The sequence below is a fragment of the Metallosphaera javensis (ex Hofmann et al. 2022) genome (assembly GCF_022064045.1).
GTDB lineage: Archaea > Thermoproteota > Thermoprotei_A > Sulfolobales > Sulfolobaceae > Metallosphaera > Metallosphaera javensis.
Map to the genome: position 1 here is coordinate 53,895 of NZ_JAKNCW010000001.1, position 56,755 is coordinate 110,649.

The 56,755-nt window shown below is 45.4% G+C and carries 60 protein-coding genes, 3 tRNA genes, 1 other RNA gene and 1 pseudogene (2 of these 65 only partly in view); 24 read left to right on the plus strand and 41 right to left on the minus strand.

The window, feature by feature from the left end; translation table 11 throughout:
* The 4 genes in view from L3N51_RS00400 to L3N51_RS00415 are tightly spaced (at most 41 nt apart) and all read right to left on the minus strand, a layout consistent with a single transcriptional unit that may run on beyond the window.
* Window positions 1–437, minus strand: the 5' portion of a protein-coding gene (locus tag L3N51_RS00400; protein ID WP_238024648.1) for an RNA-guided pseudouridylation complex pseudouridine synthase subunit Cbf5. The gene continues 265 nt to the left of window position 1, outside the view; only the first 437 of its 702 coding nucleotides appear in the window; the start codon lies at window positions 435–437; its stop codon lies beyond the left edge, outside the window.
* Window positions 438–450: 13 nt separating this feature from the next.
* The gene (locus L3N51_RS00405; RefSeq protein ID WP_238024649.1) at window positions 451–756 is read right to left on the minus strand and encodes a tRNA pseudouridine synthase A; all 306 of its coding nucleotides are present in this window, start codon (window positions 754–756) and stop codon (window positions 451–453) included.
* A complete protein-coding gene (locus L3N51_RS00410) occupies window positions 757–1,047 on the minus strand; it encodes a 50S ribosomal protein L14e (RefSeq protein ID WP_238024650.1) in 291 nt (96 codons plus the stop codon). It lies immediately after the preceding gene.
* 41 nt (window positions 1,048–1,088) lie between these two features.
* Entirely contained in the window at window positions 1,089–3,806 is a 2,718-nt protein-coding gene (locus L3N51_RS00415; protein WP_238024651.1) for a DEAD/DEAH box helicase, read from the minus strand.
* A gap of 39 nt (window positions 3,807–3,845) precedes the next feature.
* Between L3N51_RS00415 and L3N51_RS00420 the strand changes: the two genes are divergently transcribed.
* From L3N51_RS00420 to L3N51_RS00430, 3 genes are read left to right on the plus strand one after another with little or no spacing between them, the layout of a single operon-like run.
* The gene (locus L3N51_RS00420; RefSeq protein WP_238024652.1) at window positions 3,846–5,489 is read left to right on the plus strand and encodes an ATP-binding protein; all 1,644 of its coding nucleotides are present in this window, start codon (window positions 3,846–3,848) and stop codon (window positions 5,487–5,489) included.
* Window positions 5,486–5,797 carry an RNA polymerase subunit Rpo13 gene (locus L3N51_RS00425; protein ID WP_238024653.1) on the plus strand — a complete coding sequence of 104 codons (312 nt, stop codon included), beginning with the start codon at window positions 5,486–5,488 and terminating at the stop codon, window positions 5,795–5,797. Before L3N51_RS00420 ends, L3N51_RS00425 begins: the two co-directional genes overlap by 4 nt.
* Entirely contained in the window at window positions 5,797–6,540 is a 744-nt protein-coding gene (locus tag L3N51_RS00430; RefSeq protein ID WP_238024654.1) for a DNA polymerase sliding clamp, read from the plus strand. Before L3N51_RS00425 ends, L3N51_RS00430 begins: the two co-directional genes overlap by 1 nt.
* Here the strand turns inward: L3N51_RS00430 and L3N51_RS00435 are convergent.
* Genes L3N51_RS00435 through L3N51_RS00455 form a run of 5 tightly spaced genes read right to left on the minus strand, consistent with a single transcriptional unit; the run spans window position 6,512 to window position 9,851 of the window.
* Window positions 6,512–7,612, minus strand: a complete 1,101-nt coding sequence (locus L3N51_RS00435) for an amidohydrolase family protein (RefSeq protein ID WP_238024655.1) — start codon at window positions 7,610–7,612, stop codon at window positions 6,512–6,514. The genes L3N51_RS00430 and L3N51_RS00435 overlap by 29 nt on opposite strands.
* Window positions 7,591–8,292 carry a GTP cyclohydrolase IIa gene (locus L3N51_RS00440; RefSeq protein ID WP_238024656.1) on the minus strand — a complete coding sequence of 234 codons (702 nt, stop codon included), beginning with the start codon at window positions 8,290–8,292 and terminating at the stop codon, window positions 7,591–7,593. The genes L3N51_RS00435 and L3N51_RS00440 overlap by 22 nt, the downstream gene beginning before the upstream one ends.
* Window positions 8,289–8,741: a 6,7-dimethyl-8-ribityllumazine synthase gene (ribH, locus tag L3N51_RS00445; RefSeq protein WP_238024657.1), complete on the minus strand. Its 453-nt coding sequence runs from the start codon at window positions 8,739–8,741 to the stop codon at window positions 8,289–8,291. The genes L3N51_RS00440 and ribH overlap by 4 nt, the downstream gene beginning before the upstream one ends.
* Window positions 8,722–9,189 (minus strand): riboflavin synthase, encoded by a 468-nt coding sequence (ribC, locus tag L3N51_RS00450; RefSeq protein ID WP_238024658.1) that lies wholly within the window; start codon window positions 9,187–9,189, stop codon window positions 8,722–8,724. Before ribC ends, ribH begins: the two co-directional genes overlap by 20 nt.
* Entirely contained in the window at window positions 9,189–9,851 is a 663-nt protein-coding gene (locus L3N51_RS00455; RefSeq protein WP_238024659.1) for a 3,4-dihydroxy-2-butanone-4-phosphate synthase, read from the minus strand. The genes ribC and L3N51_RS00455 overlap by 1 nt, the downstream gene beginning before the upstream one ends.
* A 551-nt stretch (window positions 9,852–10,402) precedes the next feature.
* Between L3N51_RS00455 and L3N51_RS00460 the strand changes: the two genes are divergently transcribed.
* Entirely contained in the window at window positions 10,403–11,158 is a 756-nt protein-coding gene (locus tag L3N51_RS00460) for a DUF2208 domain-containing protein (RefSeq protein ID WP_238024660.1), read from the plus strand.
* Here the strand turns inward: L3N51_RS00460 and L3N51_RS00465 are convergent.
* From L3N51_RS00465 to L3N51_RS00485, 5 genes are all read right to left on the minus strand, one after another.
* Complete coding sequence (locus L3N51_RS00465; RefSeq protein ID WP_238024661.1) at window positions 11,132–12,421, minus strand: cobyrinate a,c-diamide synthase; 1,290 nt, start codon at window positions 12,419–12,421, stop codon at window positions 11,132–11,134. The two genes, L3N51_RS00460 and L3N51_RS00465, sit on opposite strands and share 27 nt — an antisense overlap.
* A 15-nt stretch (window positions 12,422–12,436) precedes the next feature.
* Window positions 12,437–12,532, minus strand: a tRNA-Ser gene (locus L3N51_RS00470).
* A gap of 25 nt (window positions 12,533–12,557) precedes the next feature.
* Complete coding sequence (gene rpsJ / locus L3N51_RS00475) at window positions 12,558–12,866, minus strand: 30S ribosomal protein S10 (protein ID WP_011921188.1); 309 nt, start codon at window positions 12,864–12,866, stop codon at window positions 12,558–12,560.
* 20 nt (window positions 12,867–12,886) lie between these two features.
* Window positions 12,887–14,194 carry a translation elongation factor EF-1 subunit alpha gene (gene tuf, locus L3N51_RS00480; protein WP_238024662.1) on the minus strand — a complete coding sequence of 436 codons (1,308 nt, stop codon included), beginning with the start codon at window positions 14,192–14,194 and terminating at the stop codon, window positions 12,887–12,889.
* A 53-nt stretch (window positions 14,195–14,247) separates the two neighbouring features.
* Window positions 14,248–14,832, minus strand: a complete 585-nt coding sequence (locus tag L3N51_RS00485) for a 30S ribosomal protein S7 (protein WP_238024663.1) — start codon at window positions 14,830–14,832, stop codon at window positions 14,248–14,250.
* Between the two features lie 87 nt (window positions 14,833–14,919).
* On the opposite strand from L3N51_RS00485, the gene L3N51_RS00490 reads away from it, so the two are divergent.
* Entirely contained in the window at window positions 14,920–15,384 is a 465-nt protein-coding gene (locus tag L3N51_RS00490; RefSeq protein WP_238024664.1) for a bifunctional nuclease family protein, read from the plus strand.
* 8 nt (window positions 15,385–15,392) lie between these two features.
* On the opposite strand, the gene L3N51_RS00495 is transcribed toward L3N51_RS00490, so the two are convergent.
* The 8 genes from L3N51_RS00495 to L3N51_RS00530 are packed head-to-tail and all read right to left on the minus strand — an operon-like array spanning window position 15,393 to window position 25,414.
* Window positions 15,393–15,833 (minus strand): 30S ribosomal protein S12, encoded by a 441-nt coding sequence (locus tag L3N51_RS00495; RefSeq protein ID WP_011921184.1) that lies wholly within the window; start codon window positions 15,831–15,833, stop codon window positions 15,393–15,395.
* Between the two features lie 11 nt (window positions 15,834–15,844).
* On the minus strand, window positions 15,845–16,276 hold the full coding sequence (locus L3N51_RS00500; RefSeq protein WP_238024665.1) for a NusA-like transcription termination signal-binding factor: 432 nt from the start codon (window positions 16,274–16,276) through the stop codon (window positions 15,845–15,847).
* A 12-nt stretch (window positions 16,277–16,288) separates the two neighbouring features.
* A complete protein-coding gene (locus L3N51_RS00505) occupies window positions 16,289–16,600 on the minus strand; it encodes a 50S ribosomal protein L30e (RefSeq protein WP_238024666.1) in 312 nt (103 codons plus the stop codon).
* 7 nt (window positions 16,601–16,607) lie between these two features.
* Window positions 16,608–17,786 carry a DNA-directed RNA polymerase subunit A'' gene (gene rpoA2, locus L3N51_RS00510; protein WP_238024667.1) on the minus strand — a complete coding sequence of 393 codons (1,179 nt, stop codon included), beginning with the start codon at window positions 17,784–17,786 and terminating at the stop codon, window positions 16,608–16,610.
* 4 nt (window positions 17,787–17,790) lie between these two features.
* Window positions 17,791–20,451 carry a DNA-directed RNA polymerase subunit A' gene (gene rpoA1 / locus L3N51_RS00515; protein ID WP_238024668.1) on the minus strand — a complete coding sequence of 887 codons (2,661 nt, stop codon included), beginning with the start codon at window positions 20,449–20,451 and terminating at the stop codon, window positions 17,791–17,793.
* Complete coding sequence (locus L3N51_RS00520; protein WP_238024669.1) at window positions 20,444–23,818, minus strand: DNA-directed RNA polymerase subunit B; 3,375 nt, start codon at window positions 23,816–23,818, stop codon at window positions 20,444–20,446. Before L3N51_RS00520 ends, rpoA1 begins: the two co-directional genes overlap by 8 nt.
* A gap of 2 nt (window positions 23,819–23,820) precedes the next feature.
* A complete protein-coding gene (locus tag L3N51_RS00525; protein ID WP_011921178.1) occupies window positions 23,821–24,072 on the minus strand; it encodes a DNA-directed RNA polymerase subunit H in 252 nt (83 codons plus the stop codon).
* 55 nt (window positions 24,073–24,127) lie between these two features.
* Window positions 24,128–25,414: an NAD(P)-dependent malic enzyme gene (locus L3N51_RS00530; RefSeq protein ID WP_238024670.1), complete on the minus strand. Its 1,287-nt coding sequence runs from the start codon at window positions 25,412–25,414 to the stop codon at window positions 24,128–24,130.
* 82 nt (window positions 25,415–25,496) lie between these two features.
* On the opposite strand from L3N51_RS00530, the gene infB reads away from it, so the two are divergent.
* Window positions 25,497–27,290, plus strand: a complete 1,794-nt coding sequence (infB, locus tag L3N51_RS00535; RefSeq protein WP_238024671.1) for a translation initiation factor IF-2 — start codon at window positions 25,497–25,499, stop codon at window positions 27,288–27,290.
* Here the strand turns inward: infB and ndk are convergent.
* Window positions 27,280–27,702 (minus strand): nucleoside-diphosphate kinase, encoded by a 423-nt coding sequence (gene ndk / locus L3N51_RS00540; RefSeq protein ID WP_238024672.1) that lies wholly within the window; start codon window positions 27,700–27,702, stop codon window positions 27,280–27,282. The two genes, infB and ndk, sit on opposite strands and share 11 nt — an antisense overlap.
* 1 nt (window position 27,703) lies before the next feature.
* Entirely contained in the window at window positions 27,704–27,889 is a 186-nt protein-coding gene (locus tag L3N51_RS00545; RefSeq protein WP_011921174.1) for a 50S ribosomal protein L24e, read from the minus strand.
* A gap of 73 nt (window positions 27,890–27,962) precedes the next feature.
* Here L3N51_RS00545 and L3N51_RS00550 point away from each other — a divergent pair, with 73 nt between their 5' ends.
* From L3N51_RS00550 to L3N51_RS00580, 7 genes are all read left to right on the plus strand, one after another.
* Complete coding sequence (locus L3N51_RS00550) at window positions 27,963–28,205, plus strand: 30S ribosomal protein S28e (RefSeq protein WP_238024673.1); 243 nt, start codon at window positions 27,963–27,965, stop codon at window positions 28,203–28,205.
* Between the two features lie 4 nt (window positions 28,206–28,209).
* Window positions 28,210–28,857 carry a uracil phosphoribosyltransferase gene (gene upp, locus L3N51_RS00555; protein WP_238024674.1) on the plus strand — a complete coding sequence of 216 codons (648 nt, stop codon included), beginning with the start codon at window positions 28,210–28,212 and terminating at the stop codon, window positions 28,855–28,857.
* Entirely contained in the window at window positions 28,832–29,245 is a 414-nt protein-coding gene (gene cdd / locus L3N51_RS00560; protein ID WP_238024675.1) for a cytidine deaminase, read from the plus strand. Before upp ends, cdd begins: the two co-directional genes overlap by 26 nt.
* The gene (gene gatB, locus L3N51_RS00565) at window positions 29,238–30,665 is read left to right on the plus strand and encodes an Asp-tRNA(Asn)/Glu-tRNA(Gln) amidotransferase subunit GatB (RefSeq protein ID WP_238024676.1); all 1,428 of its coding nucleotides are present in this window, start codon (window positions 29,238–29,240) and stop codon (window positions 30,663–30,665) included. The genes cdd and gatB overlap by 8 nt, the downstream gene beginning before the upstream one ends.
* A gap of 79 nt (window positions 30,666–30,744) precedes the next feature.
* Window positions 30,745–31,452, plus strand: coding sequence for a phosphoribosyltransferase family protein (locus tag L3N51_RS00570; RefSeq protein ID WP_238024677.1), 708 nt, complete (start codon window positions 30,745–30,747; stop codon window positions 31,450–31,452).
* Window positions 31,449–31,973 (plus strand): MBL fold metallo-hydrolase, encoded by a 525-nt coding sequence (locus L3N51_RS00575; protein ID WP_238024678.1) that lies wholly within the window; start codon window positions 31,449–31,451, stop codon window positions 31,971–31,973. Before L3N51_RS00570 ends, L3N51_RS00575 begins: the two co-directional genes overlap by 4 nt.
* 167 nt (window positions 31,974–32,140) lie before the next feature.
* A complete protein-coding gene (locus tag L3N51_RS00580) occupies window positions 32,141–32,770 on the plus strand; it encodes a 2,5-diamino-6-(ribosylamino)-4(3H)-pyrimidinone 5'-phosphate reductase (protein WP_238024679.1) in 630 nt (209 codons plus the stop codon).
* Between the two features lie 6 nt (window positions 32,771–32,776).
* On the opposite strand, the gene tes is transcribed toward L3N51_RS00580, so the two are convergent.
* The 4 genes from tes to purB all read right to left on the minus strand — a co-directional run bounded on the left by tes (window position 32,777) and on the right by purB (window position 37,025).
* A complete protein-coding gene (gene tes / locus L3N51_RS00585) occupies window positions 32,777–34,522 on the minus strand; it encodes a tetraether lipid synthase Tes (RefSeq protein ID WP_238024680.1) in 1,746 nt (581 codons plus the stop codon).
* 67 nt (window positions 34,523–34,589) lie between these two features.
* On the minus strand, window positions 34,590–35,531 hold the full coding sequence (locus L3N51_RS00590; protein WP_238024681.1) for a thiamine-phosphate kinase: 942 nt from the start codon (window positions 35,529–35,531) through the stop codon (window positions 34,590–34,592).
* 14 nt (window positions 35,532–35,545) lie between these two features.
* Window positions 35,546–35,631 (minus strand) — tRNA-Thr (locus L3N51_RS00595).
* 23 nt (window positions 35,632–35,654) lie between these two features.
* A complete protein-coding gene (gene purB / locus L3N51_RS00600; protein WP_238024682.1) occupies window positions 35,655–37,025 on the minus strand; it encodes an adenylosuccinate lyase in 1,371 nt (456 codons plus the stop codon).
* Between the two features lie 56 nt (window positions 37,026–37,081).
* On the opposite strand from purB, the gene L3N51_RS00605 reads away from it, so the two are divergent.
* The 5 genes from L3N51_RS00605 (at window position 37,082) to L3N51_RS00625 (ending at window position 42,693) form a co-directional block, all read left to right on the plus strand.
* Window positions 37,082–38,080 (plus strand): formate--phosphoribosylaminoimidazolecarboxamide ligase, encoded by a 999-nt coding sequence (locus L3N51_RS00605; RefSeq protein WP_238024683.1) that lies wholly within the window; start codon window positions 37,082–37,084, stop codon window positions 38,078–38,080.
* Window positions 38,077–39,120, plus strand: a complete 1,044-nt coding sequence (locus L3N51_RS00610; protein ID WP_238024684.1) for a formate--phosphoribosylaminoimidazolecarboxamide ligase family protein — start codon at window positions 38,077–38,079, stop codon at window positions 39,118–39,120. The genes L3N51_RS00605 and L3N51_RS00610 overlap by 4 nt, the downstream gene beginning before the upstream one ends.
* Before the next feature lie 136 nt (window positions 39,121–39,256).
* Complete coding sequence (locus L3N51_RS00615; protein ID WP_238024685.1) at window positions 39,257–40,270, plus strand: adenylosuccinate synthetase; 1,014 nt, start codon at window positions 39,257–39,259, stop codon at window positions 40,268–40,270.
* A 1-nt stretch (window position 40,271) separates the two neighbouring features.
* Window positions 40,272–41,693 carry an NAD(P)/FAD-dependent oxidoreductase gene (locus tag L3N51_RS00620; protein WP_238024686.1) on the plus strand — a complete coding sequence of 474 codons (1,422 nt, stop codon included), beginning with the start codon at window positions 40,272–40,274 and terminating at the stop codon, window positions 41,691–41,693.
* Window positions 41,694–41,727: 34 nt separating this feature from the next.
* Complete coding sequence (locus L3N51_RS00625) at window positions 41,728–42,693, plus strand: Lrp/AsnC family transcriptional regulator (protein ID WP_238024687.1); 966 nt, start codon at window positions 41,728–41,730, stop codon at window positions 42,691–42,693.
* On the opposite strand, the gene L3N51_RS00630 is transcribed toward L3N51_RS00625, so the two are convergent.
* The 6 genes from L3N51_RS00630 to L3N51_RS00655 form a co-directional block, all read right to left on the minus strand.
* Complete coding sequence (locus L3N51_RS00630; protein WP_238024688.1) at window positions 42,686–43,498, minus strand: prephenate dehydratase; 813 nt, start codon at window positions 43,496–43,498, stop codon at window positions 42,686–42,688. The two genes, L3N51_RS00625 and L3N51_RS00630, sit on opposite strands and share 8 nt — an antisense overlap.
* Before the next feature lie 58 nt (window positions 43,499–43,556).
* Window positions 43,557–44,765 (minus strand): threonine ammonia-lyase, encoded by a 1,209-nt coding sequence (gene ilvA / locus L3N51_RS00635; protein WP_238024689.1) that lies wholly within the window; start codon window positions 44,763–44,765, stop codon window positions 43,557–43,559.
* 26 nt (window positions 44,766–44,791) lie between these two features.
* Window positions 44,792–45,301, minus strand: a complete 510-nt coding sequence (locus L3N51_RS00640) for an HIT family protein (protein ID WP_238024690.1) — start codon at window positions 45,299–45,301, stop codon at window positions 44,792–44,794.
* A gap of 35 nt (window positions 45,302–45,336) precedes the next feature.
* Entirely contained in the window at window positions 45,337–46,311 is a 975-nt protein-coding gene (radA, locus tag L3N51_RS00645; protein ID WP_238024691.1) for a DNA repair and recombination protein RadA, read from the minus strand.
* 67 nt (window positions 46,312–46,378) lie between these two features.
* On the minus strand, window positions 46,379–46,837 hold the full coding sequence (locus L3N51_RS00650) for a hypothetical protein (RefSeq protein WP_238024692.1): 459 nt from the start codon (window positions 46,835–46,837) through the stop codon (window positions 46,379–46,381).
* Entirely contained in the window at window positions 46,834–47,844 is a 1,011-nt protein-coding gene (locus L3N51_RS00655) for an RsmB/NOP family class I SAM-dependent RNA methyltransferase (RefSeq protein ID WP_238024693.1), read from the minus strand. The genes L3N51_RS00650 and L3N51_RS00655 overlap by 4 nt, the downstream gene beginning before the upstream one ends.
* On the opposite strand from L3N51_RS00655, the gene cyaB reads away from it, so the two are divergent.
* The 4 genes from cyaB to L3N51_RS00675 are packed head-to-tail and all read left to right on the plus strand — an operon-like array spanning window position 47,845 to window position 50,582.
* Window positions 47,845–48,393, plus strand: coding sequence for a class IV adenylate cyclase (gene cyaB, locus L3N51_RS00660; protein ID WP_238024694.1), 549 nt, complete (start codon window positions 47,845–47,847; stop codon window positions 48,391–48,393).
* A gap of 31 nt (window positions 48,394–48,424) precedes the next feature.
* A complete protein-coding gene (locus L3N51_RS00665) occupies window positions 48,425–49,186 on the plus strand; it encodes an SAM hydrolase/SAM-dependent halogenase family protein (RefSeq protein ID WP_238024884.1) in 762 nt (253 codons plus the stop codon).
* Between the two features lie 2 nt (window positions 49,187–49,188).
* Window positions 49,189–49,653: a nicotinamide-nucleotide adenylyltransferase gene (locus L3N51_RS00670; protein WP_238024695.1), complete on the plus strand. Its 465-nt coding sequence runs from the start codon at window positions 49,189–49,191 to the stop codon at window positions 49,651–49,653.
* Window positions 49,650–50,582, plus strand: coding sequence for an acyl-CoA thioesterase (locus L3N51_RS00675; protein ID WP_238024696.1), 933 nt, complete (start codon window positions 49,650–49,652; stop codon window positions 50,580–50,582). The genes L3N51_RS00670 and L3N51_RS00675 overlap by 4 nt, the downstream gene beginning before the upstream one ends.
* A 22-nt stretch (window positions 50,583–50,604) precedes the next feature.
* On the opposite strand, the gene L3N51_RS00680 is transcribed toward L3N51_RS00675, so the two are convergent.
* The 3 genes from L3N51_RS00680 to L3N51_RS00690 form a co-directional block, all read right to left on the minus strand.
* Window positions 50,605–51,144 (minus strand): DUF99 family protein, encoded by a 540-nt coding sequence (locus tag L3N51_RS00680; protein WP_238024697.1) that lies wholly within the window; start codon window positions 51,142–51,144, stop codon window positions 50,605–50,607.
* On the minus strand, window positions 51,113–52,303 hold the full coding sequence (locus L3N51_RS00685) for a Cdc6/Cdc18 family protein (RefSeq protein WP_238024698.1): 1,191 nt from the start codon (window positions 52,301–52,303) through the stop codon (window positions 51,113–51,115). Before L3N51_RS00685 ends, L3N51_RS00680 begins: the two co-directional genes overlap by 32 nt.
* 289 nt (window positions 52,304–52,592) lie before the next feature.
* Window positions 52,593–54,011: a hypothetical protein gene (locus tag L3N51_RS00690; RefSeq protein WP_238024699.1), complete on the minus strand. Its 1,419-nt coding sequence runs from the start codon at window positions 54,009–54,011 to the stop codon at window positions 52,593–52,595.
* Between the two features lie 219 nt (window positions 54,012–54,230).
* Here L3N51_RS00690 and L3N51_RS00695 point away from each other — a divergent pair.
* Window positions 54,231–54,304: transfer RNA gene (locus L3N51_RS00695), tRNA-Ala, on the plus strand.
* Between the two features lie 29 nt (window positions 54,305–54,333).
* Here L3N51_RS00695 and L3N51_RS00700 read toward each other — a convergent pair.
* On the minus strand, window positions 54,334–55,563 hold the full coding sequence (locus L3N51_RS00700; protein WP_238024700.1) for a tRNA(Ile)(2)-agmatinylcytidine synthase: 1,230 nt from the start codon (window positions 55,561–55,563) through the stop codon (window positions 54,334–54,336).
* A 1-nt stretch (window position 55,564) separates the two neighbouring features.
* Window positions 55,565–55,813 (minus strand): Lrp/AsnC family transcriptional regulator, encoded by a 249-nt coding sequence (locus L3N51_RS00705; protein ID WP_238024701.1) that lies wholly within the window; start codon window positions 55,811–55,813, stop codon window positions 55,565–55,567.
* On the opposite strand from L3N51_RS00705, the pseudogene L3N51_RS00710 reads away from it, so the two are divergent.
* A pseudogene (locus L3N51_RS00710) lies at window positions 55,791–56,342 on the plus strand (DUF367 family protein); the annotation flags it as partial. The gene L3N51_RS00705 and the pseudogene L3N51_RS00710 sit on opposite strands and share 23 nt — an antisense overlap.
* Before the next feature lie 19 nt (window positions 56,343–56,361).
* Here the strand turns inward: L3N51_RS00710 and rnpB are convergent.
* Both rnpB and L3N51_RS00720 read right to left on the minus strand, forming a co-directional pair.
* An RNA gene (gene rnpB, locus L3N51_RS00715) (RNase P RNA component) lies at window positions 56,362–56,661 on the minus strand.
* A protein-coding gene (locus L3N51_RS00720; protein ID WP_238024702.1) for a CBS domain-containing protein crosses the window boundary here: on the minus strand, window positions 56,662–56,755 show its end. Its footprint extends 431 nt past the window's final position; the window shows 94 of its 525 coding nt (coding positions 432–525); the start codon falls outside the window, past its right edge; the stop codon is at window positions 56,662–56,664.

The window sequence follows — 56,755 nt, forward strand, 5'->3', positions numbered from 1 at the left end:
GCCATCTCCATGGGGATGAGTATCTTCCTCAGCTCATCCTCCTCACCACAATTACGGTAGAGGTAAAGTGCCTCGGACACCTGCTGTAACGTTACAAGCGTGTCCTCCCTGAACACACCTGACCTGGTCCTCCTTAACTCCCTCATATGTGCACCGCAACCCAGAAGGATGCCCATATCATGGCAGATCTTCCTCATGTAGGTCCCGGGCTCTGAGGATATCCTCATGAGCACCTTCCTTCCTTCTATCTCCAGAATGTCAAGCGAGTACACCTGCCTCTTCCTGACCCTCCTCTTCACTGAGGATCGCACGGGCGGTTTCTGATATATGGTCCCCACGAATTCCTTGGAGATCTCCCTGACCCTGTCCTCTCGAAAGTCACAGTGGACCTCCATTAGACACACGTATTCCTTTCCCGATTTGGTCACGACGCTCATTACTCTGGTGGCCTTACCCAGGCCTATGGGTAGGACACCGGTTACCTTGGGATTGCCCCGCCCATAAGGGCTCTAGGGTCCCTCCGTGCCCCACCCTGGGTAACCCAAACATGGTCTTTACCCAGAAGGCCACTTCGTGACTTGTGGGACCGGGTGGCTTGTCCACGTTAATGATCGAGGTGTTCATTAGATCCTTTATTGTTCTCTTATCCGGTTGAACCCCGAAATCCCCTGCAGGAACGTAATCCTTGCGAATCTCCCAGGGCTTCTCATAACCACAAAACTTATCAATTCTTTCCACGAAAGGAGAAAAATCCATTCAAATCACTGGAACTTTTACCTTCACCTTTTCCTTCATGAAGTCAACCAATCCTTGCTCCTTCAGTTTTGCCTCAATTTCCTGGTCTGAGGCTCCCTTGGCTATCTCTACCGCCTTGTCCGTGGGTTCCAAGTGTGATATGTTAACCCTTCTTCTCTTAACTCCGCTGATGTTCTTTGGACCTGTAACCAGAACAAAGTTATTGTCTATTATATCAACTATGACACATTTACTCCCAGCTTCGCGTCCAGAGAGCTTAACGCAAATCCTCCCGACTTCAATTATTGCCATATCAGAACACTTGAGAAAAGTTCTCGGTTGCTATTAAAAGCTTACTGCCAGTACTTCCTATACCTAATGAACTTCCTCTCCTCCTCCATGAGGGTTTGATAGAACTTATCCTCGCCTTGAGAGAGGGACCTAAGTACCCTTCCCAGATTGGTGGGACCTATACCCCTGACCGCCAGGGCCAAGAAGGCTGTCCTACCGTAATTGGAGTAAAGTGAGGCTATGGACTTAAGCTCCGAGAGCCTCTTCTGTTCTTTTCTGTTCAGCTTCTCTCCCCTTATGTTTCTCCTAACAATTTCCAGTGCCTCCCTGTCGTCTGGAAAGGTTGAGGTGATGAACACAGACCCGCACCTGGGACATCTCTCCGGAGTTTCTGCCACCTTCACCTTGGAGTTCCAACCGCATAGGAGACAGATTGAAAGTATCTCCTTGTTCATGAGCCGTCTCTTGAAGACTTCCACCATGATGGGTTTATCATCCACGGAGGTGAAGACCAGGAGACGGTCAAGAAATTCCTGGGCTAGGGGAGATGGGGAGGGAACTTCCACTAGGTCCCACTTCATTTCCTTGAGGAGCGACAGGATGGAGAGATCGTGAAATCTCAGCATGAACTCCTTGATGGACTCCTTTCCTATCACAGTATCAACGTAGGCCCTTAGAACGTAATGACCCAGCTTAATCTCGGCTCCCTTTTCTATGGCGCCGAAGCGTTGAGCCTCTATCAGCAGGATCCACTTGAATTCGGGCTCGTTTACTACCTGCTGTTCCAGCAATCTTGATGCATACTCAGCACTCATGGACTTAACCTTGTTCAGGACGTCCTCCACAGTCCCTACCTCCAGTGGAACCATGGAGGTCAATGCGACGTGATAGGCATCGCTCCTGAAGGAAGTTCTATACCCCATGGAGGAGAGAACCGCAGATATGAGGGAGCCGAGCGTATTGTTTCCCCTTGTGCCAAAGGGGGAATGAACTACAAGGAGATCGGAATTCACTAACTCAACCAGTATGGAATCCCTTTTCAGGATTGGGTAATTCCTGGAGAGGTGCTCCTCTACCTTCTCCTTGAGTTCGGGTTCCGCTTCCCTCCTCCCTGCAAAGGATTCGGTAAGGTATTCGTAAACCTTCATTGAAACCTCCTTCTCCACAGGTATGGCTTCCCCGAACCAGCTTGGTAGGTCACCCTTCTTGAGTTCCGCAGGGGAGACATATACCTTGCCCTCCTCTATTGATACAACTTTCCAAAGTCTTCCCCCCAGGACGAAGATACTATCCTCATCTAGAATGGACACGAAGTCGAAATCCAGGTTGCCTATCCTAGAGTTGGTGTCAGTGTTTATCACAAGATAGGTCATATTGGAGTCAGGAATCATGTTCACAGTGTAGTAGTACTTCCAAGTCCTTCTGGAGGGCTTCAGGACCTGACCCTCCCTTCTCACAACCCTCTCCGCCTCAAGCTGTTCCACCACAGCCTCCAGAAGCTCGGGGCTTAGGGTTCTGAAATAGGGAGAACCTCGAAATATCTCGAGGGCATCTGACATGAGCAAGGGACCTTCTATCACCATTCCTGCTATCTGATGGGCTAGGACGTCCAGTGGGTTCTCCTCCACAATCATGGGCTCTAGATAGGACTTGGAGAGCTCTGTAATGGCCTTACACTCGAGTACATCATAAGCGTAATTTCCGGGTATTACTACTCCCCTGGCCTTCCTATGAAGGGAATGCCCGCTCCTTCCAACCCTCTGAAGGAGCCTGATGGTCTGCCTAGGAGACATATACTGAACCACTAGGGAGATGCTACCGATATCTATTCCCAGTTCCAAGCTGGACGTGGCAACAATCGCGTCCAGCTCTCCCGCCTTAAAGCTGGACTCCATGTTCATCCTGATTTCCCGAGACAGGGAACCATGATGTGTAGCCACCCTAAGGTTAAACATCGTTTGAAGCTGATTGGCAAGGAACTCGGCAGTTTCCCTAGTGTTAGTGAAAACCAGGACAGGTCTGTTCTTCTCTATTATCTCCCTTAGTCTGAGCAATCTGGCCAGTAATACTGGATCCATTCCCTTCTTGACTGCAAGTTCAATGGTTTCATGAGAAGGCTCCGGGGTCTCAATGAGGATCTCTGTGTCTTTCCTCCCGTCAACCCTGGCCACCTCAACCTCCTCATCCAAGCTTAGGTAGGATTTGGCCAGCTCAACGTCACTGATGGTTGCAGAGAGTCCAATAAATCTAGGGTTTCTCGAGATCCTCCTGAGGCGCTGCAGAACTACGGAGAGCTCATAACCCCTCTTTTGGTCAAGCATTTCCTGCAATTCATCTATAATGATCCACCTTAGATTGGCCAGCAACTTCTTCAATCTCTTATCCACGACCAGATAGAGCAGGGTTTCAGGAGTGGTTATGAGTAGATCTGGCGGATTGAGGATAATTTCCCTTCTCTCCTTTCTGGAGTTGTCCCCATGTCTAGTCGCCACCCTAATTCCAAACGCCTGGCCAAAGTTCCTCAACCTCCCTTCCAGGTCCCTGTTTAGAGCCCTCAATGGAGTTACATAGAGTGCAGATATTCTTTCATATCCCCTGGCAAAGATCTGGTATATGACGGGAATTATAGCAGCTTCCGTCTTACCATATCCCGTTGGGGCTATCACCAGTGTATGCTTACCCTTGAGAATGCTTGGGATAGCCAGCTTCTGAATGGGTGTGAGCTCCTTATATCCAATAGATTGCAGTCTAGAGATAAACTCTTGAGATACTGAGGACATGAAGGCATATTACTGTGGGCCCCAAGGCTTATTAAGCATATGCAAAAAGAGGTTAGATATCTCATTGCGATAGGGATAGTAATTGCTGAACTCATCTTTGTTGACCTAGAAAGTCTTCAACCTATCCTCGGCGGTTTAAACGGTATCCTGACACTCTCGATTCTGGTGTTTCTAGACGGAGTTTTCTTTCCCCTGATTCTGGACTCCTTGATCCCGAGCATACTCTTCTCCCTGAGTATAGTTTCCCTTTTCACCATGATTGATGGACCTGCTGATCCTCTTATTTTCTTGGAATATCTCTCCGGGATTGGGATCACCACTGCCTTCCTGTACCTGACCAGATCGTTGTGGGATACTACCCTGATGTCCTTGAGAAGGATGAGGAGAAGACCTGATACGAAGATTTTCATTTTTTCTGTATTGCTGGGAATTGCAGTTTTTGCACTCACCCGTTCGCCCTTTCTGATCATTGGGGTAATAATTGATGGAGTCGTTCTCTCCTTTCTGGGGAGGACCGAACTGAGCCTACTATCCTCACTATCATGGATCTCTCTCCCCTACTTGCTCATGATGGAGCCCAGGGAAGAGGTTAACGGGATTTGTATAGGGGAGGTTGAGAAGGTATTGGTCAGAAGTCTAACTCCTGGCCTATTTCAGGCAGGATATAGATATAAATGGATTAGTAAGAGAAAATCCTTTTGTATAGATTTTTCTAGGACAAAGAATTACAACATAGTGATAGTGGGGTCCAGCGGATACGGGAAGTCAACTCTGGCGAAATTGATTCTGTCAAAAACTGATGTAGATTACGTTATATTTGATATTCATGATGAATACAGGGACGTTCCGGGCAAGAATGTGGATATGTCTCTAAACGGGATAAATCCACTATCGCTTTTCGGGAGATCTCCTAAACAGAGGTCCATTGAGATAGCCATGACCCTCAAGTCGATCTTCAATCTGGGAAGTATTCAGACCATGGATCTATCCAATCTCTTTGTGGAGGCGTATCAGGAAAAGGGGATATATGATGAGGATGAAAGGACGTGGACTCTGGACCCACCCACAATAAGGGATGTTCTGTTACTCCTTGAAAAGAAGAAGAGGGCATCTATGAGTTCGCAGGATCTGAATCGATGGGGCAGTATAGAGCCTTACCTGAGGTTTCTTGACTCAAACATCTTTTATGGAAGTGAGGATCTATGGAAATTACTTCAAGGGAGAGTTATACTGGACTTCTCCAGAATAACCACCGCTAACATAAAGTACATTCTAATGGAGACCGTTCTTGCCTCAATTCTAGGGAGTATGTACCTCGAGAAATCCAGCTCACTCAGGAAGCTCGTGGTTATAGACGAGGCTCCTTTCCTTCTGGGAAGGGAGAGCGGTGAGGCTCTGACGGAGAGACTTTTCGCCGAGGGAAGAAAATTCGGATATGGTTTCGTGCTAATATCTCAATATTCTGATAAACTTGAAAAAATGATAAACAACGCCTCAACAACAATGGTCATGGGAATGAATGATCCGGATGAGCTAAACTATATTGCTAGGTTAATCGGAGGGGAGAGCCAAGAGGCCAGGAGAATTATTTACGAAACGCTTTCGGGACTTGAAAGGGGGAAGGTAATAACAAGAGATATAACGGCGAATGATATAGTAGTTGTTCGCTTAAATCAGGGGTGATTTCCACGTCAGAGGATTACGACGATGAAAATGAACCAGAGACACCAGTGGATGATAGCGGTAGTAGAATGGAGGAAGAGGATGAAGGAGTACCAGCGATGTCCCTCCAAGACATAGAATTACTCACGAAGAACACTGAGGTGTGGCACAGACTTATGTCAGGGAAAATCAGTATAGAGGAGGCAAAGAAAGAATTTGAAGACAACAATTCAATTTTCGTGAGTAAGACCGAGAAGGGTAAAAAGAAAACGCCCAAGAAGAGGACGGCAAAGAAAACTAAAAAAGCCAAGAAGAGTAAGGAAGAGTAATGTTTAGGGCAATATACGGAAGTGCTAGGGATTTCTATTACATTATATCCTCCATGTCCAAGATTACTGACGAGTTAACACTGAATCTCACGGAGGAAGGTATAGGAACCAAGTACCTTACAGACGATAAGGTGATGATGGGAGTGGTCGAGATTAGCAAAGATGCACTGGAGGAGTACAGTATTGAAAAACCGGTTTCTGTGAAGCTTAACCTAGGAGATCTCAAGAAGATACTTTCAAAAATGAAGGGTAGGTCAACTGTGGAGATAGTGGAGACCGCTGATGGGATCAGAATTTCCATGAGAGATGAGAAAACGGGGACTAGGAGCAACCTCTCTATCAAGGCTGAAAAAGGAGAACCGCAGGCTCTCAAGGAGCCATCCGTTGCTCACTCGGTAACTATAGGCATTGGTGGTGATATTCTCACTATCCTAGTGGATGAGTCCATGCAGGTGGGAGAGGAAGTGGAGATAAAGACCGAAGATGATCGTGTGTCCTTTGAGGTTGAGGAAGCTGGGAAAAGATATTCGGCAATTCTCAGAAACGGTAAACCGCTCACTAAACTGGAAATAGAGAAACCGGGAAGTTCAAGGTACAGCTTACCCGTCCTAGAGAAGGTATCAAGCGCACTTTCCTTCTCCAAGGAAATAGAGATAGGGTTTGGGGCAGGGATTCCCATGAAATTAACGGCGCCACTGGAGAAGGGGGCAAGTATCAGGTTCTGGGTAGCCCCAAGACTTTAATTATTTTTCCTGGTTCCTTTATTAAGGCCATATACTTATTAATTGAAGTTTCGAATCTAGGAACAGGCCCTAGGATCAATCCAGTAATCCTGTTTCCCTCCTGAATTGGATAAACGCCCAGTTCAGGATTGACGGTGACTGATTTTAGGATCTCCCTGGAAAAATCGCTTCCAGGATCACGAAGACGTGATAGGAGCAGCGCTACCTCCATCTCCTTCCATAGATCTGGGTCAGTCACGCCCGCGTTGTCAGTCCCCAATAGGAGCCTGACTCCTCTCTTGATCATCATAGGAATGTTGGGTATCCCCGCTGAGAACCACAGGTTACTCCTGGGACATACAACCAGCTTCATCCCCTTCTCAGCCACCAATATAATTTCCTCTTCCGTTAAATGGGTACCATGAACCAGTATCTCTGGTTCGAGCGTGGAAAGGGTGACCTCAAGATCCGAGAGTAGGTTATGCCTCAGCGTTTCCGATACATGGATAGCGGTTATCCTATCTCTAAATACATCCCGGATGAGGCTAAGCTTCTCCACCCCCACGGAGACGCTACTGACCCCATATCCATCCACAAACTTCTTGAGAAGCTCAAGTCTCTCCCTTGTCACTTCACCATCCAGCCTTCCTAGCGGGATATAGTTGATTGGGGACTGGTCCTTTACTTCCCTGGAGATAGTTGCGCCCTTGAGATCCATCTCCTTGAAATCAACCACGGTGAAGACTCCCAGTTTCAGCGATTTCTCAAGGAAGTTGAGTGTTGACTTCTTCAACTCAGAGAGGGACATGCTGACCAGTACCCTGTATTTCTCACTATGCGGGTCTCCCACAGCCTCCTTGAGGGTGAGATTCCATCCGAACTCAGGAGCTATGGCATCAAAAGTATGAACGTGTGAGTTCACTAGCCCAGGCATGAGAAGGGAGTTGGGATAGGTTTCACCCTTTACGTCCCATCCCTTTCCAACGTGTGAGATTATCCCATCGCTGATCTCTACGTGAACCTTCTCCGCTATTTCCAGTTCCTGTCCAAGTAGGGCATATTCCACGTTCACTATTCTTGAAGAAGCTTCCAAATCTCTCGCCTGTCCTTCCTAATTTCAGTTAAGGCCTTAGTGGCGTTCCTCATGGCCTCCCGTGCATTTCTTCCGATTCCTATACCCACCTTCATTTTTTGATTATTCTCCACCCTTGCTATGATCTGATCTATTACGTCTGGTCCAATAACCGTGACGATATTATCTCCGCCCATGTACTGAGCTATTCCACCAAGCGAATATACGTGCTCCACAATCTCGAAATAGAACTTCTGGGCCTCAGTGAAGGACCTGTATGTGGAGGTACCGTTAGTGAAATCCGTGAACCCGTTCAGGTCAAAATGAGCCACAGCGATAGGCGAATCTGGATAGGCAGGAAGTTGAAAATTGCCAGGCTCTAGCTCCTTAAGACAGCTGTATCCATTCTCCTGAGCCTTCAGTGGAGTTTCACCGTAACCTAGGCATGCCCTGATGTTAACTGGAGCCATTCTGGAGACGTAGTTCAGGAAGGCCCTTAGCCTACCGATTTCTATCCCATCTGCAAACATGATAGACTGATCGTATCTCATGGGAAAAACCATGCTTCCCATCTGAGAGGCCTTCCAAATCATCTTAGACGAGAGAAGATGCTGGTTTACCTGGATTTTCCACTCCCTATCGTTACCTAGCAACTCGGTCCATTCCCTATAGTTAAATAGCTCGACTATCAACACCTTCATTCTATATTCACCGAGGAACCGCTCTGGGAGGCCTTCATCCTTCTAGCCATTTTCACCGCTGATTCCACAGCCCTGGTGGAATACTCCTCTATTCTCTCCACGGCCTGCTCATGCGTCGCACCAGGTCCTATTATCCCGAGGGAGACAGGCTTATCGAATTCAAGGGACAGATCTGAGATCAGTCTAGTTACTTGATTGGCAATTAGCTCGTCATGCTTCGTTTCTCCCTTAATCACTGCCCCCAGCGTAACTACACAGTCTATGTCATCCCTTGACAACAAACGCTTCACGGCGAGAGGGATCTCAAAGGTTCCAGGAACCTTGAATATGGCCCTTATCTCTGCATTGAGGAACTTGGCATGTGAAATAGCTCTGTCAAGCATCAGGTGGGTAATATCATAGTTGAACTCAGCGACCACTATTCCCAGTTTAATCGAGCTGTCCTGCATTTCTATACCCCTGCCTCAATCCTTTACCTGCCATTCCAGTTAGGGCGTTCTTTCCATCCCTAACTAACTTCACCAAGTTTACGGAATGTTTTCTCGTCCTATCAATAGCGATCTCCCGAAGAGACTCCTCATCCTCAGCCTCATCCTCATGGACGGTTACGTCGATAACGTGAGTAGAGGTCAAAATTTGAACGGTGATAAGCCCTATACTTGTGGCTAAGTAACTATACTTGTCCAACTGAGTTTTCCCCACCCAACCAAGGGTTATTACCCCATTGCATCCACCTTCAATGAGTCTCTTCGCAGCTACAGGTAGATCCTTGATGCCGGGAACTGTGTAACGAATAATATCAGCATCTGGATCCTCTTTCCTGATGGTGTTGATGGCTATCTCGCCCATATTAACCCTGGAGAAGGTGGTATCTGCAACTCCGTATACTCTCTCCATCACGCTACCACCTCCTGTAATATCTCCTTCCCCTCTAGGAAGTGAAATCCGTTATGCCTGGCAAACTTAATGGCTTCATTCTTTTCTAGACTTGTCTTCTCCCCCAACATTTCGGCGAAGACCATACTCCTCTCTAAGCCTAGGACCTCTGCCAGCGCTATACTAAGTTCCGTATGTCCACGTCTATTTCTAATTCCCCTAGAGATGAGTATTGGAACGTGCCCTGGCGAGTAGAAGTTTTCATAAAAGATCTCTCTGGCACTTTCCCTCTTCTCCCTTAAGTTAGCGACTATGCTATGAAGTTCACTTATGGTACGTGCCCTATCCTGGTCTGAGATACCGGTCCCGGTATCCACGTAGTTAACCCATATGGAAAATGCTGGCTCGTCGTTGTATCTTGGCCTTTTCACAAGTCTGGAAAGGAGTTGATTGGATCTAAGAATGTCCACTTGAAAGGGAAGGCCCAGTAACTCTGCCTCTTCCTTACCTGTTGCGTAACATATTAGACCTCCAGCCAGAGTCCTTAGGGTTTTGACGCTCTTCCAGGAGACGGCCCCAGCATAAAACACCATGTCCACCTCTTGTTCTCTACCGTCGAAATCGTATATCAGAACTGGGATACCAGACTCCAGATCCCTCTTTACCTCTTCCAGTTTAGGCATAGGAACCAATTCACAGAATAGTATAAAAGCGTATATACTAATGTCGTTTGCTTCGATTTAATAGGATTGAAATAATAACCATGATCGATACAAAGACTACGAATGGCACATATTGTAGATTCTGACTCGAAGATGATGAGTGATTACTTGAAGTTGGGATGCGATAACTATCACTCTTCAACGCGGAGGAAAGATGTACCGTAACGTTGTGTGTAGAAAGGGCGAAGTTTATCTGATAGGTGGAGTTTGGCACCAGCTCATAAAGCGGAACAATCAATGCGGTGGAGTTGACCCTGCTAAATGAGATATTGGATGTTATATTCTGCGGGGTGAAGTTCAGAACCAGCAAAATTCCGTTGGACAGGTTATAGGGCTTTACGTAGTTCAGGGGCTCGGAAGTCACGTTGACGACGAGAATTTGATTTGGAGATTGAAAATAATATACGAATGTGTTCTGCTGAAGTATAGCAGAGCTTAGCGCCAGCAGTAGGAGAAAAAGTTCACGCATTGTTATATAAGTATATAAGTTACACCGTTATATACCAGTTAGTATGTCTTCAGCGACACCCAATCCTTATAATTGGAAATTTGCGCTCATTAGCCAGACATATCTTATTGTAATATCTATAATTCTGGGATTTTATCCGAAATATTTCCTTGAAGCATTCATTTCATATTTCATTATCATCATGGCAATAACTTTTTCCATGACTTACAAGTCTAATCCAATGTTAAGGGATAGGAAATTAATGATGGAAGTGGCGAATTCAGGAACACTTTACGAGGAGAAGAATGCCAATGATCTGGTAATGAAGGATGAGGAGTACCAGAAAGAGTACATGCAATTTGCCAAGAAAAATATGACCATGCTCTTCTCCTATCTAATTTACATAGTTGTGCTCTTCTTCGTGTATAGCTACGTCTCTAAGTTCGCTACCTCTCAGACCGATCCCTATTATAGACTGGCAGTTTACCTAGTTTATTTTGAAATAATCTATCTATTTGGATTCTTTGTATACAGGAGACTGTTTAAGCCCAGTATGATGTCAACCATGGCTCCCTTAAGTTACAAGGTTACAGAGAAGGGAGTGATTGGTTCAGGTGGTATGTCAGTCTTCCTACATGCAAAACATTTACTCAACTCCAATTTTGTGGTTAATAGGGAAAAGAAGTATGTGGAAATCGATTCCACTGAGGCTAAGTATCCATACAAGATAAGGCTCTACGCCAAGGATATTGACAAATTATTGGACATGCTAGAGAGAGTGAAGAGACTGGAGTTAAAGAGACAATCTCAAACCGGCTAAATGAACGTGAAGATAAGACCCTATAGCATTATTGACCCTGACTCCGTCAAGGCCATCTTCTATACCTTTTCCATTTCTATGTTTTAATGTGAACCTTTTCTCGTTGACGTAGTCTGGGGACGAGGCATGAAACTCGTGTCCCCTGATCACGTCTCCAGCCCTTCCGAGGGGAATGTCCTCCAACACATCTACAACCCTGTAGCCCAAGGTGAGCTTATTCATTGAAATTCCCATGTCGTATACTCCTGCCATGTGGAACTTACCATCCTTTGTTTTAATGTAGCTTGAGAGATACATTAACCCTCCACATTCCGCAATAATTGGGATACCAGCGTACGCAGACCTCTTTATCCAGTTGATAGTGGAATGAGATTCTGAAAGTTCCTTGGGGAACAGCTCTGGATAACCTCCACCCAAATAGATTAGATCTGCTTCATCCACCTTCTCGTTGCGTATTGGACTGAACAATTTGATTGCATAGGATTTGCCAATTATGTCCAGGTTTTCTTGATAATAGAAAGAGAATGCAGAATCGTATGCCACAGCAACAATACCCTTCTTACTGCTGGGTACTTCTTCCTCTAGGTTCACATCTATGTCAGAGGCTGTGTTGGCTATATCTACTATCTCATCAAGGTCAACAAAGGACTCAACTTGTTTGGACATTTCCTCGACTGCCTCCATGGCCTTATTATAAGTTTCAACTGTGAAAAGCCCAAGATGCCTTGAGGGTACACTGAAATTGATCCTTGGAATATATCCCAATACCTTTGCATCTACCACTTTTTCCTTACAATAGGAGTAGTGGGATTCTGATGCTATCTTGTTGAATATAACTCCCCGTATATCTGCATTCCCAAAGTTCTTGAGACCATGAATTAGTGCAGCGGCTGTGGCTCCCATGGAACTGCAATCCAGTATAAGAATTATTGGGGTTCGGGTAACCTGAGATAACCTGTAGGTACTATACTCTATCCCATGGCCATCATAAAGACCCATCACTCCCTCTATTATGGAAATATCGCTTCCGCGAGAATATTTGACGAGAGACTTTAGAACGCCATCCTCCCCCATCATGAAGAGATCAAGATTTATTGATGGTTTACCGGTGGCAATCCTATGATATCCCGTGTCAATGTAATCCGGCCCAGTCTTGAAGCCGCTCACTCTCATCCTTTTTGAGAGTGCTTTCATTATACCTGCTGTCACAAGAGTTTTTCCCGAACCGCTACGATCTGCAGAAATTAGAACTCTAGGTAACATAATAATCACCTAACGCGCCGGGGGCGGGATTTGAACCCGCGTAGGGTTGCCCCTACTGGCTGGCTGGTCTAGTCTCCAGGCCAGCCCCTTGGTCCGCTCGGGCACCCCGGCACCTTCACGAGGAAAAACGCGATTTCTAAATAAGTTGGATCTCTATATATACGTCCTCTGGAACCTTAACCCTCATCAACTGGCGCATTACTCTTTCATCGGCAGAAATGTCAATTATCCTTTTGTGCAGGGACATCTCCCACTTCTCCCACTTCTTTCTTCCCTCACCATGTGGCAATCTCATTACGGGAACTTCCATTCTCCTAGTGGGAAGCGGAATAGGTCCCCTCATGCTAACTCCTGTTTTATCCACTATGCCCTTTATTTGATTTACCACATAGTTTAGGTTGTTAACGTTAGTGCTCCACAGCCGTATTCTAGCTTTATTTGGCATCCATGTACACCGCTATTTTGTTACTTTATCTCTATCTTGCTGGGCTTAACGTCGTTTATGACTCCCACACCTACAGTCTTACCCATATCCCTCATGGCGAATCTTCCTAGCGCTGGGAAGTCGCTGAACTTCTCCACACAGAGTGGCTTTATGGGCTTGAACTTGACTATTGCAGACTCTCCCTGCTTAATGAATTGTGGGTTCTTCTCAGCCTCCTTACCAGTCTTCGGATCCAATCTAGCTACAATCTCTGAAACTCTGCAGGCAATGCTAGCTGTGTGAACGTGAACCACTGGAGTGTAACCCACTGCCAAGGCTGTTGGGTGCCATACCACAATTATCCTTGCGGTGAACTCGTCAGCCACTGTGGGTGGGTTGGTGGTGTGGCCTACCACGTCTCCTCTCTTCACATCCTTCTTATCAATACCCCTCACGTTGAAACCAATGTTATCTCCAGGTTCGGCTTTCTCCAACTTGGTGTGATGAGTCTCAATAGATCTAACCTCTGCGGATTTACCCGCAGGCATAAACACTATCTTGTCGCCTACCTTCATGACACCACTTTCTACTCTGCCCACGGGTACAGTACCGACACCGGATATGGAGTATACTTCTTGAATGGGTAATCTCAGAGGCTTATCAACTGGCTTCGGTGGGATCTCTAGCATATCTAGTGCCTCCTCTAGTGTGGGACCGTTGTACCACTTCATGTTCTCAGATCTCTTGGTTACGTTCTCTCCAGTAATTGACACGATGGGGATAAACTTGACCTTTGACATATCGAATCCAAAGGACTTCATGAACTTCTCAATTGTTTCCTTGATCTCGTTGTATCTTTTCTGGTCATATGGTGGCTCCGCTACGTCCATCTTGGTGATGGCTACTATCACCTGGTTGAGACCCATGGTCTTGGCAAGAATAATGTGCTCCCTTGTTTGTCCCTCCAAGCTCATTCCGGACTCAAACTCACCCTTTCTAGCTGAAACGGCCAGTATGGCAGCGTCTGCCTGGCTTGCGCCAGTGATCATGTTCTTGACGAAGTCCCTATGTCCAGGAGCGTCAATTATGGTAAAGAAGTACTTCTTTGTCTCGAATTTCATGAAGGTCAGGTTAATTGTGACACCTCTTTCTCTCTCCTCCTTCAGCCTGTCTAGAAGGAAGGCATATTTCTCTGACTCTTTCCCCAGTTTCTTAGCAGCTTCTTCGGCCTCTTTGATGGTCTTCTCGTCTAAGAAACCTCTATCCATTAAAAGTCTTCCAACTAGAGTGCTCTTTCCGTGGTCTACATGCCCTATAACGATCAAATTCAAGTGTGGCTTTTGAGACATCTAGCTCAACTCCTACCCGAGATAAAGGTCTTAGTTAATAAAAGTTTAGCTATTTATCTAGAGCTCAGGGCTATCCTTTCCATCTCTTCTTTCTTTCTAATGGCGAAACTCCTGTTATCTCCGCTGGCTGCAGCAATGAGTTCGTCCGCTAACGCCTCCTCGATGGGCTTTGGATTATTGAAAGCAGCCTGCCTAGCCCCGTCCACTAGGTTCCTTAGCACTATGTCCACTCTCCTTTGGGGTGATACGTCTACAGCAACGTAATAGACTATTCCACCGTACATGATCCTTGTTACCTCTTCCCTTGGCGCCGAGTTCTCAATAGCCCTAACTAATACCTGCAGAGGATTCTGCCCGGTTCTCGCGTTAATCAGCTCAAACGTGGCCTTTACGATGTTGTATGCTAAGATCTTCTTTCCCTTATTCTTCCCAGGCCTCATCAGTTCATTTATCAATCTCTCCACAATAGAGACCCTTGCTTTTCCAAACCTCCTGTGCTCATGTCTCCCTCCAGAATGTGGGAGATAAACCGGCATTAGTGAGATATACTTCTTTAAACTAGGATCCCGTATCTCGACCTTGTTATCCCATTTGTCGAATATCCTTATATCCAGTTTTGATAGCTCGTAACTATCCATTTCTGCACTCACCTCTATACGAACTTAACGGATTAAATAACTATTCATGAAGGGTTTAATAGTCTTCGTGAGATAAGATAATATATAATGGCTGAACAGGAGCACGATCTTGTAGGAGTAAGCAAGGTAGACGCATTTATTTCGCCAATGAATGGTGTACCAGTAATAGTGTGCTACCTAGAGGATGGTAGGGAATTTAATCTGTTTTACGTTCCACCGGACATAGTAAATGCAATAAACAAACTATTGAAGAACGAACCTAACGACTCTGGAAGCCTCTCGGAGCTAGCTAGGAGGGAGACTGTATACGATATTATTTCATTTATTCCAGAAGTAATTGAGGAATTAGAGAAGAGAGTTACGCAGGTAATCATTGATGATATACAGGACGATATATACATTGCCACAGTGGAGCTAAACTTTGGAGGTTTGATAATTCAGAAAAGAATGATACCAAGCCATGCGATATATCTTGCCTTACTCACTGGGAAGCCAATAAAGGTAAAGAAGGAGTTAGTGGATAGATCCACAGAGAGAGGAAACAAGGCGTAAAAACTTAGCTATCTGACTGGCTTCTGTTTCTTACCCTTGTATAGTGAGTCTAGGGAGACACCATTCACCATTATTACCTTATATCTGACTCCAGGCAAGTCACCCATTGACCTACCCAAAGTACCTCCTATTCCGGCTATTATGACCTCATCGTGTTCATCAATGAAGTTTACTCCTCCGTCGCCAGGAACGAACGCAGTTACGACCCTCCCATTCTTAACCAGCTGAACCCTAACACATTTCCTGACTGCAGAATTGGGCTGCCTAGACTCTATACCAACTTTCTCTAGAACTACCCCTCTAGCCATAGGGGCGCCCTGTAACGGATCAAATCTTTTCTTTAATTGTAAGACCCTAGTCTTGAACTTTCTCTGGCTCCATCTAAACTTTAACCTTCTGAGCTTTAGTTTCCTAGCGGCAAATATACCTTTTGGAGACTTATCTGCCAAATCGACACCTCTTAATTAATTATCACGGAGTCTATGTCCATGTATCTTTTTAAAATTATTTTGGCCCTAGAGACGTTCCTCCCAGCTTTACCTATGGCAATAGCCTTATCCTGAGGATCCACCGTTACATGTACCGTTTTCCTTGAGTTGCTGTCTATGGTTTTAACGCTCTTAACCCTAGCAGGTGACATAAGGTTCTTTATGAGATCTTCTAGGTTATCGCTATACGCCACTACTTCAATATCCTTACCAATAATCTTCTTTAACTTCTTGATATTCATTCCTCCTTTTCCAATAGCCATTCCCATATTTTCAGGATCTACAAGGAATATTATTCTATTGCCTTCCTCGTCTATTATACAATCTCTTACAGTAACCTTTGTTACATCTTGAAAAAGCGACATGTATCGCATCTCTTCGGGAGTTAACTTAATATCAGGCATTTGTTATCACCGTCACTGATTTGCTAATTTCATGATCTGAGAATCCCCAAGCTCCTCTACGCCCACAGTAGATATGAGAAAAGGTTTACCTACCACTGTTCCCAGTTCCCATCCGCTTCCCTTATATTCTACAACAGGAACACCAGCCAAAGACGCGTATCTCATTATATCGTTCTTTATATCACTTCTTAATGTTGAAGCTATTATAACTCCCTTTAGCTTTCCCAGCTTCAAAGCCTTTATGGTCTTCTTACTTCCTAGAATTACTTTACCTGTCTTAAGAAGGACCTTGATTTCAGACTCGAAAGTTATTGATTGTGACATTTTCCTTTCACCTATTCGCGGGTCTCATTAAAAGTTCAACCATTCCGGTACCCAGCTTAGTTGGTTGGCCTATAATAATGTTTTCTACTACTCCTTTAAACTCTTCCATGTCGCCCCTCGCAGCTGCGTCAAGGAGATGTTTCACCGTAACCTCGAAGGCCGCTCTTGCCAGTACGCTAGTCTTCTCGCCAGTTACACCATGCCTACCTATCTGTCTGACTTCCCCTGTTCTTGTCATTATGTCTGAAACTAGCTCTATGTGCCTTATATCCACATCTAGACCCTGTTCCTCAAGGACCCTCTTTATCTCTCTCGTTATAAGCTCTCTTGCAGCCTCCACGCCCAACACGCTTTCTACCTCATGTAGATTATTGGTCTCTATTCTGGAGACGTCAACACCCTTAACGCCTAGAACACCCTCAAGGTTGGATCCATCAGTGATGATAACATATTCGTCTCCTTTTTTCCTTATTATTGCCCTCTTAATCCCCTTAACTCCCTTAATCTTTGTGGACAGGATCTTTTCTCTGATCTTAAATAGCCCGGTCACGGTGTCCATATTTTCGAAATATATGGCAATTGTGTACTCGTCAGGGTTCTCAACCCTATAGTCTCCCATCTTAAGTTTCTTAATCACTTTCTCCACGTCCTCTGTGGTCAATCCCTTATCTTTAAGCAGGACAGGATCCAGTTTGAGAATTATACCCATGCCACCAACATCCAGGTTAACTGTCTCCACGACATGCTCCACCCTAGTGTATTCAATCCTCCTGGCCACATCCAGTGCCATGTCCCGGTCCTTTGCGTACTCTGGATTCAGGTAAATAGTCATCATGGGAGTGGAAGGAACCTTTCTTGCATCCACGATTTCTATAAGCCTTGGTAGACCTAAGGTAACGTTTAACTCTCTAACGCCAGCAAAGTGGAAAGTCCTTAATGTCATCTGTGTACCTGGCTCACCTATTGACTGAGCAGCTACAACACCTATTGCCTCCCCAGGATGGACTAGCGAACTAAGGTAATCTTTCATTACCATCTCCATGATTTTATCAATTTCCTCCCTGGTGATCTCAATTTGGGAATTAACTATTGAATCTCTTAGCTTGAGAATAATGGACGATGGAATCTTTCCACTTAACCTAGATAGAGCCTGTTCCAAATATTCCTTATCTGCGTCATTTATCATGAGATCACCTCTTCCAGCCAACGACCCTTTCCAACACCCTATCCACATCTATTGTCTTACCATGCGCACTCTGCATTGGATGAACCCCATCCCCGCCATATAGAGTCTGAATCATTTCTCCATATAACGTTCTCACCGTACCATCATATTCTATTCTTAAATCGGAAAGCGCGTTTATGAGCCTTCTTTGCATGTAACCGCTCTGAGATGTCCTCACGGCTGTATCCACCAGACCTTCCCTACCACCTGCAGCGTGGAAGAAGGTCTCGATTGGATTTAACCCACTTCTAAAGGAAGAGTAAATGAACCCCCTTGCCTCTGGGGTTATATCTCCAGGTTTGAAGTGAGGAAGAGTCCTGGTAGCATATCCGCGCTTTATCCTCTCTCCTCTGACTGATTGCTGACCTAGCATGGCGGCCATCTGAGTGATATTGAGAACGCTTCCCCTAGCTCCAGTCCTTGCCATGATATATGCATTGTTAAACGGATCTAGATACATCGTGGCTATCTCTCCAGCTTCATTCCTTAATTTGTCTAACGCGTCAAGAATATAGCTCTCCAGACTTTCCTCCAGTGTCCTCCCAGGAATTACCTCTAGTTGTCCCTTTTCGTAATTTTCAATAAGTTCGTTAACCTTCTTTCTTGCCTCTTGTGCTCTCTCCGCAATCTTCTTTGTGGCCTCCTCTGGAATGGTTACGTCAGAAAGCGTCATGGTTAGACCGTGAAGCTCTATGTATCTAAGGAAGACCTTAAATAGATTATCCATCAGCCAGAGGACGTAATCCTCGTCATATTCCCTTACAAGCCAATGAAGTATACTTTCAGCCTGCTGGTTTCCTAGCGCTTTCTTATCAAAGACACCCTCTAACAGTTTCCCCTTCTTGATCACCACATAGGAGTCGTGTGGACAGTCCTCATCCTTGCATGATCTCACACCACTTGATATATTTGCAGGCCCGTGGAAGTTAAAATCTTCAGGCAGGAAATGACTAACTATCTGCTTTCCTGTGTAGAGCCTTTTAGGCGCCAGAATTGCCGGCTCTTCTAAATTCTTATTTATGTTTGCGACTCCCAGAATTGTCTGAACTTCGTCCTCAGTGAGTAGAGTTGTTTTAACCGTGAGCAGATAAGCGCCACTAATGTAATCCTGGGCCGAACCTATAATTGGACCTCCGTATCTAGGTGTTAATATATTACGATGTACTGTCATTAACTCTTTGGTCTCAGCTATGGCCTCCTCAGACTGCGGTACGTGCAAGTTCATCTCGTCCCCGTCAAAATCAGCGTTATACGGCGGACATACTAGAAGGTTTAGCCTGAAGGTCCTCCCTGGAAGTACCCTTACCTTGTGGCCCATCATGGATATTCTGTGAAGCGAGGGTTGCCTGTTGAATATGACTATATCACCATCAACCAAATGTCTCTCCACGATAAAGTTAGGAGCAAGAGTAGCAGCTAACTCCTTCCTGTCTTTGACATATCTAAGGTCTATTCTTCTTCCATCTGGCCTGACTACATAATTGGCTCCAGGCCACTTATCTGGGCCATTTATAACATATTGTCTCATTCTCTCTATGTTCCACTTAGTAACCTTTTCCGGTACAGTCAGTATCTGTGCCACGTCGTATGGAACTCCAACTTCATCAATACTGATGTTCGGATCTGGTGATATAACTGTTCTAGCCGAGAAGTCAACCCTCTTTCCTGAAAGGTTACCCCTAAATCTTCCCTCCTTACCCTTAAGTCTCTGAGCTAAGGTTCTCAGCGGTCTTCCAGACCTATGCTTGGATGTGGGTAGGCCTGGTATCTCGTTATCGAAATAGGTAGCCACATGGTATTGGAGGAGATCCCAGAGGTCTTCAACGATTAATTGGGGAGCGCCCGCATCTATGCTTTCCTTTAATCTCTCATTTATCCTTACTATATCTACAAGTTTGTGGGTTAGATCGTCTTCCGCCCTTATTCCGCTCTCTATCATTATTGAGGGTCTGATGGTAATGGGAGGTACTGGTAATACAGTAAGAATTATCCATTCGGGCCTGCTGGTGGTTGGGTCGTAACCAAGAAGTTCCACATCGGAATCAGGTATTCTCTCCAATCTTTCCCTAATATCGGAGGGAGTTAGCCTCATCACACCCTCCTTCCTTTCCTCATAAAAGTTGTATGGCTTCTCCAGCTTGATCTTCAGTTGCTTCTCTGAACAGTGGGGACATACTGCAGCCTTCATGGACGTCTTCTTAACGTGATCAATCAGTCTTTTGGCAGCGGAGGGCCATCTTTTCTTTATTGCGTCATGGATTTTCCTGTACTTTTCAATATCGCTTTCACTAATCTTTACCCTCCCACATCTCCTACAGGTGGATCTTAACAGGTCGTAGACATGCTTGACGAAACCTACATGGATAACAGGTCTTACTAACTCTATGTGACCAAAATGTCCGGGGCAGTTACCTAGAACATTTCCACAGATTGGACACTTCTGGCCAGGTTCTATTATTCCGAGCCTAGAATCCATCACGCTCCCTTCTATGGGAGTACCGTCCTCGTCATATACGTCAGCAGTTATTATGGCGGTGACTGACATCTTCCTGATTTCGTCCGGGGATAGTATCCCAAAACGAATTCCCTTTATTATCTTCTCATTAACCTGATATCTCTCACTCATTGGAATTACCTCCAACAGGTACCCTATCTCCCAACACTAACTTAGGCGCGATAACCATACTCATGAGTTCCTGAAGTAACAACTTAAACGCATATGATATTACAACAGGGTATAAAGTTGTCTTATCGCCATGGATAGGACATACATACTTGTTTTTTGTCCTATCGTACCAACCAACATATCCACACTGCTCACAAACGTATACTGTTGCCCTATCTGAGTTATCCAGCAGCCTGTCCTTGATTAGCATTGCTGCGCCATACCCTATGAGGCAATCCCTTTCCATTTCCCCAAATCTGAGTCCTCCTTCCCTAGCTCTACCTTCAGTGGGCTGTCTTGTGAGTATCTGAACCGGACCTCTACCACGACCATGCATCTTGTCCGCTACCATATGATGGAGTTTCTGATAGTAAACCACGCCAAACAGTATCCTTCCCTTCAATTTCTCTCCAGTTCTACCATCATATACAACTTCTGAACCATCGCTCAGATAACCATGCTCCAGAAGCTTCCTCTGAATTTCCTCGATTGGAGTGTTATAGAAAGGCGTCGCATCTATGGGATTTCCCGTAGCAGCCACATATTTCCCTGCCAAAGCCTCCATTATCTGACCCACGGTCATCCTAGAAGGAAGCGCATGAGGATTAAGTATTATGTCTGGAACTAGTCCTGTAGTTGTGTATGGCATGTCTACCTGAGGTATCAACATCCCAATTACTCCTTTCTGTCCATGTCTGGTGGCAAACTTGTCTCCTATCTCTGGAATTCTTAAATCCCTAACCCTCACCTTTACAAGTTTGTTCCCTTCAGATGTCTCAGTTACCAGCACTAGATCCACGGTACCGCGTTCCCCATGTCTAGTTATTATAGATGTATCACGTTTGGCCTGATCCGGTGATAATTCCTTGAATTCCTGAAGGAACCTTGGCGGACTTACCTTACCTATTAATACATCTCCTCCCTTAACGTCCACCTCCGGGGAAACTATTCCGTTGGATTCCAGAAGCCTGTAATAGTCTTTGCCCTTGTAACCCCTAACTCCAGGCTCGGGGAGTAAGATTTCATCCTCTTGACCTCCTGGGTACTTGATTTCCTCCGCAGAGTAGAGTCTGAAGAATGTGGACCTAAACATGCCCCTGTCAACTGAAGACTTGTTCATGATAACGGCATCTTCCATGTTATATCCAGTGTAGGACATGAGGGCGAATATAGCGTTATTACCTGCAGGCCTTTCCGTATAACCTATAGCCTCCAGAGCCCTTGTTTGAACTATTGGTTTTTGGGGATAGTGAAGAAGGTGAGCCCTAGTGTCTGTCCTTATCTGATAGTTAGCTGCATATAATCCCAAAGCCTGCTTGGCCATAGCAGACTGATAGGTGTTTCTAGGAGATTGATTATGCTCCGGGTATGGAATAATTGAGGCAGTTATCCCGAGAGTTGCCGGGGCCCATATTTCTAGGTGAGTATGCTCCTTGGTTACGTCCTTTGGCTCCAGAGCAATATACGCGTTCTCTTCCTCCTCGGCATCAAGAAATTCTATTTTACCTTCCTTCACTAAGGTGTCAAAGGTTATCTTGCCCTTTTTCAGGTTCTCAATGTCCTCCTTCGTTACCAGAGGTTTACCGTGCTTAACAACTATGAGGGGTCTTCTTACCCTCCCGCTGTCCGAATTGACATATACTTCGTTAAAGGTCTCCGTTATGTTATAACTTACATTGACCTCATCGCTCAGTTCTCCCTCCCTTCTGCTTTCCCTTATCTTCTCGGCCAACTCACGTCCATCAGGATAGTATCCAACCAGCCTTCCGTTTAGAATTACTTTGCTCCAGCTCTGATAATTTTCGGATTGACCTTCCTCTGACTTGGCCCTCTTAATAACTTCCTCTACGGGAACCACGCCAAAGTTGTAAAGGGTTCTCTCGAGGCTTTTCTCGTTTATCCCCACGGATATCTGAGCTAAGAGAGCTATATTCTTCACCAAACCACTATTGGGACCTTCTGGGGTTTCGAATGGGCACATTCTACCCCATTGAGTCCCGTGGAGATCCCTGGCCTCGAAGTTGGGCTGGCCCCTTGCCAGGGATGAAACTACCCTTCTGAGATGGCTAAGCATTGATAACCAATTGGTACGGTCTAAAAGCTGACTTACGCCAGTCCTTCCTCCAACCCAGTTTCCTGTTGCAAGGGCGTGCCTTATTCTCTCTGAAATTATATCTGGCCTCACAAGAGCGTTTATTGCCAACCTTCTTCCTCTAACCTTTGACTTTTCCAGCTGGAAAACCAAGTCCTTAACGAAGGCCTTAAACGCTACCCTGAAGAGGCTGGCGAAGAGATCTCCTGCCAATTTTAGCCTTTTGTTTGCGTAATGATCCTTATCGTCAGGCTCCCTTCTTCCTAGGTAAAGTTCAATCAACTTGGATATTGCAAAAGCCAAATAGTAAGCCTTAGCCGTTCTATCCGAGGGACTTGTACCTATATGTGGTAAGAAGTATTTATCTAGAATTTGCTCAGCCTTCTGTATCCTCATTTCTCTCTTTTGGCCTATGGCTACCCTGTTACCAATGAAGTCCAGCGCATCCTCCTTAGAAGAAATGGAGCTGGCCTGTTCCAGAGAGGGAAGGAGTTCGTTCTGTATCTCTGGATCAAGGGATACCGCTAGCGTAATGTCTTCGTCGGTCTCTACCCCTAGGGCTCTCATGAGTATGGCGAAAGGTATCCTACCCGGTGCTGAAGGGAACGAGACGTGAATGGTGGAATCTTTCAATCTTTCTATAGTTATAGGAACCCTATATCCGGAAGTACTTGAAATTATCTTTGCTGTGTGAGTCACATTGGACCCAGCCTTACCCACATCCGTTAAAACCCTGTTTGTAGCTAAGTCTTCCTGAGTTACTATTACCCTTTCACTTCCATTAATGATGAAGTATCCTCCTGGGTCCTTTGGGTCTTCTCCGATCTCCACGAGTTTGTCCTGACTGAATTCTGAAGTTGGATCGGCTATTGATTTGAGCATTATGGGAATGTCTCCTATATGAACCTCTGTGGGATCTCCCTCAATATTATTTTCAACAGGTGTCATGGTCAAATAAATCGGTGCGGCATAGGTCAGGTTTCTCAGTCTCGCCTCCATGGGTGTTATTTCCTTATCTCCCTTGTCGGCCTCCCTAACTCTGGGTTTGCCTACTCTTATCTTACCTAATCTGATTTTTAAACCTGGGATTTCAGTTGTTATTTCTCCTTGCTCATCTATGATTTCCTGAAGCTTGTTCTTTATAAAATCATTAAATGAGTCTAAATGCTGTCTCACTAACCCCCTGGACTTAAAGTAAGCCTCTACTATTACCCACCTATCATCAACTGAAAGCATGTCTATCCACTCACCACATACCTATAAACTACGAGCTCTCCAACTATGGGACTTTTCCTTGTGATTTTCACAATATCCCCTGGTTTCGCGTTGATCGTCCTTGCCATAGGATCCGAAGCTCTCATCCAAGGAAGTTGCTCGGGCCCAATACCAAGCTCTTTGAGAACCTTGAACGCTTCCTCAACGGAAAGCACTTCATGTTTGGGAACAAGAACATGCACGCTCGGGTCTATCTTTTTAGAAGATGAACGCATAACCTACACCCTAGTATACTAGGCAAAGGTTCATAGTGTATATAGTTATAAAAATTTAAGCTATAGATCTCAATTGCGTTCTTGCTTTCTCGATTAAGGCTTTAGCGTTATCAAAGAGCTCGTTATAGTTCCTTGATACCCTAGCAACATTTTGCTGTATAGCCCTTATTCCCACAGCTGCAGCTACGCGCGGATATATTTCCCACTCAGTCATCTTTGGAATGATGTAGTCTGGGGTGGCTCCCTTCTCCCTCACGTGACTGGCTAACTCTCTCGCCGCATCAATCACCATTTCATCCGTTATTGCTTTAGCTCTGACATCTAGAGACCCCCTGAACACTCCCGGGAAAATGAGGGAGTTATTCACTTGATTGGGGAAATCGCTTCTTCCAGTTGCCACAATCTTGGCTCCGGCCTCTTTTGCCTCTTCCGGCCATATTTCAGGTGTAGGATTGGCCAGTGCAAACACTATGGGGTCCGTATTCATTAGCTTTATCCAGCTCTTTTTAATTACGTCTGGCCCCTGTTTTGATGCTGCTATCACAACATCGGCTCCCCTAAATGCGTCCTCTATCTTGGTGACACCTTCTCCGTTGGTCTCCTTAAGTAGCTCATATTTCCATGGATTTTCGGTTTTCATTCTTTCCTCGTCTTCCCTTCCCCTATAGATCACTCCTGCCGAGTCTACAAGTACAATATTCTTAAGCGGAATTCCAAATTTTCCTAATAGACGTGCAGTGGCTATGTTAGCGGCACCCGTACCAAAGAGAACAATTTTAATGGTCTTGGGATCCTTTCCAGTTATCTCCAGGGCTGTGATCAATCCTGCAAGGGTAGCTCCCGCGGTACCTTGTTGATCATCATGCCAAACAGGAATCTCCATTATACTCTTAAGTTTCTCTAATACATAGAAGCACTTAGGGGACTCGATATCCTCCAGATTTATCCCGCCAAAGGCGGGCTCCAGTAACTTTACCGTTTCCACAATCTTATCTGCGTCCTTTGTCCCCAAAGGAAGAGGAATAGCGTCCACCCCACCTAGGAACTTAAAGATGAGAGCCTTGCCTTCCATTACCGGCATAGCTGCCTCTGGACCAATGTCACCAAGACCCAGTACCCTGGATCCGTCTGTTACCACAGCAATCGCATTCCATCTATAGGTATAGTGGAACGATAGTTCCCTATTCTTATGAATAGCCTGAGAAACTGCTGCCACTCCAGGAGTGTAAAGCACTGAGAAATCATTTAGGGAGTTAACAGGAACCTTCGGCATAACTTGGATTTTTCCTTTATATCTCACCGCTACATCCAAAGCCATGCTCTCAAAATCAGTTACGACCATTTTTCTCAACCAAAGGAAAAACCGTACTTACTTAAAAATAATAAACAAAGCTCACCATATCATGTAGGTTCGGTGATTCTGATTGTCTAAGACAGAGGTGAGACTTAGACAGCCAATTGTTGTGGTTTTGGGTCACGTTGACCATGGTAAGACAACTCTTCTAGACAAAATTAGGGGAACAGCTGTTGTTAAGAAGGAGCCAGGTGAGATGACCCAAGAAGTTGGCGCCAGTTTCGTTCCCAGTAGCGTCATTGAGAAGGTTGCACAGCCCTTGAAAAGTATTATTCCTGTAAAACTAGAAATTCCAGGATTACTTTTCATAGACACACCGGGACATGAACTTTTCTCCAACCTGAGAAGAAGAGGAGGTAGTGTAGCGGACATAGCGATCCTAGTTGTAGATATAACTGAAGGATTCCAGAAGCAGACCACAGAGTCTATCGAGATCTTGAAGGATAAGAAGGTACCATTTCTGGTTGCAGCCAATAAGATTGACAGGATCCCTGGTTGGAAGCCTCTAGAGAATGAGACCTTTACAAAGTCCTTTAAAACCCAATCGCAAAGTGTTCAGAAAGCCCTAGACAATTACGTATACAAATTGGTCATGCAGTTAGCAGAAATGGGTTTTAATGCGGAAAGATTCGATAGGGTAAGAGATTTCACGCGCTATATCTCCATTGTTCCAGTGTCAGGGAAGACTGGGGAGGGTTTACCTGAACTACTAGCTCTTTTGGCAGGTCTGACGCAACAGTACCTTAAAACAAGGCTAAGAGTTGTGGAGGGACCGGCCAAGGGAGTAATTCTCGAAGTTAAGGAAGAACAGGGATTGGGACATACCATTGATGTAATAATCTATGATGGAATACTCAGGAAAAATGATACAATAGTGCTAGGAGGTATAAACGGAGTAATTGTAACTAAAATAAGGAATATCCTACTCCCCGCACCTCTACAAGACATGAGAATGACCAGGTCAGGTTACAAGAGCATTGATGAGATATCTGCAGCGGCGGGTGTTAAAATTTCTGCACCAGGTCTGGAAGAAGCTCTAGCTGGATCTCCCCTATACGTTGCCAACGATGAGGCCAAGCTTCAGGAGGCTAGGAAATTAATTGAGGAGGAGCTATCCAAGGTAAGGTTCTCCAGAAATTCCACAGGCATAGTTGTAAAGGCGGACAGCTTAGGATCCTTGGAGTCTCTGGTAGCAGGATTTGAGAAAATAGGAATCCCGGTCAGAGTTGCCGATATAGGTCCAATCACGAAGAGGGATCTAATTGAAGCCGAACTCTCAGCGAAGGAGGTTGAGGAGTATGGGATAATTGCTGCCTTCAGAGTGAAGCCTCTCCAAGGATTGGACGTATCCAAGGTGAAGATAATTTACAATGATATAATTTACCAGTTAATTGATGACACTGTAAAATACATAGAAGATCTTAGGGAAAGGAGGAAGAGGAGGACCCTAGATTCCCTGATTTTACCTGGAAAGATCAAGATATTACCAGGATACGTCTTTAGAAGAAGCGATCCAGCCATTGTAGGCATAGAGGTGTTAGGAGGAGTAGTGAAGCCCAAATATCCACTTATAAGGGAAGATGGACAGAGGGTGGGAGAAGTTCTGGCGATTCAGGACAACAAGAAGAATCTTGAGAGGGCCACAAAGGGTATGGAGGTCTCCATGTCAATAAAGGGAAATATAATGATAGGTAGGCAAGTACAAGAAGGAGACGTTCTTTACACCGACGTTCCTCAGGAGGATCTGGAAATACTTTTCAAGAATTATAAGGATTCCATTACTGAAGATATGATGGAAGTTATTAAAGAACTGATAAAGATAAAAAAGTCGGAGAATCCCCTCTATGGCATTTTCATTCAATGATCTCGTTCTGGGAAAAGAAAAGAGACATCTCCCTTTTTGCCTTTTCTTCCGCGTCTGAGGCATGTATTACGTTCTCGGCCTTAGATAGGGCAAAGTCTCCCCTAATGGTACCAGGCGACGCATCCTTAGGATCTGTGGCCCCTATGAGGGTTCGCATAACCTTAACTGCCTCATCTCCTTCTACAACCATACAAACCACTGGACCTGAAGTAATATAACTCACAAGTTCATTGAAGAAGGATTTTCCCATATGTTCTTCATATAATTTATTTGCCTTTTCCTTGTCAATCTTGACCATCTTCATGGCAGCTATTCTTAATCCTTTCCTCTCTATCCTTGCCACTATTTCTCCAACGAGTTTCCTTCTCACTCCATCAGGCTTAATCATTACAAAGGTCTTCTGGATGACCAATTTACCTTACCCTCGAGTAGGAGGTTGTCCACTTTAACTTTTTAGCGTCTTTATGATACTTTAACATGTATTTTCTGCATTTATTTGAGCAGAACCAAAGGATTGTTCCGTCATTCCTAACATGCATCATGCCAGTAGCCGGTGGTATATCCCCGCCACAGAAACTGCATTTATGGGAAACTACCATCTTGATCTACCTTATCTCAATATGAGTGAAGTATATAAGTGAATTGCTGAGACCTTATACAAGGTAAGAAAACATGAGCGAAAGACAACAGACCTCTTCAATTATTGAGGAGTTCGGCTTTCCAGCTGAGGTTATTCAATTACTGGATAGGACTGGAGTTACAGGAGAGGTTACTCAAGTCAGAGTGAGGGTTCTTGAAGGAAGGGACAAGGGCAGGATATTGACCAGAAACATTAAGGGCCCAGTGAGACTTGGAGACATCGTAATTCTTAGGGAAACAGAAAGGGAGGCAAGAAAGTTAACAACTAAGAGGTAACTTCATGGCTGTATTTTTACTAGATAAGCCACTATTTTTGCATATATTAACTCAACTTAGAGACGCTAAGACCGATCAGATAATGTTTAGGAAAGGAATGGTTAGGTTGGGGAGGCTTATTGGATACGAGATAGCTAATCATCTTGATTTTGATATTGTCAAGGTAGTAACTCCACTTGGAGTGGAGGCAAAGGGGGTTGTAATAAGAGACCTAGACAATATCATGATAGTTAACGTGTTAAGAGCGGCTACACCTCTAGTTGAGGGACTCTTGAAGGCATTTCCTGCAGCCAAGCAGGGCGTTGTTGCTGCCTCTAGAAAGGAGGTGGAAAGTTCCTCCCCGCCTACAGAAATGGAAGTTCAAATAACGTATATGAAGTTCCCAAGAATCTCAAGGGATGACATCGCTATTATTGCGGACCCCATGATAGCTACAGCGAGTACAATGATGAAGATACTAGACATGATATCTCAGCTTCGGCCTAAGAGGATGATCATAGCGTCTGTCATTGCGTCAGAGTACGGTATAACCAAAATACGTAACAAGTATCCTGATGTGGATATTTTTACCGTGTCCATAGATCCTGAAATTAATAACAGGGGATATATTGTGCCAGGGTTGGGTGATGCAGGTGACAGATCCTTCGGATGAGGAGCTTCTGACTCAGGCCACGATGGCCGCTAGCAACTCCTATTCGCCATACTCAGGTATAAGGGTTGGAGCGGCATTGCTTGGAGAGAACGGAGAGATTATATTGGGCACTAATGTGGAGAACTCCTCCTATGGCTTGTCTATGTGCGCGGAGAGGGTGGCAGTATTCACTGCTGTCGCAAGGGGGATTAGAAAGTTCAAGAAGATAGCGGTTTCCCTTTCGGATGGAAGTGGAATAATGCCATGTGGTGCATGTAGGCAGGTCCTTAGGGAGTTTGGAACCGATATTGTGATAGTAACTAGGGATAAAACTGGGAAAATCATAACATTTTATTTAAATGAACTCCTACCGCATTCATTCGTATTAAAAGGTGAGAATAATGAGTGAGCCAAAGGCTAGAATTGGTCTCGAAGTTCACGTTCACTTAACTTCCCTAAAAACTAAACTTTTCTGTTCATGTCCCGCAGATTACGTTAATTTAGATCCAAATACGGATCTGTGTCCCGTGTGCTTGGGCCTTCCTGGGGCAATACCGGTACTAAATGAGGAAGCCTTGACCAAGGCCCTAATGGTGGCCATGGCTCTAGAGTGTGAGTATCCTAGGTATCTAACATTTACTAGGAAACATTATTTCTATCCCGATATGGCCAAAAATTATCAAATTTCTCAATATGACGGCCCAGGTAGTATGGCTATTGCTAAAAATGGTAGAATTAACTTAGGAGAAAAGATTATTAGAATAAGAAGGATAAATATTGAGGAAGATCCAGCCAAGACCATATATCCCACGGGATCAATGTTAACCAGCACCTATACTCTTCTGGATTACAACAGGTCTGGAATGGGAATGCTAGAAATAGTTACTGAACCTGACCTAGAAAATTCTAAAGAAGCCAAATTGTTCCTGGACAAGCTTAAGTCCATTCTAGAGCACCTTGGGGTATGTGACTGTGAAATTGAGGGCTCAATGAGGGCTGATGTTAACATCTCGGTGGAAGGAGGAGAGAGGGTGGAAGTTAAGAACGTGGGATCCCCTAAGGACGTTAAAGAGGTAGTGGAATACGAGGTGGCTAGGCAGAGGGCCGCCATATTACAGGGTCAGAAAGTTCCTAGGGAAACTAGGCACTGGGACTCCGCCAGAAAGGTCACAGTCTCATCTAGGGCTAAGGAAACTGATGAAGACTATAGGTATTTCCCAGACCCTGACCTTCCTCCATATGAAATATCATCGGAGCTTGTGAGAAAGATTAGGGAGAACCTCCCAGAGCTTCCGGACGCTAGAGTAGAAAGAATGATAAAACAATACGGGATAAACAGATATAACGCCACTGTTCTGGTCATGGATAAGGCTCTCGCTGATCTATTCGAGGCTACGGCAAAGAATTACAAAAACTATGAGAAATTATCCAATCTAATAATCAATGACTACCTTCGATGGATAAACGATAAAAACATGAAAATTACCGACTCCAAGGCGACTCCACAACACCTTAGCCAGTTACTGGAGTTGATGGATAAGGGCATTATTACTATAAAGATTGTCAAGGAAATACTGCCCATTATAATAACTGAGGGTAAGATGCCCGGCGATATAGTAGCTTCCATGGGTCTTACCACCGTTTCTGATGAAGGCCTTATAGAAGGTATAGTCGACGAGGCGTTAAGGAACGAACCTGAGCTAATTCAGAAAGTTAAGAAGGACCCAAAGGTTGCTAACTACATCGTGGGAATTGTTATGAAAAAGACCGGGAAAAGGGCTGATCCTAAGCTGGTTAACGAGATCATAAGAAGGAAACTAGGCCTCTGATCAGGAAACCTTTTTACATCACTTGATCAGCACTTAAGATCCCAATCATCTGTAACAACAATGGGAAGGCGATATTTTAATGATTCGCGATGGAAGTAAGGACAAAGACCTAAGGGATAGATTGTTAGCCGTGGATCTGCTGAGAGAATTAAAGAACAGGTACACCTATAAGGAACTTTCCAAGTTGTTGGGTTTACAGGAGAGTCTTCTATGCAGGTACGTTAATGGATCCACTGTGCCCAGCGAGCAACAGGCAAGAGACCTGATTGGAAAGGTCAGCCAGAGAGGATTCCTTCATAGATTTTTCCAAGATAAAATTAGAAAATTTCCTGATTCTTTCATCGACACATCGGAGCTTCTTCACTACCCTAACATGTTAAAGATACTCCTAGAGACGCACATTGCACATTTCATGCATGCGGAAAAAGTGGTTGGTATTGCAAGTAACGGGATACCCTTTGCCACCATCGTTTCCACGATACTGGATAAGCCACTGATAATCGTGAAAAAACATAAGGACTCCATATACTTGACCTACGTGGAAGAAAACGTAAAGGAGTCTGATAGTGTGGTTGCCAGCATCTACGCGAGGCGAGACTTCATATCAAAATCGGATAAGATCCTTATAGTTGACGATGTGATGAGATCAGGAAAAACTTTACTTTCTACATCGAAACTGATTAAAAAGGCAGGCGCCACTGTCATAGGGGCTCTCATCATTGTAGCAAAGAGAGAAAACATTAACTCCGTCAACGAATTTCCAATGGAGGTCGTATTTGATCTGTGAGCATTGCGAGGATAGCTAAGGGAGTTTACGTAGTTGCGGGAAAGATGTACGGATATCCTGGAAACGCCTACTTAGTTGAGACCGGAGATAACTTCTACCTTATAGACACTGGAGGAAGAGAACAGCCTACAGAACTGTTACGGAACGTTCTGGAGATCGCCAAGGAAAAGACCAAGTCCATCTACGTGATTTTGACCAGCTGTTTGAGGGACGCTGCCGCAGGTGCCAAATTTCTCGTGGATACGATAGACGCTAGAATTATCGTTCACGAGAATGATTCAACCGGCTTGAGGATGGGTAAATGCGCCGGTGAAGAGTATCCGCCTGTTTCACCCTTTATGGTTCTGAGAGAAAATAGGATAGTGATGGGAGATATTAAAATAACTAGGAGTGGTTCTCCCACTCGAGGTTCAATAATCTTGAGAAATAACGACAGCCTCTTTGTAGGGGCCTCTAAATTAAGCCCCTTTGACTCCAGGATTAAATATATTTTCGGGCTATATGAATACAAGAGGTATTAAAATGGTATACGAGGAAAACTGTGGATCTTGCTTCAGACCTAGGATGGTCAAGTTCTGTGGGATAAAGAACAGCAACGTTTGTTATGACTGCTGCGTAACCTGTGAAAAGAGATCTAAATGTGACTTGCGAGTTTGGTTTTATAACTTGAGACCTGTGATTTGAAAAGATGAGACCCTACATTATCATATCCAGCACAATGACAGTGGATGGCAAGATAGCGGCCCGGGATTCCTTCAGTGAGCTTAGCTGTAAGTACGATAAAACAAGACAGCATATGTTAAGAGCCCAGGTAGATGCGGTGGTAATAGGAGCAAGAACAGCTAGAGTTGATAACCCTAGTCTGGTTCTAAAGTACTACAAAGGGAAAAATCCAATTAGAGTTATTATAACCAATAGCGGAGATCTGGACCCTGGGCTGAAAATATTCAATGTACCTCCTCCCACTGTGGTTTACACAAAGAACCTTAACGATTCTTTGAAGAGCCTGACTGATAAGGGAGTATACGTGAGGACTTTCTCCACCGTGTGCGACGCCATGAGTGATCTCTATCAAACGTTCTCGGTAAGAACAGTAATGGTTGAGGGTGGAGGAAAATTAAACTGGTCTCTCCTGAAGGAGGAATGCGTGGATGAACTCAGGGTAACCATTTCTCCAAGAATATTTGGATCTGGAACTTCCATCTTTGACGGAGAAGGCTTTCCTGGGTACCTGTCGCCTGTGCTTAAGCTACAATCTAGCTATATTTGTCAATGTGGAGAAGAAATAGTTATAATTTATAAAAGAAAAATCAAATGAAGAAAATTATTCGCCGAAGTACTTGTATGTTTCTTTGTATATCTCTCCCTTTTCCAGGGTACTTGCCACCCTTCTATATTTCATTGCGTCGCCTAGACTGTTTTCCCCATGCTTCTTTATCCAGTCGTCTAGGGGTATCTGGTACTCCCTAAGTACCTTATCCCTATAGAGATCGTTGAGAACATTGTAAGTACAGAACGGAATAACTCTCCCGTCAGGTACTACGTAATGAATATCGCATCTCATGACCCTGTTGATGTCGTAATTGTAGAGGTCCATGAAGTGCATGGTTCCTAGGAAGAGTGTCCTATAGTGCCATTCACCTAAAGCCTCGTAGTTATGGCTTACTACTACGTTATACAGCATCTTGTACACGTCAAAGTCTTTGGGACCTTTCTCCTTATCTATGAATTTCCTGACGTTATAGAGTAACTTCATTCCTATCCAATACTTATTTGCTCCCTCCTTAAGTTCCTCTGCCTTCTCCTTGAAGTACTCCAGTAGTCCCTCTAGATCAATGAACTTGGAAATTGGTATAAAGTGAGGTTCTCCGTTTCTCCATTCTATGTAAATGTAGGTTCCAGCACCGCAGCTCGGGTGGTTAGCCATTTCAAATTGCTCCTTACCAGTTAGCGCCTCGACCAACCTCGAGAACACAACAGAGGTGCCTATTGGGTACCAGCTATCCCTGGTGATCTCACCATCGGTCTGATCCTCTATGTTCTTCAGAACTTCTGGGATAGTTATTCTGAACTTGGCCCTCATGTTTCTCTTCATCATTCCCGTCAAACTGACAGGCTGGAAGTTTATGGCTCTCACCACATCCATGTTCCTTGCTGCGAACTTCACTATGTTTCCTAGGTCATGGTCATTTACAGTTTTGATTACTGTAGGCACTAGGACAACACTGGTCATCCCTGCCCTTCTAAACACCTCTAAGGTATACGGAACCTCCCAGTGGTTCTTGGGATTGGTCTTTCTAGTGGTACCATCAAAGCTCATGTAAACCGTATTGACCCCAGCTTCCCTCAATGCTATTGCATACCTGACTGCCTTATCGGGATCAGTCATGTACATCTTAGCGAAAGTTCCTCCCCAACTGTTAAGCTGAATATGCCTAACGCCCGACTCCCGGAGAAGCCTGATTACCTCAACTATGTCCTCCCTCAGGGTTGGCTCGCCACCTGTGACCTGAATGACTATTGTTGTATCCTGCCTTTTCAGCTGATCAACCATGAATTTTATCTGCTCTAGTGTAGGCTCAAAGACATAACCTGCTTTCTCAGCGTAGAAGAAGCAGTACCAACAAGATAAGTCACACCTGTTAGTTATGACCAAGTTTACAAGTGCCGAGTGCTGATGATGCATGGGGCAGAGCCCACAGTTATAGGGGCAGGGGGACTTAAGATCCACGTAAGGGACTCTAGGACCCTTGCCCTCGTACTCCCAATAATCAAATTTGTAATACATGCCCACGTCTCCATAGTAAAGATCCTCGAATTCTCCGTGCTCAGGACATATTTTCCTGATGTACATTTTTTCATCTTTCTCGAATATAGTCGCTGGGAGTAACCTGTAACAAGCGGGACACAAAGAATGTGTAACCCTGATTAGCTTCTCGTCCTGGGAAAGCTTAGGTAAGGGTCCTCCAACCTTAATGTCCCTGTCGCCAAACTTTACTTCACCATTCTCGAATTTAGATGGCGCTGGCAATAGTCTAAAACCCTTGTTTTCTGTCTCAACTTGAGCCATGTAGATCTACACATGAAATTGCTAGGACTATATATAAGTCTATTCTCCTTACAAACCGGTTATTTGGTTAAAACCAGCCCTTGAAGTTATCCCATCCGTGGACATCATATCTTTTTGAACTTAATCTGATCTCAGGCTCGCTATCAATAACACTACCGATCTTTTTCATAGATATACCGTACTTATCTACGACATCCAAGAAAATAGGCAATGACTCCTTCTTTACCACAAAAATTGTCTCATATTCTTCCCCTCCAGATCTCAGTACCTCGTCCATGGTAACAATGTTCTTGTCAACCAACTCCTGGATATATTCCACTAACGGAATATTATCTATATTAATTCCATAACCAATGTAACGGGCTATTTTATTAAGACTTACCAGTATCCCATCACTCACATCAGTCCCGAGTGCTATAGCATTACAAAGTTCACTATGTGCACGTAAAATGGCCCTATCCACCACTGGATGCTTAAGTTTGATTAGAGAATCTTGGATTAAGGGAGACTTTCCGCCTGAGATATACCATAGAAATGCGCCAGTTGTTCGCCCTAACTCGCCCGTAATATATAGTAGGTCTCCTGGTTCTGCCTTAGGTCTGGTTCCGCAAATAGGATTGCCAAGTATGGCTACGTCTATCCAGCCAGAGTCCTGCGAGGAATTGGTATCTCCTCCACCAAATATAGCTCCATAATACCTGGATGCATCGCTCATTCCCATTATCATCTTCTCTGCCTCTCCTGACTCGATCTCTGGACTGAGCCCGAAAGACGAAAGGACCACGGAAGGAATTGCGCCGTAGGAGATCAAATCACTCATAGTTGCAACTACAGCCTTCCATCCCAGATCGTACAAATCCATAAAGGGCATAGTGTATTTTATGGGAAATCCGTCTATTTTCAGAACAATGTTCCCCTGCCTATAGACGTCCAAGTTAACGTCGGAATCCACATACTTGGATATGACTGTCTCAATGAACTTATGCTCTCCCAGCTCCCTTAATTTCATCAAACTCACCAATGAGCCGCCGGCGGGATTTGAACCCGCGACCACCGGCTTTCGCTTCGGAGATACGAGGCCGGCGCTCTACCAGCTGAGCTACAGCGGCATGGAAAATTTTGGCTTGGGGTATTAATGTATAACTCCCCTAGCCTCGTTGAGCCTATTCAAAAGACGCTCATAGCTATCTATAGCCCTTCCTATGATCGCCTTATATTGACCTAGATATGCTTTGGGATTTAATATCCTTTCGAGTTCTTCGCGCGAGAACGTGGAGGAAATCATCTTGTCCTTCATTGCCTCTTCCAAGAGACTGGTATTCTCTTTTCTGGCCTCTCTGGAAATCCTGCTAACCATCTCATGGGCTTTATGCCTAGGTATTCCCTTCAGTGTGAGGTTGATCATCAGGCTCTCCGCCATGTTTAATCCTTTACTTAGCTCAAGGTTCCTTTCCATGGCCTCCAAGTTGACTCTCAGGTTAGATAACAATTCATAGAAACTATCCATCATTTCATCCATGATAAGGAAGGCGTGAGAGATGATGAATCTCTCACTGGAACTGTTTGTTAAATCCCTCTCATGCCATAGGGGTATATTCTCCAGTTCCGATATCACCATTCCTCTCAGTAGCTTGGAGAGCCCGCTTATTTTCTCAGCAGTCACGGGGTTCTCCTTGTGGGGCATGGTGCTACTACCCACTCTCTCTCCAACTCCCTCCGCTATTTCCCCGATCTCTGGCCTCATGAGCTCCCTCACCTCTATTGCAAACCTATCCATAACCGAACCGGCTATGGCAAGATCGCTGATCAGCTCAGCAAACCCGTCCCTAGGTGCAACCTGTGTGGATATGGAATGTGGACTTAGGTTAAGCTTCTCCATCACAAGCTGTTCTATCCTAAGTCCATCCTTTCCCCAGCTGGCCATGGTACCAACGGCTCCGCTCATTTTACCTAGTACTACCCTCTTCTCAACCTCAACAAGTCTTTCCAGAGACCTTGTCATTTCATACAGGTAGTTTGCGAACTTGAATCCTAAGGTTATTGGTACTGCGTGTTGAGCGTGAGTCCTGCCCACCATAACTTGGTCTTGATATCTCAGAGTTAGATCCTTCAGCTTCTCCAATGATTTGATCATCTTATCCTTCAGGATCGATAGTGCATCCCTGAACATGAGAGCGTAGGCCGTGTCCACAATGTCATAGCTTGTCGCACCAAAATGAACAAATCTACCCGCATCCCCAGCCCTCTCAGCCATGGATACCACGAGGGCCATCACATCATGTCCAAGTTTGGCCTCCAACTTATCCACCTCCTCAGGAGTGATACTCTCTGAGGCTTTCTCCACCTTGACGTACTCGTCTTCAGATAGGTAACCCAGTTCCTTCAACGCATGAAGTAAGGCTAGCTCCACCCTGATCCTGTACTTGATCATTCCTTCCCTCGTGAATATTCTTCTCATCTCCTCGCTACCATACCTCCAATCTATGGGGCAGACAACATCCATACTCTTTGCAAGATCAAGGAAGTTTAAAAGTACATTTCCTTATTCTAAGCCTCGAGATGCTATTACTCACCCTAGCAAGTCACTCGTCCCTTCAGATCCTTCACGGAGCCAAGAGAGAGGGCTTTGAAACAGGAATTGTCGTAAGCACCAAAAGGGAAAGTTTTTACAGAAGATTCAGTTTCATAGACAATTTCTACGTATACTCTGATGAAGATCAGGCTGTAGATAAGATTAATAGCACTTCAAATTCGGTATTTGTACCTCATGGAAGTCTAATAGAATACATAGGCATGGAGAGGGTCTCACGAATAAGAACGCCGATTTTTGGCAACAGAAACCTGTTCCCGTGGGAATCCAACCAAACCAAGAAGATGAAATTACTTGAATTAAGTAACATAAAAACGCCAATGAAATTCGAAAGTCCTGAGGACGTTGACAGAATGGTTATAGTGAAATTACCTGGGGCTAAGGGTGGTAGAGGGTATTTTATAGCTAGGAATAAACAGGAAGTTAAGGAAGGGATAAAGAGGCTCTTGGAAAAGCGACTTATCAATAATGTCGAAGATCTGATCATCCAAGAATACGTAGTTGGAATTCCTATGTACTTTCAATTCTTCTATAGTCCCGTTCTACAACGTGTGGAGATGACAGGGATTGATATCAGATATGAGTCAAATGTGGACGGTTTGAGGAGGCTTCCCAGCGATTTGAGAGTGGAACCAACCTTTGTGGTTGCAGGAAATATACCTGCTGTAGCTAGAGAGAGTATATTGCCGTCGGTGTATGAATACGCTGAGAATTTTGTTAGGACCACAAGAAACATTGTACCTCCGGGAGCCATAGGGCCTTTCTGTCTCGAATCAGTGGTTACGGATACGCTAGATGTGGTGGTCTTCGAATTCTCCGGAAGAATCGTGGCTGGAACTAACCTTTACGTAGACGGGAGTCCGTATAGCTGGCTCTATTGGGATGAACCCATGAGCGTAGGCAGGAGGATAGGGAGAGAAATAAATCTAGCCCTACAGAAGAACAGGCTAAATGAGGTGACAACATGAAAATAGCTTCTGTTGCGAGCCACTCTGCACTGGACGTATTTGACGGTGCTAAGGATGAGGGATTCAGCACAATAGCGCTTTGCAAGAAGGGGAGGGAAAGGCCCTACAAGGAGTTCAAAAGGATAGTGGATGCATGCATAGTCCTCAATGATTTCAAAGAGATTTCTTCTGAGGATGTTCAGAGGAACCTGATTGAACAGGATGCACTCATCGTACCAAACAGGAGCATGGCGGTATACCTAGGTTATGACGCTATCGAAACCATGAAGGTTAAGTTCTTCGGAAACAGGATGATGCTCAGATGGGAGGAGCGAACAGGGGAGAAGAACTACTACAGGATACTCGACGAGGCTAAAATAAGGAGGCCTAGGATCCTGAAACCTGAAGAGGTAGAAGGTCCTGTCATAGCCAAGATACCTGAGGCAAAAAGAAGGGTTGAAAGAGGATTCTTCTTCGCCGCCAACAGGGAAGATTTTCAGGAGAAACTGAGAAACCTAGAGAGGGACGGAATCATAGATCAGCAAGGAATATCACAGATGGTTATAGAGGAGTTTATTTTTGGAGCGTACTTCAATGTTAACTATTTCTACTCACCAGTATTTGACAGAGTTGAAATAATTAGCGTTGACAGAAGAATTCAAAGTGACTGGGATTCGTATTATCGACTTCCCTTTGATATACAGAGCAAACTGGGAAGATATCCCAGATTAATTGAGGTCGGTCATGAGCCGGCAACAATTAGGGAGAGCATGCTTGAGAGGCTATTCGAGGCAGGTTACTCGTTTGTCGAAGCCACCAGAAAACTGGAAAAAAGAGGCATAATAGGCCCGTTTACATTACAACTGGCAGTTACTCCTGACCTAGACATAGTGGTCTTTGATGTGGCTCCCAGAATAGGTGGAGGGACTAACGCCTATATGGGAATAGGGAGCCAGTACTCCAAGTTATATTTCGGTAGGCCCATCAGCCTTGGGAGAAGAATTGCCATAGAAATCAAAGAGGCTATGCAGAAAAGGGAGCTCGAGAGCGTTACAAGTTAATTAATAATTGAGTTTTATCTATATAGAGAATGTAATTGTTCTGTTTACTGGCCCTATTAACACCGTTTTTATCATGATAAATCCTCTACGTTAAGGTTTTTATATTATGGAAGGAGATTAACCAAAACGGTGTTTAATGTTAGATATTTTGGTTGGAGGTTTTTATGGAGACGAAGGTAAGGGAAAGATAGCTTCATATCTAGGTTTAAACGGCGGATATTCCCTTGCGATAAGGACAGGATCCATAAATGCGGGCCATACGGTATCATATAACGGTAGGACGTGGAAAATCAGGATAATACCCTCGGCCTTCGTCAATCCTAAAGTTAAACTGGCCCTAGGCCCAGGAGCCCTTACAAGCGTAGAGCAACTGACTAAGGAATTGAATGAAACTGGATCTGCGGAGAGGTTCGTGATGGACCCGCACGTTGGGATAATCACCCAAGAAGAGGTAGAGGAGGAGAGAAGGGACGAGTACCTAATGAAGGTAATAGGTAGTACCGGTCAGGGGGTAGGAACTTCGGAGGCTAAGAGAGTTCTAAGAAAACTAAAACTGGCTAAGGATTTTAAAGATCTAGAGAAATATATTTCAAATGTGCCAGATACTGCCCTAGAATATATAGAGAAGGGTGAAAAGGTTCTAGGCGAGGGAAGTCAGGGAACGTACTTGAGCCTATATCACGGAGAATACCCCTTTGTCACCAGCAGGAATACCACATCAGGAGGGGTTTTAAGCGAGATTGGGCTGGGACCCAAATACGTGAACCAGATCATCATCATCTTCAAGTCGTTCGTGACTAGGGTAGGAGAGGGGTACCTAGAGAACGAATTACCCAAAGAGAAGGCTGAAGAGATGGGACTTGTGGAGAGAGGAACTGTCACTGGTAGAATGAGGAGAGCTGCACCCTTTAACCTAACACTTGCCAGAAAGGCAATTCAGCTTAATTCGGCCACACAGATCGCCATAACCAAGCTAGACGCTATCTTCAAGGATGCAAAGGGGGTAAGGGAATACTCTAAGCTGCCAAGGGAGGCTAAGATGTGGATTGAGGATCTAGAAAACGAGCTTAAGGTTCCTGTGACGCTAATTGGTACGGGAGAGGATTCCTTAGACACCATAGATCTCCGGAAGGAGAAGGTTGGTGAGTAGCATGGAGTATGATGTAGTAATCATAGGGGGAGGTCCCGCAGGCTTATTTGCGGCATATGAGATAGCCAACGCCATACCTAAGAACGGAGAATACAGGGTTCTTCTACTGGATAAGGGAGTAAGGGCATCTAGAAGGAGTTGCCCGTTGCTCACGCCCAAGGAAAAGTGCACCTTCTGTACACCGTGTCACATAAACTACGGTCTGGGAGGAGCAGGAACATTCAGTAGCGGGATAATAAACCTCAGACCGGATATAGGTGGAGAGCTTCACGAGATAATGAGAAGCTGGGAGAAAGCACAAAACCTAGTTAACTATATTGACGACGTTTTCGTGAAGTTTGGTGCTCCTAAGGACAGGCTATTTAGACCTAACGAGGAGAGGGTCAAAGAAGTCCAGAGAAAAGCAGCTAAGGCTGGAGCAGAATTCGTTCCCATTGTCCAGAGGCATATAGGCACGGACAAGAGTCCCCTCGTAATAGAAGAGATGACAAATTACGTGGAGAAAAACGGAATAAAAATCTCAGAGCTTACCGAAGTTTATCAACTGGAGAAGAAAGGGAATATGTTCAATCTCAAGACCAATAAGGGAGAGATAGAAGCCAAGACAGTGCTAGCTGCGCCAGGTAGATCTGGTGCCAAATGGTTCTACGATCAGGCCAAGAGGCTGGGCGTAGATATGGTATCAGGGCCTCTTGATATAGGCGTTAGAGTAGAAGTGGAATCGTTCATCATGGAGGATTTAACTAGTGCGGTCTGGGATCCCAAGGTTATTATGTACACTAGGAAGTACGACGATAAGGTTAGGACTTTCTGCGTAAATCCGGGAGGATTCATCATGAAGGAGGTCTACGACGACGGCACCATTGGTGTTAATGGTGAGACGTATGTGGATAAAAAAAGCCGAAATACAAACTTTGCGTTCTTAGCTACAGTAAAGCTATCAGACCCACTAGAGGATACCATTGAGTATGGGAAGAGTGTAGCGAGATTGATGACAAGGTTGGGAGGAGAAAAGCCAATTCTTCAGAGGCTCATAGACTTTGAGAAAGGTAGAAGAAGCACGTGGGAGAGAATAGGAAGGTCCACAGTTAAACCCACGCTCAAGGATGTGACACCGGGAGACATCAGTATGGGAATGCCCTACAGGGTTGTCGCTGATTTGGTTGAAGGTCTTGAGAGACTGGACAACATGGCTTCAGGAATTTATTCGTCCAACACGCTACTTTACGCTCCAGAAATAAAGTATTACAGCATGAAAGCTGTCGTGGATAGCAATATGGAAACAGTTGTGGATAACCTGTATGCAGCAGGAGATGGCGCGGGTCTCTCAAGAGGCATAAACATAGCAGCGGCGACAGGAGTTTTAGCTGCTAGAGGAATACTCAACAAGCTGGGAATAGATTATTTAGACATCAAGAAATAACGGGTTTTTAATCCCCTAATCTCGTTATATAATTATGGAACTTAACGATACCCAAATAAACCTCCTCATGGAACTCCAATACAACTTCCCTTTCGACGAAAAACCCTTTGATGTGATCGCAAATAGACTAAATCTAAAAACGGACCTTGTTCTTAAGGAAACTCTCAATCTTGTAGATTCTGAAATTATAAAAAGAGTTGGAATGTATGTCAATTTTAGATCCAAGGGGATGGAAGGGGCCCTGATAGCAGCTGCTATACCTTTGGATCAGCTAGATAGGTTTAGGAGGGAGGCACTCCACATCAGGGAGCTCACTCACAACTTCATCAGAAACCATCCAAGATATAACGTATGGTACGTACTTAAGGCTGAATCAAAGGAAGCTCTGGAGCGGAAGGTCAGGGATCTAATGGAGGAAGTGAAGGCTGAGGATTACGTGATTCTGTTCTCCAAGAGGAATCTGAAACTAAGCGTTAAGTATGATTTGATACGCGGAATATCGTGGAGCAAGAACGAGAAAACTCCCGAAAAAATACCAACAGCGGAGGAGCTGGGGCTTAACATGGAGTTCCTGAAGGCTCTATCCTATCCACTCCCCATAGTAGAAAGGCCTTTCAAAAGCCTTGCAGAGAAATTTGGATATAGCGAGTCTGAGCTGGTGGATCTAATTTCCGAATTAAGGTCAAAACATGTCATCAAGGATTACGGAGCTACCATAAACGGAGAGAAAGTGGGAATCACTGAAAACGCCATGTTGCTCATAAACACCGATAATATTGAGGAATCGTGTAATCGAATAGCGGAAAATCTGAATGAGGCCACACACGTAGTGTTGAGAGAGAGCAATAAGCCATGGGACTACCTATGTTACTGTATGTTGCACGGTAAAAGTAAGTCGGTGATAAGGGAGGCCTCCATGAAGGCGTTGGGGATAACTGGGGCCAGGAGCTACATGCTCCTCTATAGCCTAGACAATCTAAAACCTGGAATAGTCATGTAGCGGGCACTGTAATGTAGCTTCCCACTATTTTTAGTTCCTGTGTAACCTCGGATAACTCGTCAAGAAGTCCCATCCGCCTAGTTTCTGCTATACTTCCCTCGAACTCTAGGTAAAAGTAATAATTCCATGGTATTATCTTAGTTGGCCTAGAGTATATCATTGAGAGATTGATATTATGAAGGTAGAATTTCTCTAAAACCTTGAATAGCGAACCGGGAACGTCAGGAACCGTGAAAAGTACAATGCTCCTTTCGCCGTCCTCGGTTAAATTTCTGGACACCACAAGGAATCTAGTAATGTTAACTCCGTCCTGAATGTTCTCCTTAAGGATTTTCAACCCGTAGAGACTGGCAGCAAACCTGGAGCATATGGCAGCGGAATGCCTGTCCTCCAACGCCAGTTGAGCTGCCTTAGACGTGCTGTTTACGGGAATAAAATTGGTGAGACCAAGTTTTGACAGGGTATTTCTAGCTTCATGAATGGCATGATTATGGGAGTACACCCTCGTTATCGATTGAAGATTCGCATCTGGCCTTGAAGCTAGGACTAGATCTATCTTCATGTCTATTCTCTTGTTTACGTATATACCTTGCCTTGTATAGAGATTATCCAGGGTCTCATTAACTGGCCCCTCCAGTGTATTTTCTACAGGGACTACCCCTATTCCACCCATAGATACCCTGTCAAATATTTCGGATATGGAGGGCACCTCGACATGACTTCCATCAATTTTAAGTGCAGCCTCGTGCGAGAAACTACCCTTGGGACCTAGATAATAAATTCCATCTGGATCAACCGTGGTCATGTCAAGGATTCCGATTATTAAGAATTTCGGATAAGGAGAAGAACACAGTAAAAACATTCTACTCTATGAGTTTCACTTCTATATTCTCGTTCTGAAGACTTACTATAAACTTTCCAAGATCCTCCTGTTCCGCTACTTCAAACATGACGTATATCTTTGTGTATCCAGGCAATACGTCGCTACTAACTCTATCATGAACGACATCAATTATATTTCCTCTTATTTGGGCCACGTAATTGAGAACCTTATTAAGATAGCCTGGTTTGTCTGGAACTATTACCCTTGCCTTAACAATTCTCTTGGTCTTGTACAATGTCTTATCTATGATCCTTGCTAGGAGAGATAAATCCACGTTACCTCCGCTCAGGAAAGTCATCACTTTCTTGCCTCTTGCCTCCACTTTGCCACTAAGTAGTGCCGCCAGGGATGCGGCACCTGCAGGCTCTACGACCGTCTTATTTCTCTCTAGCAACATCATCATGGCCCAAGCTATCTCCTCATCATCAACCAAAACTATGTCATCCACATACTCCGAGATAATTTCAAATGTAAGGGAGGAAGGAGACTTGACCAGAATTCCATCTGCAATTGAATAGGAGGGTTCTATATCGGTCAACCTTCCGAGCTCCTTGGAAATCTTCAAGGATGGGGACGCATAGGACTGTACGCCTATAACCCTTGTGTTGGGATTAATTCCCTTTAGGGCAACAGCCACTCCGGAAATCAGGCCACCGCCCCCTATGGGAACTATCACTACATCTGGTTTCTCCTTAGCCATCTCCAGCCCAGCAGTTCCTTGACCAGCAATTATTAACGGATCGTCATACGGATGCACCAAGGTTAAGTTCCTCTCCCGTATTAATTCCTCGGCCTTCTTCATGCTCTCATGAATAAACTTACCGTATAGAATCACCTCCGCGCCGTAACCCTTGGTGGCCTTATACTTGGAAATTGGAGCCGTTTCAGGCATAACAATGGTTGACCTTATACCCAGTGTCATCGCAGCATACGCCACTCCCTGAGCGTGATTACCTGCGGAAACTGCAATCACACCTCTTTTCCTTTCCTCCTCCTTCATTTCCAAGATCTTGTTAAAGGCTCCCCTTACCTTGAAGGATCCAGTCTTCTGTAAGTTCTCGAGCTTAAGATAAACTTCAGACTGTGTCATCCTCGAGAAAGTGGTAGAGTAGTCCACAGGAGTATCATGGATATAGGGGGAAATCCTCTCCTTTGCCCTAAATATATCATCTAGAATTTTTCGCATCATCAGTAAAACCCTGCCCTCTTCATCGATCAGCGATCGAAGACTTCTTCACCACATATGGATTTATCGCTGAGCTTTTTATACGTCTCTTCCAGCGTTTCGGGGAGGACTTTTGTGTTTCCTATCACCGGCATAAAGTTCGAGTCCCCGTTCCATCTAGGTACCACGTGAATGTGAATATGTTGCTCGATCCCGGCCCCAGCTACCCTTCCGATATTAATTCCCACATTAAAACCGTCAGGCGTATACACGTCCCTCAGTGATTTCACCGCCTTAGAGGTCAAGGCAATTAGCTCTGAGCTTTCTTCGGGATCAAGAAGCTCCAGCGATGGAACGTGCCTGTATGGAACCACCATAAGATGACCTGGATTATATGGGTACTTATTGAGGATGATAAACGCCCTTTTCCCCCTACATACCACCAGGTTCTCCTGATCCCTGTTCTCACTTGTAACCCTACAGAAAAGACAACCCTCTTGTTTTCCCTTAGATGCATCCATGATATACTTGGAGCGCCAAGGCGCCCACAAATGATCCATGGAGTGTTTTTATTGAAGCAGATTATTAAGAAGTTTTATTCTTCGGCATCCCTTATACCTGTATTGGTTATACTGAATACGACCTCTCCCTCTGGGAGATGAGGTGCGTCCACCATCCTAGCTATTCTCCTATTGCCTCTGCTCTTCTTTATCTGAACTCTTATCCCTGGAACATGATACAACGTGTGTCCGCCCACAGCCACTGTTGGATCCCCATAGAACATGTCTGGCCTTGCCATAACTTGGTTGGTGACTATTACGGCCAGATCGTAGATCTCTGCCAGTCTCACAAGTTGATGTAGATGTCTATTAAGCTTCTGTTGCCTCACAGCTAAGTTCTCCCTTCCTGAATATTCTGCCCTAAAGTGAGATGTTATTGAATCTACCACGACCAGTTTAATGGAATTATCCTTGGCTATGATGTCCTGCAGTTCCTCTACTATGGCTATTTGGTGATCAGTATTTATGGCCCTTATGCTCATTATGTTCTGCAGAACATCCTTGGGTTCTAGCCCTAGCGCAGATGCCATTGCCTTTATTCTCTCTGTCCTGAACGTTCCCTCGGTATCTATGTACAATGCTTTGCCAGACAACCCGCCCCTCTCTGGAGGAAGTTGAACGTTAACTGAGACTTGATGGCATATCTGAGTCTTCCCTGATCCGAATTCTCCAAACAGTTCTGTCATGGTCCTAGTTTCTATACCTCCTCCCAGAAGTCCATCTAGAGCCTGACTTCCGGTGGTAATTTTCTTAACGCTGGCCCTCTCCTGTTCTATCTCAAGAGCTGTCTTGAACCTGATATCCAGAGCGTCCCTGGCCTCCTTGATAATACGTTGAGCTGTGGTCAGTGGTATACCGGCTGCTGTGCTCAAGTCCTGGGGAGACGCAACTGCTATAGATTCTAGAGTTGAATACCCGGCTTCTGTGAGCTTATTGAGTACCGCCTGACCTACTCCCGACAGATCCTTCACTGTCTTGATCCTTTTCTTCTCCTCTACTTGGTCTGCCATTTTTCCACCACTTCACCTTTTTCTAAAGTTAATACACCCGTGCATAACAATAAATATTTACTTATCATTATCCTCCGGCCCTTAAATACCATCCTATATCTAGATCCGGTATTATCTCAGTTCCTTTTTTCCGAGATCTGAGGGTAATAAAGGCTACAAAATCGCTGTGTCCATCGATTAATAACCCCTTTCTGAAATTGTATGTCTCCTTCACTGTCACTGTCCTTCCGTAAAGTATTTTTTCAATTATCCTATCCGGTAAGCGAACCCTGTGTGAACACGACTTGGCCATGTAGTCGCCAAGAGCTAGAAGAGGCACTAGTTTTCTTCCCCTCCTCAAGAGAAGAGGTAAACCTATCATCTCAACCTTTACGTCCCTTCTCATGATACCTTCCAGTATGTTGGGGTCACCCATTGTCCCGTAGATAATATCCCCTATCTCATACAGTTCAAAGTTCGCGGGAAAGCGATCACATCCGTATTCATGAAGGGCCCGGGAAAATTGCTCCGTCCTAACCTTTCTCACTCTTTCTTCAGCAGACAAATGAAAAATCCCTCCGTGTGTTGCAGGTGAGGATAGGTCCTAATACATCCGCTGAGTTCTGGGGAGAACGAGATACCCTTAAAACTGGTTAATCCCCTCTCTCCAGGTATTCCATGAATCCTTTCTACCTTCATACCAAGATACTTGACTGCGAAATCAACTATCACCTCGTCCTCCTCTGGGGCAATACTGCATGTGGAGTAAACCATGAACCCTCCTCTCCTGAGTACCCTGAACCCTGACACCAAGAGAGTTAGTTGGGTTCGTTGAAAATTTTTCAGGTCCTCTGGTGCAGTTTTGGTTTTCCTAGAAGGATCCAGGGGTATCAACCCCTCGCCTGAGCAAGGGGCGTCAAGGAGTATCCTGTCAAACTCCATACCTAGCCTAGAAACTTCCTCTCCGCTCATCGATAACAGCACAACGTTGGATACTCCAAGCCTGGAGATGTTCGATTTTATTTTTCTTAGTCTAGATGGATTTTTTTCTACTGCCACTATGGTTCCCCTGTTGTTCATCAACTGGGCCATGTGAGTGGTCTTCCCACCCGGGGAGGAGGCCATGTCAAGCACCAGCTCACCTTCCCTGGGTGATAACACCTCGGGTGGAATCATGGAGGCCTCTCCCTGAATGTAATAGAAACCCTTCATGTACTCCACGGTTGCGCCCAGACTTGGTCTAGGAGGACTCTTTTCCACCCTGTATCCGAATCTGCTCCACCATATCTTGGTGAGGGAAAACCCCCTGTCGGCTAACCTCTTCTCCAGCTCCCCACAATTAACCTTGAGCGAGTTGCACCTTATGGATTTGGTTAAGGGTAAAGAGCAGGAGGATAGAAAATCCTCGGTTTGGTCGCCCAGAAATTCCAGATACCTCTCAACCATGTATTCCAAGAAACCATACTTATCTGCTATCCTCTTTATCTCGGGAGTAATATGATAAGTGTAAAGGAGTGACTCATGATTTTTTAGATAGGAATCAATCTCACTCATATGACCGATGTGATTGAACGTGAAATAAAAGTGAAGCTCAGTCTCGATCCGCAATTCCTGATTGATAGATTATTACAGGAAGGGTATGAGTATGTGGGCAAGGAAATTCAGGAGGACATTTACCTTAACGGAGATTCCAGAGATTTTAGGAAGACCGATGAGGCACTGAGAATACGACTTGTGAACGATAAGATAGAGCTCACCTACAAGGGGCCCAAGATGGGTTCCAAGAGTAAATCCAGGGAGGAAATAACTGTTTCCCTTGACGACAAGGAGAGCATGATAAGGATACTGGAGAAGCTTGGTTACAGAGTTGCGCAAAGCGTAAGGAAAACCCGACATGTGCTGAGGAAGGGAGAGTTCAACATATGCGTAGATACCGTGGAGGGGCTAGGTAACTTCCTCGAAATAGAGGGAATAGACGTTAAGGAGGAAAGGTTACTGGACTTCTTTAAGGAGTTCAGGTCCAAGTTTGGAATAAATGGCGAAATCATTACCAAGTCCTACTTGGAGCTAAAGGTAGAGAAACTTGCTGGCAGTTCTAACTGATTTTGGAATTTCCGACAACTACAACGCGGTAATGGAGGCGGTGATAAGGAGAGTTAACAGGGATGTTGATGTGGTCTACATCTCGCCTAACTCGAAGAACTTCAACGTAATTGCGGGGGCCTATCTCCTCTACACCGCGTACAGATATTTCAGGAAATATACCACGTTCTTAGTGGTGGTGGATCCTGGAGTAGGGACGAAGAGGAGACCCCTGGCCGTGAGGACCAGAAATTACTACTTTGTGGGTCCAGATAACGGAGTCCTTTACCCAGCGATAAGAGAGGACGGTATCCTCAGGATTCACAGTATAGACAACGAGAGAGTATATCTGTCCAAGGAAATATCCAACACATTTCATGGCAGAGATATTTTCTCCATTAGCGCAGCACTGTTAACGAGGGGGGTTCCCATGGAGACCTTAGGGGCCAAGATCGACGAAAGTGAACTGGTGAAGCTAAACCTGGAGAGCAGAAGGGAGGATGGAATGATCTGCTCAAAGGTATTCTTCGTTGACCACTTCGGTAACGTCGCGCTCTCCCTGAGAGACGCCCGAGTGAAATTTGGTGGACGGGCCAAGATAAAGGTGGGAGATAGAACGTTTACAGGAGTGGGTGCCAGAACATTCCAAGATGGGGAGAACGGTCTCATAATTTATCGAAATGGATACGGTTTCCTTGAATTAGGGTTAAATAAGGCAGATGCTTCAGTAGTGCTTAATGTAAAAGAAGGTGATGATGTCTGCATAGAGGAATCTATCCTGGAAGATTTCAGCCCTTTCACCTGGGCCACTTGAGCGTGGTCAAGTGGGGGTTGGAGAGGCTAGATGAACTGGTGATTCTGATTGGAAGCGCACAGGAGAGCCACACCCTCTCCAATCCCTTCACCGCAGGCGAGAGAATTGAGATGATCAGGAGAGCAATGAAGGCGGAGGGGATACCAGGGGATAGATACTATCTTATCCCAATACCTGATATCCTGATGAACAACGTATGGGCATATCATGTTAAGATGTATGTTCCATCGTTTGAAGCCGTTATAGCCAGAAATCCCCTGGTGTTGAGATTGTTCAAGGAGGCAGGTAGCGAGATCCTCATTCCGCCCTCATTCCACAGGGAGAAGTTCAACTCCACCCTCATCAGAAAGAACATGATAACCGGAGAAGAGTGGGAAAGCCTGGTTCCGGAGGAGGTCTCCGACTTCATAAAGAGTATTAAGGGGGATGAACGGTTAAGAGAAATAGTGGGTACTGATAAGAGGTGATATCTACGTATAGAACAGAAACTTACTACAACGTGTTTCCTTGGCACACCAATCACTTTGGATCTCTCCATGGCGGAATCTACATGAGCTGGCTCATAGATACGGCAGGAATTCTCATGTCAGGAGTAAGCCAGGGGAATTACCTTCTGGCGTCGGTGGACTACCTATACCTCTTTAAGCCTGCCAGACTGGGAGATATCCTGAGGGTTACTGCTGAGGCTAAGGCCTCGTGGAAAAGCTCTGTTGAAATTGAGGTCACGGGTTGCATCAAGAGGGGAAATACGGAGGAGCTCGGGGCAATAGGGTTGATGAGCTACGTCGCCGTTGACGAGAACGGTAGACCCAGACCCCTTAACGTTAAGATAGAGGGCGATGAAAGCGCGGAGAGAAGGCGACTCAAAAGACTGGAAAGGAAGAAAAAGGTTTCTGAGGACACGTCTGAACTTTTGCCGGGAATGACCTTTGGAAGAAGCTACATAAGAACCATTTACCCGGAACACGGTTTCGGGAACGGTATACTTTACGCCGGGAAAATGTACATGATGCTTGATGAGGCATTGGCCATAGTTGCCAAGATGTATTCCAAGGGCAACACATTCACAGCAAGCGCAGGCTCCGCTGACTTCCTCGTTCCAGTGAAGATAGGTGATATCCTGGAGATTCAGGGAGCAGTGGAATACACAGGAAATACCTCTCTGGATGTGGGGGCAAAGATATTTGCCATAAATCACTTCACCGGAACAAGAAGGCTTGTCTCCAGGACTGTGTTCTCCTTTGTATCCATAGATGAGAATGGGAAGCCTAGGCCAATACAGAAGCTAGAACCTTCCTCAGAATACGAGAGGAAGATCATGGAAGAGAGGGTTAAGGAAAGGGAGGAAAGAATAAGCATGGGTAAATCCCTCCAGAAGAGGGAATGTTACAGTTGAGCAGGAGCTGTCGGTCAGACCCCTAGGCCATTCCCTTCACGTTTTCTCTCCATAACCCCACCGCTCTCCCTATAATGTGAGCATATCTTATGGGCTCAGGATACTTTGAGACCAGTTGATATGCCTCCACCACTCTCCTGGCTTCCCCAATATCTAGGTCAGTGTACAGGTACAGGGGACCCCATCTTGTCTCTATTCTTATCAATCTCTCGAGAACCTCCATGATTTCTCCCTCCCTTTCATCCTGAAAATGGGTCCTCAGGGCCCTCCTTACCTCCTCGAGATTGGGCCTACTCCCGTAAAGGACTATGAAGTCCTTCTCCGGGATGATATAGTTGAAACCGCCATATGTCACTCCGTCATATATGGTTTTAACTCCCCAGTTAATTCTGGAGAAGACCTCCTTTGCATCTTTCCCGTCAACCGTTATCAGGTCTATCCTCACATCCCTAAGTTTCATCCCTTCAAAGAGCGTGACAACAAGGGGTGCCTTACCTTTCTGCCCCTTATACCTTAAGGGGAAATACCCATCATCCACTCCAGAAATCAGCAAACCTTTCATCACTCTCCAGGAGAGCCTTCAGTACTATCCCAGAATCCACCGCCAGAACCACTTCCTTGGTCTTACCGTACCTCCCCCTGTTTACCACCCTTGCGGAGATTATGCCCATCATATCCAGTTCATTTATTATGTCGCTTGCCCTCCTTTGGGTCACGAACTCTGAACCCATGGAGGTTGCAATATTCCTGTAGAGGTCGTAAATTTCCCCAGTGGTTAACCTTGAATTCCTGGTTAATCCCTTGATAATGGACAACAACACCAGCTTAGAGTGAAAGGGTAAAGTGGCGATCACCTCATACACGCGATCTCGCTCTATCTCTACCCTGGCCTTCTCAACCTCTTCCTCCCCAACCTGCTGTTTCCTCTCCCTCTCACTTATCTCCCCAGCAACCCTGAGAAGGTCCAAGGCCCTCCTGGCGTCCCCATGATCCCTGGCTGCTATGGCAGCACATAACTTGATAATCGGTTCAGAAACCACTCCCTCCTTGAAGGCCAGAACAGCCCTTTTCTTTAGAATATCCTCAAGTTGCTCAGCGTTGTATGGGGGGAAGACAAGCTCCTCCTCCCCCAGACTGCTCCTTACCCTTGGATCCAGTCCGTCTATAAACTTGACGTCGTTTGTTATTCCCACAATGGAGATCTTACTCTTATGCACCTCGTAGTTCACCCTTGTCAGCTTGTAGAGTATATCATCCCCATGTTTCTTGACCAGGGCATCTATTTCGTCCAGGACTATGATCATGACCCTCTCGGATCTCTCCAGAACCTTGACCATTCTTCTGTAGAGCTCCGCTGTGGAGAGACCTGTGAAGGGAACCTTATCTCCCAGAATCTCGATAATGTCCGCAAGGATCCTGTAGGGTGTGTCCGTCTGCCTGGCGTTTATATACACATACTCAAAGTTCTTCAGCTTCTTCTGTAAATTACTCAGAACATACCTGGTTACTGCTGTTTTCCCGGTCCCGGTAAGACCATAAATGAAGATGTTACTGGGCCTCTCTCCCCTGTACAGCTGTACGAGAATGCTGGCCAGCTTCTTTATCTCATTTTCTCGATGGGGCAGTTCCTCGGGAATATAATCTGGAAGAAGATACTCCCTGTTTTTAAAGATAACCGAGTTCTTAACTGAGGATAACACTTCGTCAATGATGTCACTCATACTACAGGAATCTTGATCTCAACTGATTTTAAGGATTGGTACTGGCTTTAACCGGGGAGTAAATCACCCCTCTGTTTCCACTGGAGAATCCAAGAAAAGTGGAGACACCCCTCTGTTTCCACTGGAAAAATTAGTTGAGAGTAGGTGATAAAGGAATAGAAACACGGGTTTGTATAAAAGAGCTTTATGTGGACGAAACGGGTTTGAAATAGAGTCTCCAGTGGAAATCCAGGGGTCCCTGAGTATGAATGAAGTGAATTGATCTATTCCGACTAGACACTTCTTTGAATTACAGAGAACGTATTAAGTTGGTTAGCTCGGTGGCAACGTTCTCCACTCCCTTGGAAAGGATCTCCTCACTAATCTCGAGCTCCGAGGCGAGTCTCTTCGCCTCTTCCTCCTCTATCCCCAGTTCCTGGGCTACCTTCCTCGCTGCCTGCGCTATGACCACGATGATGTCAGCTGCAAGGTTCAACTTATTCACGTCAAGGTTGTAGGTTCTGGCCCACTCCACTATGTCATCCCACTGATACGATCGCGGGGGAGGGACGAGAAGAGATACAGCTGACTGGAACTGGCTCATCCCCCCAGGAGCTGGTAGGGGGTTAAGGCCATTCCCTATGAAACCGATGAGGCCCTGGGAACCCTGGCACTCCGTAGAGCAGATCTGACTTCCCAGAACGGGTGAACCCTCAATGATGGGCATGTTACTTATCAGGCCCACAGAACTGGAGAATTGATAACCTCGAGATAATGCGGCCTTCACTCCTTCAGATAAATAGTAAAGTAAGGACGAGGGAGAGTTGGGGAAGGTTATGAGTGTTGGCCTCTGCAGAATATCATCAAGCTCCCTCAACATTACAATTCCCGGAGTTAAAGCCGGCTTCTGTGACGATATTCCTTGTATACGACCTAATATATCTGTATTGATCTCCCAGTACCTAGCTACTTCGTTCTTTACTATTACAATGTTATCGGGAATAAAATAGAAGAGAGTGGGCCACAGGTCCGCCTGTATGTACGGCACGAAATTCATTATCCCTCCAAAGGCAAACACGTTGATATATTTGGACAGAATTTCGCTTCCCTGCAGGAACGCGTTCAGAATCTTTTGCCACAAACTCTGATAAATATCATCAAGGAACATCTTCATCCCGGTCCTCTCCATCATATCCCTGCAGACCTGCTGTGCCGGACTCCGGAAGTTGTACCAGTTCTGGGGACCCCCTCCTCCAAAGGGAATCACTGCCAGTCCCGTCTCCTTGCTGTACAACCCCGGGAGAATGTTGGAGGAGACAGAAAACTTGGCCTTATACGCGTTACCTCCGTTGTAGGCCTTGAAGGCCACCACGTCGCTGGCCCACCCCTGATCAAATCCACCTATGAAGACCAGCGTTTCCTCTCCCTTGACGCTGGTCCTCACCAGTATGCCGTGCCTCACCAGGTGGGACAATTCACCATAATACTTCCTCACCTCCTCCCCTCTATTGAGGATGGCGCTCCCGCTAAACTCAAACGGCGATATGAGCGAGGGGTAGACAATGTAACTTTTGGGCGAGTTCCCGTACCTCTTCATTACACCTCCCATGTAATTGATAAGGCATTGTTCCTGCTGGGTTATCTGTAAAATTGAATTACCAACGTAACCCAGTATTCCAAGGTCACCTAGTAGGGACCTCAGGGATTCTTCTCCTACATTAATGCTCATAAATGTAAATTCTACCAGAATCCTATATAAGCATTATTCATATATACTCTGTAGTCACATATAGAATAGTAAGTGTAAATGGTTAAGGGGTTCCTTGGTGAAGGATGAGAAGAAGGAGAATCAGAAAGTTCATTTACCAAGAGTTTTAGACTTTATTCAATTGAGAGACCCTCACTTTATGGTGGTAGATTTATAAACAGATCAGCATTATCATATAATGGGCCGGTAGCTCAGCCTGGAAGAGTGCGCGGTCGGCATCCGCGAGGTCCCGGGTTCAAATCCCGGCCGGTCCACTCCATCCATTCCACCTCTTCATCACAGATTAATCGCTGTAAAATATGGGCTTCGTGAGATGTCTGTATTTCCTGGTCTGGTAAATCCCTAGGCTGATACCCCTCTCGGCCTCCCTTGACACTTTCTCCCCAAAGAACCTGTGACCGCACTTTCTGCATCTAAACCCCTTTCCCTTTCCCGCAGATTCGGAGGAACTACCGCAGAGCGGGCACCTGGGATTCTTCACCTCCACCTTCCTCACCAGTGCGGTCACCTCCACCTTCTCAGGTTCCACGACCATCCCATACTTCACGGAGGGCTTTACGGCTCCATACACCCTGATTCTGTCTCCAGGTAGCAACTCCCTCATAGCCCTGTTTAACTCCCCGGTTTCCTTATACACCAGGATCACAGCCTCATCGCTTAACACAACGCAATCTCCACCCCTCTCAACTTTCACGGAGTTCACGGTAACCTCCCCTACGAAACTGGAGTATGGCCTGAGCGCGGGGTTACGGAAATGGTGATCTGTTCCCTGGTTGGTCACAAACACGAGGTATCCATCCACCTTCTCATCCACCTTTATCATCTTCATCCCCTCCATCAATGAGGCCGGATCCCTTCCCCTGAGGCCAAACAGGACCGGGTCGTTTCCGTGGGAAAGCACCAGAGGTTCCATATCCACGTAATCAACGTTGGCGTATACTCTGGGAAAGTGGCTTTCATCATACTCTATCAGTGAGGACAGGTCAATGCTCCTCCTGCTCCTCCAGTTCTCCTGCGCCCTGTATGCCAGGAGCTCGTAAGTTCCCTCACCTGAAAACCCCATGGATGCAATAGATCCTATCACTCCCCTGCCTCCCCTGGTCAGAATTCCAAGCCTTTCGGACAGGGTGTTGACGTAATCAACTGTTACCACGTCCCCAACAGCTTTCCAGTAAAGATGCTCCAGTTTCCCCATGACCTCAGCCTTACCAACTGCAACTCCAGGGGATCTCCTGTAGGCCAAGCCCTGGGACACTTTCTCCACATAATTCACGGATTCGCTCCACACCATCTCCAGTAGTTCCCTTTCATCCCTATCCGTTTCCACCACGAAGGAGATAGAGGCGTTACCCCTGGTTTTCCACGGAATGTTAGGGTTTAACCTGGTGAGTCTGGGATAGCCCACCAGCTTTATGCCGTGTGTATGGAACTCTTTCAGCAAAAGCAAGGAAAAATGTGTGGTGCACCCGCCCTTGGGGGAATCATGGTCGTCAACGCCAATTACGTACCTCATTTCACTTCTTCTGGATCTTGCTCTCCATAATTATCATGGTTAGCGTTGACCTAACCTTGGGAAGCTTCCTGATGTTATTACTAATAAAATTTCTTAAAGAATCCATATCTGGCGAATCTATTTTCGCAACAATATCATAAACTCCGTACACTATGTACGTCTCGCTTACCTCGTTCATTCCCTTTAACTTGTTATAAACTTCCTCTTCCCCTCCAGGATCTGTGTTTATGAGGACAATTGCAGTTACCAAGTTCAATCCCACTAGCTTTAATAAATATAAAGTTATAAGAACTTTACGATACTCTGTGCATATATTTATCTTAGAATTTAGAGAAGACGATCCAGCTAAATGCACAGGGAGGAAGATGGTGAGGCTGGGCTTCGCGAAGCTGGTTGATAGGCCTGTGGGTGTAGTTCTGAATCCCCTGTCCGACCGAGTGTTATCTGTGGGGGACAGGGAAACCTACCTGAGCAGGGGAATCACCGTTCTAGATTCCTCCTGGAACAGATCCGATGACTCCTTTTTCCGCAAGTACGTAAGAAACGGGAGGAGGCTCCCATTGCTCTTTGCGGGAAATCCGGTAAACTACTCCAAGCCCATGAAGCTATCCTCACTGGAGGCCGTTGTGGGCTCCCTTTACATTATGGATGAGGTTGAGGAAGCTCTAAAACTCGCATCCATAATGAAGTGGGGAAAAACCTTCCTGGACCTGAACAGGGAGTTGCTGGAGGCCTATCGGGGGAAGAGCGAAGAAGAGATAGTTCATCTGGAAAACTCCTTCATTAAGGAAATAATGGGGGAGCCCAGGCAATAACCCAGCTTCTGTACTTGGGGGATTAGGCTTTGCGTATCAGGAGAGTCATTTCGCCCAATCCTCCCCTACTTGCTCAAGGGGAGATCTGCCGTTTCAACCCGCGATAGGTCTCTCACACCTCCCCCTCCGTCGCCGGAGGGAGAACATGATCATTTTCATGTGGCCTATCGCAGGTATCGTTTCTGTGCAGTTGTCGGAGCGACTAACCCCGTCCCTCGCGGGACTCCCCCAGGGCGAGAGGCTGGAGTTTCCCCAGTTTCCCGTGGCCCCCTGCCGGGCTCCCCTATTTCCTTGCCAGGTATGTTATTAAATCGCTTCTGGTAATTATGCCCAGGGGAATAAGGTCTCCCTCCACGACGAGGGTGACTGAGTACCTG

Coding starts and splice junctions, on each gene's coding strand:
- L3N51_RS00405 (WP_238024649.1), bottom strand. CDS start 756: ATGGATTTTTCTCCTTTCGTGGAAAGAATTGATAAGTTTTGTGGTTAT.
- L3N51_RS00410 (WP_238024650.1), bottom strand. CDS start 1,047: ATGGCAATAATTGAAGTCGGGAGGATTTGCGTTAAGCTCTCTGGACGC.
- L3N51_RS00415 (WP_238024651.1), bottom strand. CDS start 3,806: ATGTCCTCAGTATCTCAAGAGTTTATCTCTAGACTGCAATCTATTGGA.
- L3N51_RS00420 (WP_238024652.1), top strand. CDS start 3,846: ATGCAAAAAGAGGTTAGATATCTCATTGCGATAGGGATAGTAATTGCT.
- L3N51_RS00430 (WP_238024654.1), top strand. CDS start 5,797: ATGTTTAGGGCAATATACGGAAGTGCTAGGGATTTCTATTACATTATA.
- L3N51_RS00440 (WP_238024656.1), bottom strand. CDS start 8,292: ATGAAGGTGTTGATAGTCGAGCTATTTAACTATAGGGAATGGACCGAG.
- ribH (WP_238024657.1), bottom strand. CDS start 8,741: ATGCAGGACAGCTCGATTAAACTGGGAATAGTGGTCGCTGAGTTCAAC.
- ribC (WP_238024658.1), bottom strand. CDS start 9,189: ATGGAGAGAGTATACGGAGTTGCAGATACCACCTTCTCCAGGGTTAAT.
- L3N51_RS00455 (WP_238024659.1), bottom strand. CDS start 9,851: ATGCCTAAACTGGAAGAGGTAAAGAGGGATCTGGAGTCTGGTATCCCA.
- L3N51_RS00460 (WP_238024660.1), top strand. CDS start 10,403: ATGTCTTCAGCGACACCCAATCCTTATAATTGGAAATTTGCGCTCATT.
- L3N51_RS00465 (WP_238024661.1), bottom strand. CDS start 12,421: ATGTTACCTAGAGTTCTAATTTCTGCAGATCGTAGCGGTTCGGGAAAA.
- rpsJ (WP_011921188.1), bottom strand. CDS start 12,866: ATGCCAAATAAAGCTAGAATACGGCTGTGGAGCACTAACGTTAACAAC.
- tuf (WP_238024662.1), bottom strand. CDS start 14,194: ATGTCTCAAAAGCCACACTTGAATTTGATCGTTATAGGGCATGTAGAC.
- L3N51_RS00485 (WP_238024663.1), bottom strand. CDS start 14,832: ATGGATAGTTACGAGCTATCAAAACTGGATATAAGGATATTCGACAAA.
- L3N51_RS00490 (WP_238024664.1), top strand. CDS start 14,920: ATGGCTGAACAGGAGCACGATCTTGTAGGAGTAAGCAAGGTAGACGCA.
- L3N51_RS00500 (WP_238024665.1), bottom strand. CDS start 16,276: ATGCCTGATATTAAGTTAACTCCCGAAGAGATGCGATACATGTCGCTT.
- L3N51_RS00505 (WP_238024666.1), bottom strand. CDS start 16,600: ATGTCACAATCAATAACTTTCGAGTCTGAAATCAAGGTCCTTCTTAAG.
- rpoA2 (WP_238024667.1), bottom strand. CDS start 17,786: ATGATAAATGACGCAGATAAGGAATATTTGGAACAGGCTCTATCTAGG.
- rpoA1 (WP_238024668.1), bottom strand. CDS start 20,451: ATGAGTGAGAGATATCAGGTTAATGAGAAGATAATAAAGGGAATTCGT.
- L3N51_RS00520 (WP_238024669.1), bottom strand. CDS start 23,818: ATGCTTTCAGTTGATGATAGGTGGGTAATAGTAGAGGCTTACTTTAAG.
- L3N51_RS00525 (WP_011921178.1), bottom strand. CDS start 24,072: ATGCGTTCATCTTCTAAAAAGATAGACCCGAGCGTGCATGTTCTTGTT.
- L3N51_RS00530 (WP_238024670.1), bottom strand. CDS start 25,414: ATGGTCGTAACTGATTTTGAGAGCATGGCTTTGGATGTAGCGGTGAGA.
- L3N51_RS00545 (WP_011921174.1), bottom strand. CDS start 27,889: ATGGTAGTTTCCCATAAATGCAGTTTCTGTGGCGGGGATATACCACCG.
- L3N51_RS00550 (WP_238024673.1), top strand. CDS start 27,963: ATGAGCGAAAGACAACAGACCTCTTCAATTATTGAGGAGTTCGGCTTT.
- upp (WP_238024674.1), top strand. CDS start 28,210: ATGGCTGTATTTTTACTAGATAAGCCACTATTTTTGCATATATTAACT.
- cdd (WP_238024675.1), top strand. CDS start 28,832: ATGCAGGTGACAGATCCTTCGGATGAGGAGCTTCTGACTCAGGCCACG.
- gatB (WP_238024676.1), top strand. CDS start 29,238: ATGAGTGAGCCAAAGGCTAGAATTGGTCTCGAAGTTCACGTTCACTTA.
- L3N51_RS00570 (WP_238024677.1), top strand. CDS start 30,745: ATGATTCGCGATGGAAGTAAGGACAAAGACCTAAGGGATAGATTGTTA.
- L3N51_RS00580 (WP_238024679.1), top strand. CDS start 32,141: ATGAGACCCTACATTATCATATCCAGCACAATGACAGTGGATGGCAAG.
- tes (WP_238024680.1), bottom strand. CDS start 34,522: ATGGCTCAAGTTGAGACAGAAAACAAGGGTTTTAGACTATTGCCAGCG.
- L3N51_RS00590 (WP_238024681.1), bottom strand. CDS start 35,531: ATGAAATTAAGGGAGCTGGGAGAGCATAAGTTCATTGAGACAGTCATA.
- purB (WP_238024682.1), bottom strand. CDS start 37,025: ATGGATGTTGTCTGCCCCATAGATTGGAGGTATGGTAGCGAGGAGATG.
- L3N51_RS00605 (WP_238024683.1), top strand. CDS start 37,082: ATGCTATTACTCACCCTAGCAAGTCACTCGTCCCTTCAGATCCTTCAC.
- L3N51_RS00610 (WP_238024684.1), top strand. CDS start 38,077: ATGAAAATAGCTTCTGTTGCGAGCCACTCTGCACTGGACGTATTTGAC.
- L3N51_RS00615 (WP_238024685.1), top strand. CDS start 39,257: ATGTTAGATATTTTGGTTGGAGGTTTTTATGGAGACGAAGGTAAGGGA.
- L3N51_RS00620 (WP_238024686.1), top strand. CDS start 40,272: ATGGAGTATGATGTAGTAATCATAGGGGGAGGTCCCGCAGGCTTATTT.
- L3N51_RS00625 (WP_238024687.1), top strand. CDS start 41,728: ATGGAACTTAACGATACCCAAATAAACCTCCTCATGGAACTCCAATAC.
- L3N51_RS00630 (WP_238024688.1), bottom strand. CDS start 43,498: ATGACCACGGTTGATCCAGATGGAATTTATTATCTAGGTCCCAAGGGT.
- ilvA (WP_238024689.1), bottom strand. CDS start 44,765: ATGATGCGAAAAATTCTAGATGATATATTTAGGGCAAAGGAGAGGATT.
- L3N51_RS00640 (WP_238024690.1), bottom strand. CDS start 45,301: ATGGATCATTTGTGGGCGCCTTGGCGCTCCAAGTATATCATGGATGCA.
- radA (WP_238024691.1), bottom strand. CDS start 46,311: ATGGCAGACCAAGTAGAGGAGAAGAAAAGGATCAAGACAGTGAAGGAT.
- L3N51_RS00655 (WP_238024693.1), bottom strand. CDS start 47,844: ATGAGTGAGATTGATTCCTATCTAAAAAATCATGAGTCACTCCTTTAC.
- cyaB (WP_238024694.1), top strand. CDS start 47,845: ATGACCGATGTGATTGAACGTGAAATAAAAGTGAAGCTCAGTCTCGAT.
- L3N51_RS00665 (WP_238024884.1), top strand. CDS start 48,425: ATGGAGGCGGTGATAAGGAGAGTTAACAGGGATGTTGATGTGGTCTAC.
- L3N51_RS00680 (WP_238024697.1), bottom strand. CDS start 51,144: ATGAAAGGTTTGCTGATTTCTGGAGTGGATGATGGGTATTTCCCCTTA.
- L3N51_RS00685 (WP_238024698.1), bottom strand. CDS start 52,303: ATGAGTGACATCATTGACGAAGTGTTATCCTCAGTTAAGAACTCGGTT.
- L3N51_RS00690 (WP_238024699.1), bottom strand. CDS start 54,011: ATGAGCATTAATGTAGGAGAAGAATCCCTGAGGTCCCTACTAGGTGAC.
- L3N51_RS00700 (WP_238024700.1), bottom strand. CDS start 55,563: ATGAGGTACGTAATTGGCGTTGACGACCATGATTCCCCCAAGGGCGGG.